We start from the raw sequence: 57,671 nt of genomic DNA on the forward strand, positions 1-57,671 counted from the left end.
CGGCTGAACTATCGGGCCAAGGACGGCAAGAACTACATCTTCAACCTGATGGACACGCCCGGCCATGTCGACTTCGCCTACGAGGTCTCGCGGTCGCTGGCGGCCTGCGAAGGTTCCCTGCTCGTGGTCGACGCCAGCCAGGGCGTCGAGGCGCAAACGCTGGCGAACGTCTATCACGCCCTCGACGCCGGCCACGAAATCGTGCCGGTGCTCAACAAGGTCGATCTGCCGGCCGCCGAGCCCGACAAGGTCAAGCAGCAGATCGAGGACGTGATCGGCATCGATGCGTCGGACGCGGTGATGATCTCGGCCAAGACCGGCCAGGGCGTTCCCGACGTGCTGGAAGCCATCGTCGCCCGCCTGCCGCCGCCCACGGGCGACCGCGACGCGACCTTGAAGGCGCTCCTGGTCGACAGCTGGTACGACGTCTATCTCGGCGTCGTCGTGCTGGTGCGCATCGTCGACGGCACGATGAAGAAGGGCCAGCGCATCCGCATGATGGGCACCAATGCGGCCTATGACGTCGAGCGCGTCGGTTTCTTCACGCCGAAGATGGAGCAGGTCGAGGAGCTAGGCCCCGGCGAGATCGGCTTCATCACCGCCGCGATCAAGGAAGTGGCCGATACCCGCGTCGGCGACACCATCACCGACGACCGCAACCCGGTGAAGGAAATGCTGCCCGGCTTCAAGCCGGCGATCCCGGTGGTATTCTGCGGCCTGTTCCCGGTCGACGCCGACGACTTCGAGACCCTGCGCGCTGCCATGGGCAAGCTGCGGCTGAACGACGCCAGCTTCTCCTTCGAGATGGAAACCTCGGCGGCGCTGGGCTTCGGCTTCCGCTGCGGCTTCCTCGGCCTTCTGCACCTCGAGATCATCCAGGAGCGGCTGCATCGCGAGTTCAACCTCAACCTGATCGCGACCGCGCCGAGCGTCATCTACAAGATCCATCTGACCGACGGCACATCGATCGAGATCCATAATCCCGTCGACATGCCCGACGTGGTCAAGATCGCCGAGATCGAGGAGCCGTGGATCGAGGCCACCATCCTCACCCCGGACGAATATCTCGGCAGCGTCCTGAAGCTTTGCCAGGACCGGCGCGGCGCCCAGAAGGAACTCACTTACGTCGGCAGCCGCGCGATGGTGAAGTACGACCTGCCGCTGAACGAGGTGGTGTTCGACTTCTACGATCGCCTGAAGTCGGTCTCCAAGGGGTACGCCTCGTTCGACTATCACCTGACCGACTACAAGCCCGCCGATCTCGTCAAGATGCAGATCCTGGTCAACGGCGAGCCGGTCGATGCGCTGTCGATGCTGGTGCATCGCACCCGCGCGGAAGGGCGCGGCCGCGCCATGGTCGAGAAGATGAAGGAGCTGATCCCGCCGCACATGTTCCAGATCCCTATCCAGGCGGCGATCGGCGGCAAGGTAATCGCGCGCGAGACCGTGCGCGCGCTGCGCAAGGACGTCACCGCCAAGTGCTACGGCGGCGACATCACGCGCAAGCGCAAGCTTCTGGAGAAGCAGAAGGAAGGCAAGAAGAAGATGCGGCAGTTCGGCAAGGTCGACATCCCGCAGGAAGCCTTCATCGCCGCGCTCAAGGTGGATAGCTGAGGCGGAACGCTCAAGCCACCTGAACCGTGACAAGATCAAGTCCGGTCCGAACCTTCGCGACCGGACAACAAGAATCTCGAAAACAACCTCATGCAAAGTAGCCGGCGGCATGGTGTACATACAAGGACAATCAGATTCTAGTTTCGAGTCCGGCAACTGGGAAAGCGAAGCCCGGCCGCGTGTATATCTGTGCCCAATCTGTGGCACGATAGCCTAGTGCAACCGAGCTTGATGACCCTCGTCTAGCCTTAACGCGTGGCGTGGGTTTTGCCCGGGGCTGGAGAGACGCAGACTGTGAACATAATAGCGAAATGTTATCGAGTAAGGTTTCGATGAAATTCTATACATCTGCCGCTGAGCGCCTGCCGGTAGTCGCGGTTACGCCCGCCCGTCCGTAAGATCACGCAAGGACAGGGCCGATGCGATGAAGATCGGCGACCAAATCCGTCAAGAAACCATCAGGTCAATGTACCGGGTTATCCCATATTCCTCGCGGAGGAGTTTTCGCCAACCCAAACTTTGCGGTAACTCTCTTTGTTCTACTGCTATAGTTGCAGAGCAAGGGCGCTTCAACTGGTCGCACCCCGCTAGTCCGCGGGAGCCTTGAAGCAGCTACCTAATGGCGTTACAATCTCAGAATGTTGTATTAGGCAATGCATCGATTGCGATTAGCCGAGATGCACTGTCCCTCAATATTCTGAGTAGTTTTGCCGAGTGCCAAGGGAGCGTGTCCCGTTTTGGTCGTGCGAACGCCGTAGCGACAAGTCGCCCACACAGCAAATCGGAGAATGCGAGCGTCGTCTCTCTCGGTCACGATTGCTTTGAGTCTTTCTATGGCAGAACTGCATCAAGAGCCTCTTTGAAACCGCATCCGTGTGCGGAGCTTCGTATGGGAGGGAAAAATGCTAGCTCGTACTCTGTCGTTAACTGGTCCGGTTTTGCTGATTGTCGGTATGAGTACCTCATTTTCTCAAGATACGAGGGAACAAACCGTTGTTGCCGAATGCACTTCCGGCACGACTAACATGAAGGGAGAAAGAAATGCTTGCGACAGTGCGTGGAGCGAGGCTGTCGCACCAACAGGGTACGTATTTTCAAAAGAATCCCTCCAGGGTGGCGAATGGAGTGGGAATGGTTCTGAGCATAACTGCCTCGTCCAATGGGATGGCAATGTAGAAGTGATACCTGGCAGCAAGATACTTCAGCCGACTATATTGCGCGCTCGGGCGCACGCCAGAAGTGAGAAAGGGCACGGTGCCGGAAGGGGTTGGGCAAAGTGCAAGTATACTGTGACTCTTACAAAGTATACGAGGTAACAGTGCCTTCGTAGGAGGTCGCAATGTTTCGGGCAATCGTTGCACTGCTGATTCTAGCGTTTCCCTTGCCGGTTCTCGCTCAGGAATCTGTTATTGTTCCGCATGAATTTATCGCGTGGGAAGCAGGTGGCTTTATTCCCAAAACGATAAAGGAAATGGGCTCAAACGAATTTGCTGCAATGCTGACCGTCGCCTGTGCGGCGTATGGAGCAGACTGTAGCCAAGCTGCCGCAGGAATTGCCGCCGGTGCGCGATACGCCACGCCATACGTGGCGACCGGAAATGTCCGTACTACCGCGTGGATAGACCGGCATTCAGGCGAAGAGTATTACGCAAAATTCGCTGCACCGACCGGATACACCACTTGCAAAGCCAAGATAGACGTTGGCAATGGCAGCATAACGGGCGCTTCCACATTCAACGGCAGCATACAACGCATGCCAGGCCCCAATGCTGATGGGATCGGCTTGTATGCGGTCGTTCCAAAGAACAGGCCAAGCGGCCAATGGGTTAATTTCCGCGTTTACGTTGAGCTCGTGCCCAAGGGCACAGAAGCCGGACGTTGTTGGCCTGACAGGACCGTCGTGTTTCAATGCACCGGCCAAAACTGTAACACATATCCGGGCGCGCGGATGTAATCAGCCGCGGTCAATCTGACCGGAATTGTTATTCGGAACTCAAGAATTTCTGCCATTGATTGAGGTTGCGTGGATGGGATGGTGCTTTGACGACTAGTTACGTACCATGCAATTCCGCCACATATTTCTGTTGCCGAGTATGACGTTTACTCAAAACCCTGGCAAGCGAGCAACCTTGAGGTGGGGTCTCAAATCCAAAGTGTCGTAACTGTCCGACCTGAATGAAAGCGCCCCGCCGCTCGCGTTTGCGCGATTGTTAAGTCTGACTGGGGTAGTTGCAATGAAGACACCTTATCACGATACGACTGGACGCCTGAGCATCCAGGGAGGGTCAGTTGTTAAACAATTCGACCAGTTTCAATCGTGCACAGTTCAACTGCGGGATATGGCTCGTCATTGCTTTGACGACGTTGTTCCTGGCCGCCAACCCCGCTGTCGCCCAGCGCTGCATTGTGATTGATACAGACGCCGCCCTCGATGATTATCGAGCAATCTCGCCTCTTTCTAAAAAGCATATAGCAGCCATCTTAGTTACTGAAGGGATTGCTAAAGGCCCAGAGGGTGCTTCGGCCATATCATGTGCTTCGGTTCACCGTCAGCCGTCGTGGTGTGTGGCTGAATGATGATGAGGTCCTCTCTCATATCCGCCTCCTCTCTTCGCGAACGGCGTCTGGCTCCCATGGCATACCCTAAGCTCCTGCTCGAACCGGATCACTTGTTGACGCGCAACTCAGTCGATAGTCCTGAATCGCTCGCTACAGTGACGGCGGCGGCGTTGAAACAGTACCAATGAGCATAATAGCTTTTGATGTTTCGGAAAGAGAAGGGGCAAGCTTGCTTTTCAAGACGTTCACGAGTGGAAGTTGTGGTGCGAACGAAAAATTTATGGCCTTTTGCTTGTAATCAAAATCCTTGAGCAATTCCGGAATAAGCGGAGCAAGATTGAAGGTCACTGCATTAATGAGTCCAGCGGCCGGAGGACATGCAAGTGTGAAGTTTGCATTGCGAAGGAGAATCGCCGTCGGGCTCGGGTTGAAATGTAATTTGACTGTCACGTCATTGACCTGGCCATCGTAAAATTCCTTACCATCAGTCTGCCTTGCAGTGAGAGTGACACTGACGGGGATTGTTTGATTCGGGATCGTTGCCTTTATGGTGCGATCGTCCGTCCATTCCGCCGGACACGCCAGATGCCCGACAATGTCCAAAGGAACAAACTTGACATGTGTAGCAATGTCCGCATCGCCCTCGACGCCAAGGGCCAGTGAAATGCCTCGCAAATCCGCGCTTGCCGTCACCTTGCCGAAACAGATTTTCAGGTTCGCGGGTCCACCCATACTTACATCTATATTCGCAACCTTGCCCGTTCGAGAAATGCGCTTTAGTCCTTCCTTTGCCGTCTCACAGGTAGCTTTCTTCGCTGTCTTACCCGTTTCACATGCCGCTTTGTTTGCAGCATAGATCCCGTTTTGCGTACCCTTTTCGAACTCGCATTGTCGATCGTCTATCCAAGCGCCCGCCTGACACCTGGCATAGTCGGCCTCATAAATCTTGTTCTGCGCTGCTTTCTCGCCTTCGCAAATAAGCTTGCCAAGGCCATGGCAATCTCTTTCATCATGATTGAGATGGCAGTCGGGTGGACGACGACAGTTACGCTCGTCCTTCTGTAAATCGCACTTGTCTGTCGGGTCACATTTAATCGTGGTTTCGTCGGGTAACGGCACCGTTGTCGAAAAGGACTGTTTAGGAACAGGTCCCTGAGCCGAGAGGCAGGGTTTGGCTTGGTCGAAAGCGGTATTCAAGCCATCTGCTATCAACGTCTTAGCCATCGCCACCCAAACGCCGTTCGGAAGTTCAGGTACGTTAAGGCCGTCCTTCAAATGCGCAAACATATCACGCTTCATTTCCGCAAATGTACTTGAGACAATTTTTGCAACTGGAAGCGCATCTGTGATCGGAACCAATTGCGCCAGCGCGGCTAAGCGATCGTCGTCCACAAGCACACCGACGCCCGCCACCCGGAACGGATTCTTGATCGGTTTGGCCGAGACGCTGACCTTCACGTCAGGAGCATTAGGTATGGAAATCTTGATGGCGCCAGACGGATCGTCTAGGCCGGGCAGAGTTGTGGGTATGGATACTTCGAGGATCGATATGTCATTAAGAGCTGCTGTGACAGTTTCTGCATAACGATTCAGAAGGAAGCTCACGGCGTCGCCTACTGCGTTGGCATCTGCCTTCTTAGCCAGCACGACCTTTTCGATATGGAGATTATTGAACGCGGGCAAAAGCTTCAGCTTCAGGGTAGCGGATTGTCCGTCAGATGCCGTGCCAGAAATTCCCAGCGACAGAGCAATCGTTCCCTGAATATCTGGCTTCGTTGCTGTGACCAAATCGCGATAGTTAGAGTCGGGCGGCAGATCGTTGGGACCAAATGCGCGCCTGAAATCCGCCTCAAGGCGCAGAAGCTGCTCGCTTCCTTTGAGACGAATAGCCTGGACGCCCTCCTGCCTAAGGAGCGGCCCGGCCACGTTGACGATTGATTTGACATCAATTCCCGCAGCGATATTCGCGCTGGGCAGCATCTTTAGAATGGCTGCCGAGCTATCGATTGCCTTCTGCTGCTGCTGTTCAACGCTTATCGGTTTCCATTTACTATTTAGTAGCTCTGCGAGGGGGTCTCCGCCTCCCAAAAAGAAATAAGCAGCAATGGCGCCGACCAGAACTATAGCCACCCCGGCAAGATATTTTTTCATAGCCGCTCTTCCGTCAAAAAGGTAAATCCATCAAAACTAGAAACTTATCTCTGGAAAGCGATGAGCTACCGCCTCTGAGGCGGTACCTCGTAATCGCGTTCGGGCCTCGGCTCCGCCAGCCCTAAGTTTCCCTCCAACTGCCCAGTCACTTAGCGTTGGTAAATCAATCGTTGCCCTGCCGCAGTGGCGGCCGAGTTGTTTTATCTGAGTGAACGGCCAAACAATCCACCAATAGTCGAGACATGCGGCATGACCGTTGATGTCGGCGGCAAGAAAGACCTTGCCCGAGAGATTGATGTCCCAATAGACGTCAACGCTCTGCCCTGGATCGACCCATATCGTTTTGTAGTCTTCCGCGCGCGCGGCGTGGGCGAGGGAATTCGCCATTAAAATTGCCAATACAAGCCAAGCGAGGCGCATTCTGGTTGTCCCGGACACGTACCAACGCACGACGTGCAAAGTCCGGGGTCGATATTGTATCTTTGCAATCGACGCGAGAATGGCGCTGAGATGGCCGGTCATTGGGGCCTCCCGAAATTTCTTTGATTGCAAAATATCAGAACAACAACCTGACACGCTACCGCACGGGCTGGCCTGGAGCAACTGGTCAGCACTTCTTACCTGTCAAAATTGCCCAACCGCTCTACGGCAGCCAAGCGGCCTTGGCGCGGCAAGCTCTGCAAGGATGATCTTGAGCTTCTCATCCTCGGATCAGCATCGGCGCCGACCCGTCTCCATCGCTCTAAGTCGCTCAACCTAGGCGCTGCGCTTATCGCTGTCCAACTCCGGCGATCCCACTCGTCACTGAAATACCTCACTCCCGCGACTTATGCCGCCCACCGCACTGTCCCGGAAGATCGGCTGCGCAACCTACCGGCTCCGCCGATAGTCCGTTCCCCCAGCCATGCCACTTGTGTTCGCGGGACCGACGATGGTGACCTGCCACTGCGTATTTCCTCCAGATGGAGTTAGAGTCCGCCCCGAAGAAGGACGGACAGATGAAGCGAGCGAGGTTCACGGAAGAGCAGAATATTGCGGTGTTGAAGGAGCATGAGGCCGGGGCGAAGACGGCCGACCTGGCTCGCAAGCACGGGATCTCCGAAGCGACGATCTACAACTGGAAGGCCAAATTCGGCGGCATGGAGGTGTCCGAGGCCAAGCGGCTGAGGGCGCTTGAGGAGGAGAATGCGAAGCTGAAGAAGCTTTTGGCCGAGCAGATGCTCGATGCGGCTGCCCTTCGCGAGCTTCTTTCAAAAGAATGGTAGGTCCCGCCGCCAAGCGCGCTGCGGTCGCGCATCTGGAGGCCAAGATGGGCCTGTCGGAGCGGCGGGCCTGTTCGATCGTGGGTGCGGATCGGAAGATGATCCGCTCGCTCCGGCCGGACGCGGCTCTCCGTGGTCGGCTGCGTGACCTCGCCAACGAGCGGCGACGTTTTGGCTACCGCCGGCTGTTCGTCCTGCTGCGCCGGGAGGGCGAGCCGTCGGAGATCAATCGGATCTACCGGCTTTATCGCGAGGAAGGGCTCACCGTCCGCAAACGGCGGGCTCGCCGCAACGCCGTGGGGACCGGTGCCCCGATCCTGGTCGAGGCGAGGCCCAACGCGCGCTGGTCCCTCGACTTCGTCTACGATCAGTTCGCCAATGGACGGCGCTTCCACATCCTCAACATCGTCGACGACGTCACCAAGGAATGTCTGGGCGCCATTCCGGACACGTCGATCTCGGGGCGGCGCGTGGCCCGCGAACTGACGGCGATTGCGCGCGATCACCTTGCCGCCGATCGCAAGCTCCTGGAGAAGCAGAAGGAAGGCAAGAAGAAGATGCGGCAGTTCGGCAGGTCGACATCCCGCAGGAAGCCTTCATCGCCGCGCTGAAGGTCGATAGCCGAGGTGCGACCTTAGCGCGTTATGAAGGCAGTTCGAAACGACGCGCCAGACTCCCGACCAATAAAGCCTCGTAGCGGATCAGGCGACCATCGTCCATACGGCTTTGTCCGCGTCGGTGCCTGCGCCCAACAGGCCGGCAACCTCGCTGCCGGGCCGCGCCTTGCTGAACAGGAAGCCTTGTCCTTCGTGGCAGCCCTCGGCGCGCAGGCAGTGCAACTCGGCCTCGGTCTCGACGCCCTCGGCGGTGATGGTGACGCCGAGCCCCTGCCCCAGGCTGATGATCGAACGGATGATCGCCTGCGCTTCGCGATTGGCGCCAAGGTCGCGCACGAACGACTGGTCGATCTTGATCTTGTCGAACGGAAAGCTGCGCAGATAGCTCAGGCTGGAATAGCCGGTGCCGAAATCGTCCATGGAGATACGCACGCCGAGCGCGCGCAGCGCGTGAAGCGTCGCCAGCACCTGGGGGCTCTTGTCGAGCAGCAGCGTCTCGGTGATCTCGAGCTCGAGGCGCCGTGGCGGGAGTCCGGATTGCCTCAGCGTATCGTTGACCACCGACAGGAGATTGCCGCTGCGAAACTGCAGCGAGGATAGGTTGACGGCCACGCTGACGTGGTCGGGCCAGGTCGCGGCATCCATGCAGGCGCGGCGCAGAACCTGTGCTCCGACCGCGCTGATCAGGCCGGTGTCCTCGGCCACCGGGATGAATTCGGCCGGCGATATCATGCCGCGCTCGGGATGCGGCCAGCGTACCAGAGCCTCGAATCCGGTGATCCGCCCATCGGCGAGATCGACCAGCGGCTGATAATACGGCCGAAGCACCTCGTTCTGGATGGCCTCACGCAGCTCGACCTCGATCTTGCGGCGGCTGTGGGCACGCGCATCCATCGCGGCCTCGAAGAAGCTGAACGTGCCGCGTGCATCGGTCTTGGCGCGCGACAGCGCCATGTCCGCGCTCTTGAGCAGCTTCTCGAAATCTTCCCCGTCGCCAGGCGCCATGGCAATGCCGATCGAGGCACCGATCACCACGGAATTGCCGTCGATCAGATAAGGATCGGAGATCGCCTCGAGCAGCCGATTGGCCAGACCCACGGCTTCATCCGGTCGCCTCAGCCCGCTCTGCACGATTGCGAACTCGTCGGAGTTGAGACGGGCGAGTTTGTCTTCCTCGCGCAAGGTCGAGCGCAGGCGCTTGGCGACGCTGCGCAGCAGCTTGTCTCCAACGGCATGGCCGAGCGTGTCATTGACCCCCTTGAAATTGTCGAGTCCGAGCACCAGCACGGCAAGGCCATCCTTGCTGCGCCGCGTGTGCGGCAGCATCTTCCCGATCTGCCGGCGCAGCAGCGCGCGGTTCGGCAGCCCGGTCAGACCGTCATGTTCGGCCATGAAAGCGACCCGCGCCTCGGCACGCTTGCGCTCGGTGACGTCCATCAATGCGAGCAGAACTGCCGGACGTTCGCCGTAGACGAGTTCGCGCGAATAGATCGCAAGGTCGATCAGATCGCCGTTCGCCTTGACGTGCCTCCAGGAGCGCGCGGCATGTTTGTCGCCGCCTGCCCAGGGCGTCTCGGCATCGAAGGCTTGCAGGCCCTGGATCGTCAGCCGTTCGAAATCGGAACGGCTGTAGCCATAATGTGCCACCGCGGCGTCGTTGACGCCAAGGATGCGCCCGTCGTCCCGGGCGCATACGATCATCGGCACCGGATTGCCGTCGAACAGCAACCGGAACGATTCCTCGCGCTGCTTCAGTTCGGTGATGTCGACGCGCAGGCCGACCACCCCGCCATCGTCCGTGCGCCGCTCTTCGATCAGGATCACGCGCCCGTCGGACAGCTTCTGCTCGTGACGCTCGCCGGGCTCGTAGAGTTTCTGCAGCCGCTCAGTGATCCACGCTTCCTCGCGGCCGTTGGCCTCGGGATAGTCGCCGCGCTCCACGCCGACGCGGAGCGTATCCTGCAACCGGACGCCGTGCTCGAACAGGTCAGCGCTCTTGTTGTAGATCTCGGCATATTTCTTGTTCCACAGGAGATAGCGTCCTTCGGAATCGAGGAAGACGATACCCTGCGGCAGAATGTCGATCGCTTCGCGCAACCGTTCGTGCGACTTCCGAGCCTGCGCGATCGCGGCTTCCGCTTCGGCGCGATTGCGTACCAGTTCGCCGATCTCGATGGCAGCGCGCAGGCCCGAACTTGAGAGCTTGGGCGCGGGCTTGCGGGGACGATTCTTCACACGGGCAAGCGCGGCATGCTTCCGCTTTTTGGTTCTTCCCGACCTTGCCTTCGGCTTCATTCGCCCACCTGCTTCTTGCGGCGGCAAGTTGTGGGCTAAGTCTCTGAAAAAACAGTATCCTCCTTCATCCAGCTTGCAGCGGGATGGTTCGCAACCTTTGCGATTGCAACTCGCTTGCCTGCTTTGCAGGCGCATGTAGCCGTCGAGGGCGGCAAGGATGGGCGTGATGATACCGAAACGGCGCACCTCTGTATGAACGGATTCCGAAGAGGAGCGCAAACTGCCCAGCAAATGCGCGGAAATCGCAGGTCCGCGCACAATTCGAGCAATGCGGAACAGGGTTATCGCGCGGTAAAGAACGTCTCGCCTTCGCGCGATGAGATGCGCTCTCAGTTGATCTCGATCCTGGTGTTGCTCAGGATATCGCGCCCGACGAGACCGTACAGGGTCGCAGCGTGCGATGGATGCAGCCTCACGCAGCCGTGTGACACCGGGCGACCCAATCGCGAAATATCCGTCGTGCCGTGAATGGCAACGGAAGAGAAGAAGATCGAGTACGGCATCTCCTCGCCGCCGAATTGCCGCGAGATGTGCATGCGCTCCATCAAATGCGGATGAAACACCCCGTTCGGCGTGACGAGGCCTTCGCGACCGGTCGACACAACCCAATTGTACCGCTTGACACCGTTGACGGTCACCAGCATCCGCTGCGTCGATTTGTTGACCTGCACCAGGATTTCGGCGCGTACCGGCGTGAAGGCGCCGACGGCGAGCGCGAGCGTTACAACGGCGGCCGACACGGCCATTCGGATCGGCGACTTCATTGGCAGCCTCACAGCTTGATTGCCAGAAAATGAGACCGAGAGACTGCTCGCTGCAAATAGTCCGGACAAGCCGGACCCGATCGTCGGTTGTACTTAACCCTAAGGCGGCGTTGAGGTATAAAGGGGCAGAATGAGTCCCCGCCGTCTTATTCCCCTCGCCATGTGTTTCGCTCTCCTCTCCGCCGGCGCCGTGCTGGCGCAGGACAGGGGCAGCGTCAATCCCAAGCCGTTGCCGCCGCTCGCCAATCCCAGCGACCCCAAGCTCGGCGCGAAGGAATTGTTCGCCCGCAAGCTGCTGCCTACGGCGATGCCGACGCGCGTGATCGGCTCCTATGCCAAGGGCTGCATCGCCGGTGCCGCGCCGATGCCGTTCAACGGCGATTCCTGGCAGGTGATGCGCCTGTCGCGCAATCGTTATTGGGGACACCCCGACCTGATCGCGATGCTCAAGCGCCTCGCGGCCAGGGCACACAAGGACGCCGGCTGGCCCGGAATACTGGTCGGCGACCTCGGCCAGGCGAGGGGCGGCCCGGCGCTGACCGGCCATGCCAGCCACCAGATCGGGCTTGATGCCGACATCTGGCTGACGCCGATGCCAAATCGCATGTTGTCGCGCGAAGAGCGCGAGGAAATGTCCGCGATCATGATGGTGCGCGAGGACCGGCTCGACGTCGACCCGAGGGTGTTCACGCCGGGTCATGTCCTCGTGCTTCGCGACGCAGCGCAGGAGGCGAACGTGCAACGCATCTTCGTCAACGCGGCGATCAAGAAGGCACTGTGCCGCGAGGCCAAGGGCGACCGCAGTTGGCTGTCGAAGATCCGGCCGTGGTGGGGCCACGACTTTCATTTCCACATCCGGATGAAATGCCCCCCCGGCGCCGCCGAATGCGAGGGCCAGCCGTCGCAGGCGGAGGACGAAGGCTGCAAGCCGGCCGATCTCTCCTACTGGTTCAAGGATTCCATCATCCACCCCATCCCGCCGAAGGAGCCACCCAAACCTCGGCCGCCGATGACGCTGGCCCAATTGCCCGCGGCCTGCAAACAGGTCCTCAACGCACCGGACGCCAAGCCGTAGCCGCCGCGGCGGCTCGCTATGAGACACCATCGCGATCCTGCCGAGCAAATAGGCAACCAGATCGCCAAAAGATCGCCTTTACCTGCCGTCCGCCAGCCTGTTATCTTCCGTGTCCAGCGATATCCCGATCGACCGTAAGTCGTTCTGGATTGCCGGAACGGTGCTTCCGCCCGTCGCTTACCCGTACCAACTAACGCCGTTGTGCGCGCGCCCCCGGTGCGCCATCGACGACGCACGGAGCGCTTTCCATGCACCGCCTTTCCGCAAGCTTTGCCGCATTCGTCTTCCTGCTCGGGGCCTTCTCGCCCGCACTGGCCCAGGACAAGACGCTCACCGTGTTCGCCGCGGCCTCGATGAAGAACGCACTCGACGAGATCGACGCGGCCCATACCGCCAGAACCGGCGTCAAGATCACGGTGAGCTACGCCGCGAGCTCGCTTCTCGCCAAGCAGATCGAGCAGGGCGCCCCCGCCGACGTATTCGTTTCCGCCGACCTCGACTGGATGGACTATGCGATCGGCAAGAAGACCATCAACGAGACGACCCGGGTCAACCTGCTCGGCAACAGCATGGTGCTGATCGCACCGAAAGACTCCAAGATCGAGAGCGTCAACATCGGTCCTGGCTTTGATCTCGCCAAGCTCGCGGGCGATGGCAGGATCGCGACCGGCGACGTGAAGTCGGTGCCGGTCGGCAAGTACGCCACGGCAGCGCTGGAGAAGCTCGGCGCCTGGGGCGCCGCCGAGTCGAAATTCGCCATGGTGGAAAGCGTGCGCGCCGCGCTGACGCTGGTTGCCCGCGGCGAAGCCGCGCTCGGCATCGTCTATTCGACCGACGCCGGCATCGAGCCCAACGTGAAGGTGCTCGGCACTTTCCCGCCCGACTCGCACCCGGCGATCATCTATCCCGTCGCGGCCACCAGCGCGGCGAAGAGCGGGACCGCCGCCTATCTCGCGCACCTGCGCTCGTCGGCGGCAAAGGCCGTGTTCGAGAAATACGGCTTCAAGTTCCTGCTCAGTCCAACGACCTGACCAAGCGTGTTCGAGATCTCGCCGACAGAGTGGACGGCGATCCTCTTGTCCCTGAGGGTCGCCGTCGTCGCAACGCTGGTGGCAACGCCGTTGGGTATCGGACTGGCGTGGCTGCTGGCGCGGCATGACTTCTGGGGCAAGTCGCTCGTCGATGCGCTGGTCCATCTGCCGCTGGTGCTGCCGCCCGTGGTCACCGGCTATCTGCTCCTGCTCACGCTCGGCCGGCGCGGCCTCGTCGGCAGCTGGCTCGCCGATCATCTCGGCATCGTGTTCGCCTTCCGCTGGACGGGCGCGGCCGTTGCCTGCGGCATCATGTCGTTTCCGCTCCTGGTGCGCCCGATCCGGTTGTCGATCGAAGCCATCGACCGCAAGCTGGAGCAGGCGGCCGAAACCCTCGGGGCCCCGCCCTGGCAGGTCTTCCTCACGGTGACGCTGCCGCTGGCCCTGCCCGGCGTGCTCGCCGGCATGGTGCTCGGCTTCGCCAAGGCGATCGGCGAATTCGGCGCCACGATCACTTTCGTGTCCAACATTCCCGGCGAGACCCAGACGATTTCGTCGGCGATCTACGCCCTGATCCAGACGCCGGACGGAGATGCGGCCGCGGGGCGGCTGGTGATCATCTCGATTGCTATCGCGCTCGGCGCACTTGTCGCGGCCGAATGGTTCGCGCGGCGCGCCACCGCCCGCGTGCACGGAAACTGAGCCATGCTTCGCGTCGATATCGTCAAGCAGCTCGGCGAATTCACCCTGCAGGCGGCCTTCACCAGTGAAGGCCGCGTGACCGGCCTGTTCGGCGCATCGGGCGCCGGCAAGACCTCGCTGATCAACATCATCGCCGGACTGCTGCGCCCGGACGGCGGCATCGTCGAGATCGACGGTGAGACCGTCGACGACACCGCGCGAGGCATCCACGTCCCGGCCTGGCGTCGACGGATCGGTTACGTGTTCCAGGACGCGCGGCTGTTTCCCCATCTGAGCGTCACGCAAAACCTCGACTACGGGCGGCGGATGAATCGTCTTCCCGATGATCGCGCGCAGCGCGAGCGCGTGATCGAGCTGCTCGACATCGGCAGCCTCCTGGACCGCCGTCCGGGGAAACTGTCCGGGGGCGAGCGCCAGCGCGTCGCGCTCGGCCGCGCGCTGCTGGCAAAGCCGCGCCTTCTGCTGCTGGATGAGCCCCTGGGCGGGCTGGATGAGGGCCGCAAGCTCGAGATCCTGCCGTATCTGGTGCGGCTGCGCGACGAGGCCAACGTGCCGATGGTCTATGTCAGCCACGACGCCGCCGAGCTGCGCCAGCTTGCCACGCAGATCGTGATGCTGCGCGAAGGACGGGTGACATCGTTCGGCGGCGTGAAGGTGCTGTCTCCGACGGGGCGGTGATGTGGCACGCGTTGCTTCAGCGTCGTCATTGCGAAGAGCGAAGCGATGAAGCAATCCAGGCTGCTTCCCCGCCACAGGATGGATTGTCGCTCGTTTTTTTATCAACGTCATTGCGAGCCAACGGGTCGCGCGAACGCGCGCCCGATGACAGGCTCCGCGAAGCGATCCAGACTGCGTCTGCGGATGCATTCTGGATTGCTTCGTCGCGATCGCTCCTCGCAATGACGCATGAGGCGCGCTTGCGCCTTCTCGCGGCGCGATGCGCCCGAGGTTTGCTGTCCTCTTCACCCTCTTGAGAAACAGAGGGCGCAGGGAAGACCGGGTGCCCGCTGCACCCGCGGTCTCGTGTGCGAATTGCTCGAAGAAAATGCACACGAGCATACAGGTACAGCCGACGACACCCGGCCATCCCTGCGCAGTGGCTTTACGGCTTATGCCGTGCTCTCCCCGGCGACGAATTCGTTCTTGTCACCGTCGCCCCGCAGATTGACGACGCCTCACGCCCGGTTGGGCTTGAGCCGCCTCCGCGGAGCTTGACTGCAGCAACGGCAGCCAGGACCACGCGGTTTGCCGTACGCGTCCGCCTTTGCCCGTCGAGCGTCACGCGCGCCGGCAAACATGGGCATGAAACACGAGATAGCGTCCCGGCGCGATCACGCGTGGTGCGTTCTCGCGCCACCATGCCGCGGCCTCGGGACTCGATCGACCGAGTATGTCGACCGCCGGCGCAGCGTCGACCGCATAGCCTTCGACCACCTCGGCGCGTCCGAGCAGCAGCGCAAGCAATTGCTTCCACAACGATCGTGGTTGCGACAGCACACCGAAGGTCAGAAACCGGCGATGCTCCTCAGAATCCGCCAGCGGTAGCTCAAGACCGACCCATCTTTCGCGCACCCAGTAGGGGGCGTCGCCGGGTGGAACGGCGACAATCTGAATAGTCCGGCTTTGGAAATTCATGGGATTCGCTCAAGCCAACGCACTTAGCTTTGTGAGCCAGGAACCCCATCGCGTTCACGGCCAGCCCGGTCGGCGCGTTAACCACGGCACAGATTCCAGTGCGTGCACGGGCTGACAACACACGCAAAAGGAGTATTAATGGACCGTTAATTGCGGAGGACTTCATGACCGACCGGCGCCGGCTACCACGAGATCGCGTCTATTACGGCGGACTGCTCGCCTACAACGCGCGGGCCTCCACGCTCGGCTGCCTGGTGCGCAACTTCAACGAACTTGGCGCCAGGATCGAACTCGGCGCCGCCGAGATTCTTCCCTCCGAAGTGGATTTCGTCGTCGAGCGCAGGCAGTTCGCCTGCAGGGCGCGGCTGGTGTGGCGCAGCCAAACCGCAGCGGGCCTCAGGTTCTGCGATCCACTGGAAGCACGAAGCCCCATTCCGCTGGACTGGGCTCGCAAACTGCGGGCCAGCGAACGCGTCAACCAACAGCTGCGGTTGCGCATCGAGCAGCTGTCGTCGGAGCGATGAACAGGCCGATGACGACCGACGTTGAAGCCGGGCAATCGGCAGATTGCGCGTGCGATGTGCTAATCGACGTCGCGACAGCGCCGACTACCGTTTCATCAAGGGTGGTGCGACCCGGACCGCTTCGGCGGCTGCTGCGATTGGCGCTCACCATCTTGACCGCGCAATACACGCTGATCGCCGTCGGCACCGGCCTGTCCGTTGCCGCGACGGTGAAATACGTCGTCAGTCCTCAGGTCATGGCCAGGTTCGAGGCAATATCGACAGCGCTGAAGCGCTAGGGCTGAATGACACGGGCGTTCCTCGCACTTGGGGGCAAGACGAGCGAAGCTTGATCCCGGAGCTTCCCTGTCAGGCACAATCCGGCCCCAAGCGACGAAAACCGGCTTCCTCATGAGATACCACCTCGCGCCTTTGTGAAACGGTTTCGTGCCGAGGTTCCCTGTGAAACATGACGATCGCTCGGCGAAACCATTTTCGCCGGAGCTTGAAAACCGCCCGAAAGGCCGTGGGTGCAATATCACCGGCAACTGATCAAACAATGGAGTGCGATCATGTTGGCACACCTCATCAACATCATCTATCGCCTCTCCCGCCGGGCCAGCCTCGCCGGGATCGGCAAGCACCGCCTTGCTGACTGAACCATCAACTCAGGTAAGACGGATTGACCTGATCATGGGGATCGCACCATGCGCACACTGATCCTGATCGCCGCCGTCGCCTTGGCTTCCGCGACCGCCACCGCGACCGCCGGTCCGTCGCGAGGCTTGAGCCTGGCTGCGGCCGACCCGGTTCAATCGGTCGCCGAACAATCCAAGCCACAGACCGCGGACACGCCGAAAGCCGCTCAGGAGCCCACGACGAAAACGGCTCCTGCCTGCACGACGGCCACCGCCACGGCGCCGCTCACGTCTGTGCAAGCGCCCCTTGCAACGCCGGCCGACGAGCCTGCGAAGGCAACGGTTGCGACCGCGCCTGCAACACCAATCAGCACACCGGTCGCGAGCAAGCCGCAGGAGTCAAGCAGGCCCAGGCACCGCCAGCCGTCCGTGGAATCGCGCGTGATCCGCGAGCTGAACCGCCACGGGATCTACTGGTAATCAGGCGAGCGGGCTTTGCTTCTCGTCATGACCGGGCGTCGTCTCGGCGATCCGAAAGAAGGCGTGCAGGCCCGAAATCGTTGCTCACCAACCTCGTCTTTGCGAGCGAAGCGAAGCAATCCAGAACGTTTCCGCAGGAGCAGTCTGGATTGCTTCCTCGCTTCGCTCCTCGCGATGACGGGGAACGACTGCAGCGAGCGCGCTCAAATGCCGAGATAGCGGTGCTGCAGGTCCGGCTCGGCCATCAGCTGTTCCGAGGTGCCGCTCCACACCGTGCGGCCGCGCTCGATGATGAAGTGGCGGTCGCAGATGCGGGTCAGGTGATCGACATTCTTGTCGATGACGAGAATCGACTGGCCCTGCCCTTTCAGCATCGAAAGGCACTCCCAGATCTCCTGCCGGATCAGCGGCGCGAGACCCTCGGTGGCCTCGTCGAGAATGAGCAGCTTCGGATTGGTCATCAACGCGCGACCGATCGCGAGCATCTGCTGCTCGCCGCCCGAGAGCTGGTCGCCCATGTTGGTGCCGCGTTCGTTCAGGCGCGGAAACAGCGCATGGATCCTTTCCAGCGTCCACGGCGAGGGGCGGCCGAAGCGGTCGGCGGCCGCGGCGATGAGGTTTTCGCGCACCGTGAGGTTGGGAAAGATCTGGCGGCCCTCGGGCACGAGACCGATGCCGAGCTGGGCGATCCGGTAGGACGGCAGGCTCCGCACCTCCTCGCCGGCAAAGCGGATAACCCCTGCCCGCGCCGGCGTCAGGCCCATGATGGAGCGGATGGTCGTGGTCTTGCCCATGCCGTTGCGGCCCATCAGCGACACCATCTCGCCGGTGCCGATCGACAGCGACAGGCCGAACAGCACCTGGCTGAGCCCGTAGCAGGTCTCGATTTCCTCGACTTGAAGAAGCGGGGTGCCGTCAGCCATGGCGCACCACCACGTGCTGCTCGCCGAGATAGGCGCGCTTGACCTCCTCGTTCCGGCGGATCTCCGAAGGCAGGCCCGAGGCGATCACGCGTCCATAGACCATGACCGAAATGCGGTCGGCGAGCGCGAACACCGCCTCCATGTCGTGCTCGACCAGCACGATCGAGACTTCACGCCGCAGCTCCTGCAGCAACCTGACCATTCGCCCGGATTCGGTGGCCCCTAACCCGGCCATCGGCTCGTCAAGCAGGAGCAGCTTCGGCCGCGTCGCAAGCGCGACCGCAAGCTCGAGTTCACGCTGCTCGCCATGGCTGAGCCTCGAGACCAGGACGTCGGCGCGATGGGTGAGCCCGACGCGTTCGAGCGCGGCGTGCGCGGCCTCGCGCAAGCCCCTTTCTTTCCGCGCGTCGGCGAAAAAGCGGAACGAATGTCCGTCATGCGCCTGCGCCGCCAGCGCGACATTGTCAGCCGCGGTGAAGTCTGTGAGGAGCGAAGTGATCTGGAACGAGCGCGCCAGCCCGAGCGCGCTACGTCGGTATGCGGGCAGGCCGGAAATATCGCGCCCCCCGAGCCAGATGCTGCCGGAATTGGGCGTCAGATGTCCGGTGAGCTGGGCGATCAGCGTGGTCTTGCCGGCGCCGTTCGGCCCGATGATGGCATGCAGTTCGCCCTGCGCGACATCGAGCGAGACATGGTCGGTCGCGATGATGCCGCCGAAGCGGCGCACCAGCTTTTCGACGCGGAGCAGCGGTTCAGCCACGGTCGAGCCTCCCCAGCGTTCCCATGATGCCGCCACGGCCGAACAGCACGATCAGGAGCAACAGCGGGCCCATGATCAGCGCCCAGTATTCGGTGACTTGCGACAGCACTTCCTCCAGCACGAGAAAGGCCACGGCGCCGGCCACGGGACCGAACAGCGTCCCCATGCCGCCGAGGATCACCATCACCATGAGATCGCCCGAGCGCGTCCAGTACATCATGGCGGGACTGACGAAATCGGTGTTGTTGGCGAGCAGCGCGCCGGCGAGCCCGCACAGCGTTCCCGAGATGACGAAGCAGACCAGGCGATAGCGTTTGGCGGGAAAGCCGATCGCCTGCATGCGCTGCTCGTTGGAGCGCAGCCCCTGCACCACGAGGCCGAAGCGGGAGTTGATGATGCGCCATATCAGGAACACCGCGCCCAGGAGGCAGGCGAGGCAGAGATAATAGAACTGAACGCGATTAGAGAGATCGACCAGGCCGGAGAAGTCGCTGCGCTTGTAGATCGTGAGGCCATCGTCGCCGCCGTAGCGTGCAAGCCCGGAGGCGACGTAATAGGCCATCTGCGCAAAGGCGAGCGTGATCATGATGAAGTAGACGCCGCGCGTGCGCAAGGAGAGCGCGCCGATCACCACGGCGTAGAGCGCGGATGCCGCGAGCGCCACCGGCCACTGGATGAAACCCGAGCCGACGCCCTCCTGCGCCAGGATGCCGACAGCATAGCCGCCGATGCCGAGATAGGCGGCGTGGCCGAAGCTCATCATGCCGCCGTAGCCCATGATGAGGTTGAGACTCGCGGCCGCCATAGCCAGGATGACGATGCGGGTAAACAGCGTCAGCACGAAGATGTTGCCGGTGAGGTGCGAATAGAGCGGCAGCAGGACGAGGCCTGCCACCGTCAGGGCCGCGACGGCCTGGCGCGCGTTCAAACCCTTGCTCATCGTCGGTTGGCCGGAAACAGCCCCTCCGGACGCACCACCAGCACGAGCGCCATTAACAGATAGATCAGCATCGAGGACAGCGCCGGCGCCGCGGTTGAAGCCGCGGCGGAGTTCAACACCTGCCGCAGCAGGTCGGGCAGGAAGGCGCGGCCGAGGGTGTCGATCATGCCGACGAAGATCGCCGCCATGAACGCGCCGCGGATCGAGCCGATGCCGCCGATCACGATGATGACGAAGGCGAGGATCAGGATGTTCTCGCCCATGCCGATCTGCACGGTGAGGATCGGCGCCTGCATCAGTCCGGCAAGGCCGGCGAGCACCGCCCCGAGGCCGAACACCAGCGTATAGAGCAGCTTGATGTTGATGCCGAGCGCGCCGATCATCTCCCGGTTGGAGGCCCCGGCGCGGATCAGCATGCCGATCCTGGTGCGCATCACGCCGAGATAGAGCAGCAGCGCCACCGCCAGCGCGACCACGATGATCGCGAGCCGGTAGGCCGGATAATAGACGCCGGGCAGAATCTCGACCGGCACGCTGAGCCAGGACGGCAGCGGCAGCGCCAGTCCCGCCGGTCCCCAGATCAGCCGCACCGCCTCGTTGAAGAACAGGATCAGGCCGAAGGTCGCCAGCACGTGATCGAGGTGGTCGCGGCCGTAGAGATGCCGCAGCGCCGTGACCTCGAGCACGATGCCGAGCACAAGCGTCGCGCCCAGCGCCAGCAGCGCCCCCAGCAGGAAGCTGCCGGTCCAGGCGGCGAAGGTCGCCGCGAAATAGGCGCCCATCATGTAGAGGGAGCCGTGCGCCAGGTTGACGAGGTCCATGATGCCGAACACCAGCGTCAGGCCCGCGGCAAGCAGGAACAGGAGCAGCCCGAACTGCAATCCGTTCAGAATTTGTTCGACGAGCAACAGCATCAGTGTTCGAAATGGTCCAGAGGGCGACGATCGGATCTACATTTCCGCAGATAGGTCGTTTCGCAAGAAGCGAAGCGGAATGCGAAACGGGGGTGGGGTGACAGTATCTCCGCATCGGAGACTGTCCGAGTTGAGAGATCACCCCACCCCGTCTCACATTTCGCTGCGCTCATGTGAGCCGACCCTCCCCCTCCAGGGGAGGGTAACTTTCGTGCTGCTGCCGGCTCGATCCAATCTCGTCTTTTAAACGGTCAGCCAAGCGCCGAGCCGCTGCCGCCATATCCTGCCCGATCACTTCATCGGACACTTGCCGTGGAAACGATCCTGGTCGTTCTCGACGATCGTGGCAACCGTCTTCAGCGACAACTGGCCGTCGGCGTCCTTCACCACGTCCTGCAGGTAGAAGTTCTGGATCGGGATGTGGTTGTTGCCGTATTTGAACGAGCCGCGCACCGACTTGAAGTTCACCTTCTCCATCTCGGCCTTCATCGCGTCCTTCTTGGTGAGGTCGCCGCCAACCGCCACGACGGCGCTGTTGATGAGATGCGCCGCGTCATAGGACTGCGCGCCGTAGAAGCTCGGGCGCAGATTCGGATACTTCTTGCGATAGTCGGCGACGAAACGCTTGTTCTGCTCGTTGGGCAGGTCGTTGACCCATTCCTGCGCGCCGGGCACTCCCAGCGCGTTCTCCTTCTGCAGCGGCAGGGACAGTTCGTCGATGGTGAAGGCGGTATAGAGCGGAATCTGGTTCTTCAGCCCCGCCTGCACATACTGATTGAGGAACTGCACGCCGGCGGCCCCCGGATAGAACACGAAGATCGCCTCGGCCTTGGAGTTGCGCGCCTTGGTGAGCTCGGCGGAGAAGTCGAGCTGGCTCGGCCAAACCGTATATTCCTCGCCGAGCACCTGGCCCTTGAACGTGCTCTTGACGCCCGCCAGCATGTCCTTGCCGGCGGCATAGTTCGGCCCGATCAGGAACACCGACTTGATGCCCTTCTGGTTCATATAGAGGCCCATGGCCTGGGGCGTCTGGTCGTTCTGCCAGGAGGTCGAGAACACGTAAGGCGAGCACAATTCGCCTGCGAGCTGCGAGGGTCCGGCGTTCGCCGAAATCAGGAAGGTCTTCGAGTCGACTGCGCTCTTCAGCGAGGCCAGCAGCACGTTGGACCAGATGTAGCCGACGATGAAGTCGACCTTGTCCGACTGCACGAGCTTCTCGGTCTTCTGCTTGCCGACATCAGGCTTCTGCTGGTCGTCCTCGTAGATGACCTCGACCGGCTTGCCGCCCATCTTGCGCCCGAGATGATCGAGCGCGAGCTCGAACGAGTTGCGCATGTCGTTGCCGATGACGGCCGTCGGGCCGCTAAACGTCGAGACGAAGCCGATCTTGATGCTGTCGGCGGCCGACGCCGAGCCCGCCAGCGCAAGCGCTGCAGCGCCCGCCAGCCAGGATGCGATCCTCATAACCATTCCCTTCCCTTGGTTTGATTGTTCTCGGAAGACGGGGCTGCCATCCTCCGGATGATCCATTTTGAGCGCAAAATCCCTCTGGTCGCTACTGGGTGAGCGACTTTTTCTGCACCATAATTCGCAAGCACCGCCCCTGGCAAGAATTATAGTTCTCCTCAACCTGAGAGCGGCCTGCGACGCTTTGCGTGCTTGCCCGCGATGCGCGCAAGCTATGCTTCGATCGGCGGTCGCTATTGCACCCATGCTGCGGCGCTACTTAGCTAGTTGATAGAGACGCACAAATCGGAGGCCTCCTGCCATGAGCACGACGCCCGCAAAGCCGCACCGCGTCGTGATCGTCGGCGCCGGTTTCGGTGGACTGGAAGCCACCTATCGCCTGGCCGGCGCGCCGGTCTCGATCACGGTGATCGATCGCCGCAACCATCATCTGTTCCAGCCGCTGCTGTACCAAGTCGCGACCGCTTCGCTGGCGACATCCGAGATCGCCTGGCCGATCCGCTATCTCCTGCGCGACCGCAGGGACGTGACCACATTGTTCGCCACCGTGACGGGCATCGCTGCAGACCGGCGTTGCGTGGTGCTGGAGGACGGCAGCGAGGTGGCCTACGACACGCTCGTGCTCGCGACCGGCGCGCGCCACGCCTATTTCGGCCACGACGAATGGGAGAAATGGGCGCCGGGCCTGAAGACGCTGGAGGACGCGACCACCTTGCGGCGACACATCCTGGTGGCGTTCGAGCGCGCCGAGCGCGAGACCGATCCGGAGCGACGGGCGGCACGGCTGACCTTCGTCATCATCGGCGCCGGTCCGACCGGCGTCGAGCTTGCCGGCACCATCGCCGAGCTGGCGCACCACACGCTGCCGCCCGACTTCCGCAACGTCGACACCCGCAAGGCGCGCGTGGTGCTGATCGAGGCGGGTCCGCGCGTGCTCGCCGGCTTTGCCGACGATCTCTCGGCCTACGCCCAGCGGTCGCTCGAAAGCATCGGCGTCGAAGTCGTGCTGGACCAGCCAGTCACCGAGATCGATCGCGACGGGGTCGTCTCTGGCGGCCAGAGGCTCAACGCGAAAACAATCATCTGGGCGGCGGGCGTACGCGCCTCGCGTGCGGCGGAATGGCTTTCCGCGCCCCACGACCGTGCCGGGCGACTGATCGTCGAGCCCGACCTCACCGCGCCCGGCCATCCCGAGATCTTTGCCATCGGCGACACGGTGACGATCAACGCCTGGAACGGCAAGCCGGTGCCCGGCATCGCGCCGGCGGCCAAGCAGGAGGGGCGTTATGTCGCAGCCATGATCAAGGCGCGCCTCAACGGCGAGAAGCTTGCTCCCTTCCGCTACAAGCACGCCGGAAGTCTGGCACAGATCGGCAAGCGCCTCGCGGTGATCGATTTCGGCCGCATCAAGCTGCGCGGCGCCCTCGCGTGGTGGATCTGGGGCATCGCCCACATCTACTTCCTCATCGGCCTGCGCCACCGCCTCGCGGTCGCGCTCACCTGGCTGTGGATCTACCTGCGCGACCAGCGCGCCGCGCGCCTGATCACCCAAGGCAGCAGCAAGGTGGTGGGGTGATCCTTCTCCCTCTCCCCGCTCGCGGGAGAAATGGTCGCGTGCGCGCATCCAGTACATCCCGCTGTCTCGCTCAAGCACCAGGCCCCGACGAACGCTCTCAACCTCATGGTGAGGAGGCGCGGTAGCGCCGTCTCGAACCATGAGGCCACGCTCGGGCCTCATCCTTCGAGACGCCTGCTTCGCAAGCTCCTCAGGATGCGGAGATACAGCGCACACCTCAGGCGCAGCGTATCCATTCGCTGCAACTGTCGTCGTTCAGCTTCGCCACTGCATCGGCGCGGCGGGTCAGCACGGCGCGCTGGTTGATGTAGCCCTTGTCGGTGATCTCGCCGCCGTCAACCGAAGGCGGCTCGGCCAGGAGCAGCGCCCGCGTGGCATGGCCCGACGAATTGCCGCTCTGCGCCTTGAGCGCCGCCAGCCCTTTGGCGATCGCGCTGCGGACCGCCTCGTGACCGATCACCTCGGCAACGGACGCGCTGTCGGGCAGGCCGGCATGCGCGCGGCAGGCGACAAGGTTCGGGAACACCAGGAAGCGCACCTCGTCGCCGTTATGGCCGCACACGACGATGTCCTGCGCCAGGGGCGCCAGCGCCGCGATGCCGGCGACGCGCAGCGTGCCGACGCTGACCCAGGTGCCGGAATTGAGCTTGAAGTCCTCGGCGACGCGGCCGTCGAAGAACAGGCCGAGCTCCGGGCGATCCGGATCAGCGAACTTCACGGCATCGCCGATCAGATAGAAGCCCTCTTCATCGAAGGCCTTCGCGGTCAGGTCCGGCGCCTTCCAGTAGCCCGGCGTGACATTGGGGCCGCGCACGCGCACCTCCAGCTTGTCGCCGGAGGCGACGAGCTTCAGCTCGGTGCCGGGGATCGGCACGCCGATATTGCCGGAGCGGCTGGCCTGGAAATGGCAATCGGTGGCGAGCGGCGAGGTCTCGGTCGCGCCCCAGGCCGAAACCATCGGCAGTGCGCGACCGACGGTGTTCACCGACAGATCCTCGATGGCATCCCACATGTTCTGCGGCAATGCCGCGCCGGCATAGAAGGCGAACTTCACCTCGCTGAAGAAGCGTCGGCGCAACTCGTCGTCGCCGCGCAGCGCCGAGATCAGCATGTCGAAGCCGCGCGGCACGTTGAAATAGACCGTCGGCATCACGCTTCTGAGGTTAGCGAGCGAGGTTGCGAACAGGCCGGGCACCGGCTTGCCGCCGTCGATATAGAGCGAGCCGCCGTTGCGCAGCACCAGGTTGAAATTGTGGTTGGCGCCGAAGGTGTGGCTCCAGGGCAGCCAGTCGAGGATCACGAGGTCCTCGCGTGCCGCCTCGAGGAAGCTCCAGGTCTGCGCCTTCGCCTCCTGGCTCGAGGTCAGCATGCGCTGGGTGTTGATCACCGCCTTGGGCGTTCCGGTCGAACCGGAAGTGAACAGGAACTTGGCGATCGTATCCGGCGTGATGGCGGCGAAGGCCGCGTCGACCTCCGGCGTCACTGCCGTTGCCGCGATCGCGCTGAAGGGGATCGCGTTGCTGTCGCCGGCATCGCTGCTCACGACCTTGGCCCGGTGCAGCGGATCGATCGCTTCGAGCGCGGCGGCAAAGGACTTGGTGCTCGCGACATAGATGGCGCCGGGCTCGAGCAGGCTGACCATGCTCTTGAGCTTGTCGAAATCCTTCGACATCAGCGAATAGGCCGGCGAGATCGCCGCCGACGGCACGCCGACATGCATGGCCGCGAGCGCGAACAGCGCGTGATCGACGCTGTTGTCGCTGAGGATGACGAGCGGATGCGCTTCGCTCAGGCCCTGCGCCAGGATCCAGGCGGCGACGGCACGCACCTGTCGCAGCGCCTCCCTGTAGGTGACTTTCCGCCACGGCGCATCGGCGCTGGCGCGCTCGGCGAGGAATACCCTGTCGGGCGTCTGCCGCGCCCACTGCTCCAGCCAGTCACCGATACAGCGGGCGGCTTCGCGCAAGGGAACGGTTGATGTCAGGATGATGCTGCCATCGCTCCTGCGGTCGGCGACGATCGAGGGCACGGCGAACAGGGATTCGGGATTGTCGCGACGCGCAACGGCAATCGGCATGGTTTCCTCCTCATCGCCCGTCTTTGCCGGGCCTTGCCGGGGTGCGCCTTGCACCGGCCGGCTGCAGCCTCGGTCGGGCTGCTTTCGCTTTATGTTGCTGCGCGCAATTGTTGTCGTCAACAACAATCTTTCCCTCACCGTGCTATCACGCTACAAGGGGCACGACAGCGGAGGAATGAGGAATCAGGTGTCCAACAGGATTGCTGCGTCGCGACGAATTTCCGCAGATGCGAACGGAACCGAGAGGGACCGGACGCGAGCAGATCAGGGCGATCGCGAGATCATCCTCGACGGACTCGCCGACCACGCCGGGTACGCCGTGCGACGCTTCCAGCTCTGGATCTTCCAGGATTTCGTCAAGACGCTGGCCGAGGTCGATATCACCCCGTCGCAATATTCCGTCCTGACGGTGATCGGTGCCAACGCGGGCCTCAGCCAGATGGCGGTCGCCAAGCGCCTCGGCATCGAGCGCGCGCGATTGGTGCATCTGCTCGACAGCCTCGAGCACCGCAAGCTGGTCAAGCGCGTCCAGTCCGTGAGCGACCGGCGTTCCCACGCGCTGCACCTGACCTCGCATGGTCAAACCTCCTTGCAGCGTTTCAAGAAGCTGGCGGCCGAGCATGAACGTCACGTCGCCGAGAAGATCGGCAAGAAGAACCGCGAACAGCTGATCGAAATCCTGTCCGTGTTCACCTGAGGCGCGCCGGTCGACCGGATTGGACTCCCATCAGCTCGGCCCTCGACTGCCTATAAGTTAGGCACTCGCGCCTTGCGAAGCGCCGGTGTCGTGCCTTGCGCGATCACATAAATCATTGATTCTTATGAATTGTTTTTCTGATCCGCCGCGGCTTGGCATTGTACACAATGGCACATCGCTTGCTTCGGTGATGCCAGCTTTCGAACCCGGAGTACGTGCAACCGTGATACCTCAGGCGGACATCGTTTCGGATCGGAGGGCCGGCGTGACTGAAACCGTCGCCTCGATCGTCGCCGCGCATCGCGCGGGCACGCGCACGCCGGCGGAAACGGTCGCGCGCAGCTTTGCGCGCATCCGCGACCATGCCGACCCGGCCGTCTTCATCAGCCTGCGCGAGGAGAAGGACGCGCTCGCCGAGGCGGAGCACCTTGCCTCGCGAACAGACGCCGCCGAACTTCCGCTTTTCGGCGTGCCCGTCGCGGTGAAGGACAATATCGACGCGCTCGGTTTCCCGACCACCGCCGCCTGCCCCGCTTACGCCTACACGCCGACCCGGGATGCCACCGCGGTGGCGCGGTTGCGCGCAGCCGGCGCCATCATCATCGGCAAGACCAATCTCGACCAGTTCGCGACCGGGCTCGTCGGCGTGCGCTCGCCCTACGGCATTCCGAAAAACCCGGTGTGCGGCGACCTCGTCCCGGGCGGGTCGAGCTCGGGCTCGGCGGTTGCCGTGTCCGCCGGTCTGGTGCCGCTCTCGCTCGGCACCGACACCGCCGGTTCAGGCCGCGTGCCGGCGATGCTCAACAACATCGTCGGCCTCAAGCCGAGCCTCGGCATGATATCGACCGCAGGCGTCGTACCCGCCTGCCGGACGCTCGACTGCGTCTCGGTCTTCGCACTCACCGTCGACGATGCCGCAGCAGCACTTGCCGCGATGGCCGCGCCCGACAGCGCGGATCCTTTCTCGCGCGACCGGCCGCTCGGCGCGCTCACGCGCTTTCCGGACAAGGTGCGGCTGGGCGTGCCGCGCAGCGGCCAGTTGATGTTCTTCGGCGACAAGGCCGCGGAGGCGGCCTATGGCGATGCGCTCAAGCGCTGGACCGCCCTTGGCACGATCCTCGTCGAGTTCGACCTCGAGCCGTTCTATGAAACGGCGCGACTGCTTTACGAAGGCCCATGGGTCGCCGAGCGGTTTCTCGTCCTGCGCGACCTGCTTGCATCCTCGCCGGATGCAATTCACCCGGTCACGCGCGAGATCACCGCCGCCGGCGCGCGCCTGACTGCCGCGGAGACTTTCGCCGCGCTCTACCGCCTGCAGGCGTTGCGCAAGATCGCCGAACGCACCTTCCTCGATCTCGACGCGATGGTGCTGCCGACGGCGCCGACGGCCTATGCGATCGCGCAGGTGCTGGCAAATCCGGTCGAGCTCAACAGCCGACTCGGGACCTATACCAATTTCGTCAACCTGCTCGATCTCTGCGGCCTCGCCTTGCCCGCGGCGATGCGCCGTGACGGAATCCCGTTCGGCATCACGCTGCTCGCTCCCGCGGGCAACGATGCAATGCTTGCTTCAATCGGCCGCGTCTTCCATGCGGACACCAATCTCACGCTTGGCGCCACGGGCGTTCCCCACTCGCCGCTGGCCGCGCTGCCGGCAACTACCTGTGCCGACGAGATTGCGATCGCGGTCGTCGGCGCGCATCTGTCCGGCATGGCGCTCAACAGCGAGCTGACAGCGCTCGGCGGGCGCCTTTTGGAGGCGGCCTCGACCGCGCCGGACTACAAGCTCTATGCGCTCGACACGACGCCGCCGAAACCGGGCATGCTGCGCGTCGAAAGCGGCAAGGGATCGGCGATCGAGCTGGAGGTGTGGGCGTTGTCGGCAGCGTCCTTCGGCAAGTTCGTCGCTGCCGTGCCGCCGCCGCTTTCGATCGGCACCATCAACCTTGCCGACGGCCGCACCGTAAAGGGCTTCATCGTCGAGCCCGCCGCGGTTTCCAGGGCGCGCGACATCTCCGCCTTCGGCGGCTGGCGCGCGTACGTGGCCGCGAAATAGGACGGGGTAGCAGCAATCACACCGTCATTGCGAGGAGCGAAAGCGACGAAGCAATCCAGTATGTGGCAAGAACTGGATTGCTTCGCTTTCTCGCAACGACGGTGTTTTGCTGGATTACGTCGGGCGCGAACTGGTCGATTTCGGTGCCTTGATGAGGCCGGACAGCACCTCGGCAGAGGTCTCGAACATGGCGGCAAGCTGCGGTTCGTCGACCTTGCGGATGTCCTCACGCAGATGCGTCACCGTCTCCTGCAGACGCTGCTTCGTCTTCTGGGTGTGGTGCCTGGGATCTTTGTTGGAGGAGGCCATGAGTTTCTCCTGATCCGGATGGATCGACAGGAGAAAACGACGCGCCTCGATGCAGGTTTGCCAGCAAGCCGGTGTTTCACCTCATGGTGAAGAGGCGCGAATGCGGCGTCTCCGGACGATGCTTCGCATCGCCGGTACCATGAGGCCCGCGGTGGCCTCATCCTTCGAGACGCTTGCTGCGCAAGCTCCTCAGGATGAGGAAACCAACTACACCGAAACCGCGTAAATCTCGTATTCGCTGCGCACGAGCTCGATGTGGGCGCGCATGGCGGCGGCGGCCCCTTGCCGGTCGCCGCGCATGATCGCCACCACGACGCGGTCATGCTCGGCCTGCGACTTCGCGAGACGTCCCAGGTTGCGGAACTGGGCGCGGCGGAACGGCTGCACCCGCGCCCGCGTCGCCATCGTGATCTCGGCGATGTAGCCGTTGTGGGAACCGGTGTAGATCGCGTTGTGAAAGCGCTCGTTCACCTCGTGGAAGCGCTCGGGATTGCCGGCATGACTGAGGACGCGCAGGTCCTCGTGAATGGCCTCGAGGGCGTGCCGCTCGGCGGGCGACATGCGCTCGGCAGCGAGCCCCGCGCACAGCCCTTCCAGCTCGGCCATCGCCTCGAACATGCCGGTCAGCCGCTCGAGCGAAGGCTGCGCCACCACCGCGCCGCGATGCGCGCGCGCCTCGATCAGTCCGCTTGCCGCAAGCTGCCGCAGCGCCTCGCGCACCGGCGTGCGCGAGACGTTGAAGCGCCGCGCGATTTCGGTTTCGTCCAGTGGCGCGCCGGGCGGCAGGGTTCCGCGCACGATCTCGTCGGCCAGCTGCAGCCGCAGCTCCTCGGCGCGGGTGACCCTCGCTGCCGGCTGCTGCGAACGGCCGACGCGCGGCACGAGCGGCCTGGCCGGGAGGTCATCAAGACTCATGGCTTATCCTTCGGCTCGTCGATGACGCTGACATGAGCGCCGACGATCCGCCAGCCTTGCGGAAACCGGACCCAGGTCTGCATCTGCCGCCCGATCCGGCCGGGCAGGCTGTCGCGATAGAACAGCGTCGAAGCGACCGCGGTATCGCGGCCATAGGTGGTGATGACGGTCTTGTCGGTCCTGCGCATCAGGCCGGCGGGCGAGCGCGCGGCGCGGAAGCCGGCGATGGCATCATGGCCGTAGAGGATTTCACCGATGCCGTAGCGAATCGTCCGGGGATCCTTGTGGAACAGCTCGTTCAGCACGGCGATATCGTTGGTGACCAGCGCCTTCTCATAGCGCTCGAACTGCGCGGTGACTTCCGCAAGCACGTCAGGCAGGTCGATCTCCATACTATAGTCCCCTCGGCGAAGGCGCGGCCACGACGCCCATGCGTTCCAGCGCGTAAGCAACCCGCAGCGCGATGTCCTCGCGCCACGGCGCGGCGATGATCTGCACCCCGATCGGCAGCGGTTCGAGCGGCACAGGCACGACCACCACGGGCAGGCCGATGAACGAGATCGGCTGGGTGTGGATGCCGATATTGGCGCGCACCGGGAGCTCGACCCCGTCGAGCACGAAGGTCGCCTGCCCGAGCTTCGGCGCGATGCAGGGCGTGGCCGGCGCGATCAGCACATCGACCGACTCGAACAGCTCGGCCACTCGCGCGCGGTACCAGCGGCGGAATTTCTGGGCGCGATCGACAAGGGCCGCCGGCACCATGGCGCCGGCGAACAGCCGATCGCGTACCGCGGGATCGAAATCATGCGGACGCTTGCGCAGGCGATCGAGGTGAAGGGACGCGCCTTCGGTGGTGGTGATGACATAGGCCGCGGCGCGGGCGCGCGAGGCCTCGGGGACTTCCACCACCTGCGTAGAGTCGAGCGCCTTGGCGACGCGGCCGACCGCCTCCACCGCTTCCGGGAACAGATTGTTCTGGAAATGGCCGCCGGCAATTGCGATGCGCAGGTCGCCGAGGCCTTCGCAGATGAGCGGCGTCACCGGCTCGACCGGCCTCATCGTGCAGGCGGCATCGTCGGGATCGGGCCCCTGCATCGCGTCATAGGCGAGCGCGAGGTCCGAGACCGATCGCGCGAACGGACCGAGGTGGTCGAGGCTCGCGACGAACGGAAACGAGCGGGCGCGCGACAGGCGCCCATAGGTCGGCTTGAGGCCGAAGATGCCGCAGAACGAGGACGGCACGCGGATCGAGCCGTTGGTGTCCGAGCCGAGCGCGATCGGCACCAGGCCGCCGCCGACCGCGGCGCCGGAGCCTCCCGAGGAGCCGCCGGTCATCCGCGTGGGGTCATGCGGATTGCGCGAGGGGCCGTCATGAACGTTCTCGCCGGTGAAGTCATAGGCGTATTCGCCCATGTTGAGCGCGCCGACGAGCACCGCGCCTGCCGCCTCCATGCGCTCGATCAGCGTGGCATCGCGCCTGGCCGGCGGCAGGTCGCGGTTGATCTTGGAGCCGGCGCGCGTCGGCAGTCCTTCGACGTCGAACAGGTTCTTCACCGCAAAAGGCACGCCGGCGAGCGGGCCGACCTTCTTGCCCGAGGCAATTGCCGTATCCACCGCGCGCGCCCTGGCGCGGGCACGCTCGGCGGTCACGTCGGTGAACGCATTGAGGATGCCGTCGTGCTGCTTGATGCGCGCCAGTGCCGCGTCCGTGGCATCGAGCGCCGACATCCTGCGACCCGCCACTGCGCTGGCAATTTCCGCGGCCGTCATTTTGAGCGGGGTGGTCATGGCACCCTCACGCGACAAAGACAGGCGCCGGCTCGGCATCGTCCGGCAACGGGAACTCGTCGACCAGCCGCGCCATCCTCAGCGACACTTCCAGATTGACCCTCACCATCGGCAGCCACGCTTCCTCGATGGGGAGCGCCAGCGCCTGCGACGCGGCGTGGATGTAATCGTCAAGCGGATCGGCGGCCATCGTTCTTCAAACCCTCAATGCACCCGCAGCGGCGGATGCGGGATCGCCGTCAGCAGCTCCTTGGTGTAGGCGTCCTGCGGATCGCCCAACACCCGCTCGGCGGAGCCCTCTTCGACTACTCTCCCGCTGCGCATGACAATGACACGATCGCACAACAGGCGCACCACATTCAAATCATGCGAGACGAACAGATAGCTCATTCCTAAGGATTGCTTCAGGTCCTGCAGCAGATTGAGCACCACCGCCTGCACCGAAACGTCGAGTGCGGCGGTCGGCTCGTCAAGGACAACGAGCTTCGGACTGAGCGCGATGGCGCGGGCGATGCCGACACGGGCCTTCTGGCCGCCCGACAATTGATGCGGGAAGCGATCGAGCAGATTGAGCGGCAACCCGACCATCGTCGCCAGTTCCTCGCAGCGGGCGCGCAGGGCATCGCGGCCCGAAACGCCCCCGAGCTGCATCACCGGATCGGCAATCGCGCGTGCCGCAGTGAAGCGCGGGTTGAGGCTGTCGGTCGGATCCTGGAACACCATCTGGATGCGGCTGCGCAGCGGCAGCCGGGCAAAGGCGTTCGGCAGGACATTGCCGATCTCCTCGCCGTCGAAATTGATCCGGCCCGAGGTCTGGTCGAGGAGCCGCATCACCATCATCGAGGTGGTCGACTTGCCGCAGCCGGATTCCCCGACGAGGCCGACACTCTCGCCGTGACCGACAAAGAAGGAGATGCCGTCGACGGCGCGAAAGACGTCCGGCTCGACCGGCGGCTTGGGGCCGAACAACTTGGCCAGCAGCGCGGTCGTGCCCTGGCGCGGATATTCCTTCACCAGGTTTTCGACCAGGAGGAGCGGCTTGGCACTCGCGGCGGCGTCCTTCTGCTCGTCGCCCCCGGGCTTGACCCGGGGGTCCATCGAAGCAGAAGCGTCGTTCGAAGCCGGATGGATGGCCGGATCAAACCCGGCCATGACGGGCGAAGCTTGGGGCGTGCTCGCCTCGTCCTCCGGCAGGAGATCGCGCAACGCTGCACCGATCCGCGGCGTCGCACGCATCAGCCTGCGGGTGTAGGGATGCTGGGGTTTGGCGAAGATGTCGGCCGACTTCGCGGTCTCGACCACGCGGCCTTTCTCCATGACGACCACGCGGTCGCAATAGGCTGCCGCAAGGCCCAGATCATGCGTGATCAGGATGGTGGACATCGACCGCCGCTTCGTCAGCTCGACAATGAGGTCCATCACCGCCTTCTGCGTCGTGACGTCGAGGCCGGTGGTCGGTTCGTCGGCAATCAGGAGCTGCGGATTGCAGGCGAGCGCGAGCGCGATGACGACACGCTGGCACATGCCGCCCGACAGCTCGAACGGGTAGGCATGGTAACGCTCGCGCGCACGGGCGATCCTGACCTGCTCCAGCGCCTCGATCGCCTTCTCGCCGCGGTCGCTGGTCGTCGATTGCAGGTGCTGGCGCAGCACGTCCTCGATCTGGTCGCCGACCTTGCGGATAGGGTTGAGCGCGGCGCGCGGATTCTGGAAGATCATCGAGATCTCGCGGCCGCGCAGGTCGCGCATCTCGTCTTCGCTCGCGCCCCTCACGTCGATGCCGGAGAACATCACCGAGCCCTCGGCGATCCGGCCGGCGCGGTCGAGGATCCGCATCACCGCATAGGAGGTCACCGACTTGCCCGAGCCGGACTCGCCGACGATGCCGAGCGTCTCGCCCTTGCCGACGGAGATATCGACGTGCTGCACCGCCTTGACGATGCCGCGCCGGGTGGTGAATTCGACGGTGAGATCCCTGACGTCGAGCAGCGGCCGCGCGGTCATTTCACGTCCTCCGCTGCGGATCGACGATGTCGCGCAGGCCATCGCCCAGCAGGTTGAAGCAGAATACCGCGAGCATCAGCGCAAGGCCGGGGAACAGCGCGATCCACCACTCGCCCGAGACCATGAAGCTGGCGCCTTCGGCGACCATGATGCCCCATTCGGCGGTCGGGGGACACACGCCCAGCCCGATGAAGGACAGGCCCGCCGCGTTGAGGATGGCATAGCCCATGGTCAGCGACATCTGCACGATCATGATCGGCATGATGTTGGGCAGGATGTGAACCAGCAGGATCCGGAATTCGCCGTTGCCGGAGAGCCGCGCCGCCTGGACGAAGCCGGCATTGCGGCGGACATTGCCCTCGGCGCGCGCGACGCGGGCATAGAGCGGAAAATTGACGATCGCGGTCGCGATGATGATGTTCTGGACGGTGTTGCCCAGCGCCGCGACGATGCCCATCGCCAGCACGAACAGCGGGAAGGCCATGATGGTATCGGCGATGCGGCCGACGATGCGGTCGGTCCAGCCCCCGAAATAGCCGGCGGCAATCCCGGCCAGCCCACCGAGCAGGAAGACCAGGGCGACCGAGCTCACCGCAATGAAGCAGTCGAGGCGGGTCGCCACGATGACGCGGCTGAAGATGTCGCGCCCCAGCTGGTCGGTGCCGAACCAGTGCGCGGCCGACGGCGCCTTCAAGGCCGCTGCGGTGTCGGAGGCGAGCGGATCGTGCGGCACGACAAAGGGACCGAGCAGGGCCGCAAAGACGATCAAAAGCAGCAGTGCGAAGGCAAAGGCGGTGACGCGGTTCTCGCCGAGAACGTATCTGGCGTGCTCGAACATCGCAGCAAGGCCGCTCGCCCGCGCGGGCGCGGCAGGTTCGGCAACGGGAGCGACGCTGCTCATGCTCCTACCCTTCCAGCCGCACGCGCGGATCAATCACGCCGTACAGGATGTCGATCAGAAGATTCAGAAGCACGTACATGACCGCCATGGTCAGCACGAAGCCCTGCACGGGCGCGAAGTCGGAAGCAATCAGGGCCTCCACCGCATAGGAGCCGATGCCGGGCCAGGCGAACACTTTCTCAACCAGCACATTGGCCCCGAGCAGGAACGAGAACACCATGCTGAGGGTGGTGATGACAGGCAGCATCGCGTTGCGGAAGGCGTAGGTGACGATCACGGTCGACGGCGCAAGGCCGCTCGCGCGCGCCGTGCGCACGAAATCGGAGGCGAGCACCGCCAGCATCGAGGCGCGCGTCATGCGCGCGATCGGCGCCAGCGAGAAGATCGCCAGCGAACCTGCCGGGAGTACGAGCTGGGAGAGCGCGGAACGGAACGCCTCGAAGTCGCGCGCGATCAGGGTGTCGATCAGATGGAAGCCGGTCACCGTCGGCGGCGCGCTGTAGAACACGTCGAGCCGGCCGAGCGGCGCCGGCGACCAGCCGAGCCGGAAATAGAAGACGTAGACCAGCAGCAGCCCGGTGAAGAACACCGGCAGGGATACGCCTGCGGTCGTCGTGACGCGACAGAGATGGTCGATCCACGAGCCGGGGCGCGTCGCCGCGAGCACCCCGAGCGGCAGCGCGATCGAGATCGAGATGGCAAGGCCCAACAACGTAAGCTCGGCCGAAGCCGGCAGGCGGTTGCGGATCTCGGTCGCGACCGGCTGACCGGTGGTCAGCGAAGTGCCGAGATCGCCATGGGCGAGATCACCGATGTAGCGGACGAACTGCTCGACCAGCGGCTTGTCGAAGCCGAGCTTCTTGCGGATCTGGTCGATCGCCTCCTTGGTCGCGGAGGGACCTGCGAAATAGGTCGCCGGATCGCCGGGCAGCGCACGCGTGAGCAGGAACGTGACGACGACCACGCCGATCAGGCTCGGGATCGCGGACATCAGGCGCTTGCCGATCATGGTGAGCATGGAGGCGCCCCTGCGGACGATTTCACTGTTTCGCGCGCGCTCTCGGCATCACGCCTTCACCAGCGCGCGGTAGTCGAGGCGGCGGTGGAACCAGTACTGATAGCCCGACACGTTCTTCTGCATCGCGACGTTGACGAAGGGCTGGTACAGCGGAATGCGCGGCACCTCGGCGAAGGCGAGATCGACGAAGCCCTTGACGTCGGCATCGTAGGCCGCCTTGTCGCCGGTTGCCGCGGCGGTGCGCGCGCCGTCGATGAACTTGTCCATCGCCGCCGACTTGTAGCTCATCGTGTTGAAGATCGAATTGTTGCCGTGATAGCACCAGTAGAAGAAGTACTCGGGGTAATCGAGCCAGCCCGAGAACACGTTGGTGAACAGCGGCAGCTCCTTCTTGGTCAGCTCGGTGCGCCAGTTCGCGCCCGGCACCTTGTTGATCGTGGCCTTGATGCCGAGCTGGGCGAGGCTCTCCTGCACCAGGATGCAGAGCGGCTCGTTGACCTGGGCGAAGTTGAGATCGAAGGACAGCGTGGTCTCGAAGCCGTTGGCGTAACCGGCCTCCGCCAATAGCGCCTTCGCCTTCGCCATGTCGGTGTTGAATTTGTGCGGCTGCGGCCAGGCGACCTCTGTCGCCTTGGCGGCGGACGCGCCGAACATCGGGTTGCCAAGGCCGAACAGCACCGCATCCATGATCTTCTGGTACGGCATCGCATAGGCCATGGCCTGCCGCACCTTCGGATTGTCGAATGGCGGCTTGTTGACGTTCATGCCGATATACTGGATGCCGTTGGTGTATGGCAGCGACACCACGTCGAGCTTGCCGTTTGCCTTCATCTCCTGGAAATCGCGGAGCGGCAGTTCGTAGGAGATGTCGGCATCGCCGCGCTCGAGCATCGCCCGACGGTTGCCGGCCTGCGGCACCATGCGCCAGATCACGCGCTTGATCTTCGGCAGCGGACCGCCGACCCACTCGTCGTTGCGCTCCATGATCACTTCGGTGCCGGGCGTCCATTTCGTCATCTTGTAGGCGCCGGAGCCCGCGGTCTGCTGCTTGGTGTATTCGAGGCCCCAGGGATCCTTTTCGCTCGCGTTCTTCTTCACGAGCCCGGAATTCACAACGCACGGCACGATAACGGCGAGGTCGGGGATGGTGAGCCTGTCCTTCTTCAGGAAGTCGACGCGCACCGTGTGGTCGTCGACGACAACGAACTGCTCGGGCTTGGTCAGCGAGCCCGCGCTCATCTGGAAGGTCGGAAAGCCGCCGACGCTCACCGCGCGATCCAGCGACCATTTGACGTCCTTGGCGGTGACCGGCGTGCCGTCGTGGAATTTGGCTTTCTTCTTCAGCTTGAACGTCACCGACATGTCGCCAACGTTCATGTCCTCGGCGAGCTCGCCCTTGAACTTGTCGCGGTCGTAATAGGGAACGCCGCCCGGGCCGCTTTTCATCTCGTGGCTGATCAGACGGTCGTAGCAATTCCAGGAGACTTCGTAGCCGGGCACGTTGGTGCCGACGCCGTGGATGTCGAGATTGTTGGGACCGCCTTCGGAAACGACCAAGAGGGATTCGGACCTGGCATCCGCCTTGGCCGACGAAATGATTCCGGGGGCCGGCAGCATCGTGCCGGCAGCCAATCCGGAAACGGACTTCAGGAAATCACGACGCTTCATGCAAATGCTCCAACACAAAGGATGAGGTTGGAGAGACCGTCGCAAGGTTCGTGCCAAGGCGGCGATAGGAGCTAACCACCTGATATGGCAACGAAGTTTTGAAATTTCGTGGTTCTGAAGCAGTTTGGCAATTGCATACAAAGATGCGGTTTTGCTCAATGATTGAGCAATGTTTGCCAAATGCCTTCGCCGGAAGCTAGCGATCCGGGCTTGCGTGCTCGAACTGGCGCAGCAGCTTGTTGCCGCGCTCCACCGCCGAATCCAGCGCAGCCTGCGCAGGCTTCGCGCCGCGGAAAGCCTGCTCCAGTTCATCCTCGATCACGCCGCGAACCAGCACGAAGGAGCCGAGCCGGACGCCGCGCGAATTCTCCGTCGGCGGCTTCAAGGCGACCTGGCGGAAGGAGATTATGCTGCCGGGATGACGCTCGTAGAAGCCCTGCGCCCGCGTCAGATCGAAGGCGGCGCGGGTGATCGGCAGATAACCCGTATTCTGATGCCAGGCGGCCTGGACTTCGGGCTTCGAGAGGAAGGCGAGGAATTTCGCCACCCCCTTGTATTCCTCGCGCGGCCTGTCGCGCAGCACCCACAGCGTGGCGCCGCCCACGATCGAATTTTGCGGCGCGCCCTTAACGTCCGGCCAGTACGGCAGCATGCCGTAACCAACCTCGAATTTCGAATTGGCGATGATGTCGGCGCGCGTTGCCGAAGATCCGATGAAGATGCCGCATTCGCCGTTCTGGAAGCGTGGCTCCGCACTTGCCCCGCGCCCGCTATAATCGAACACCTTGTCCTTCTGCCATTCGGCGAGCTGCGCAACATGGCGCGCCAGCACCGGATTGTTGACGGTCAGGGCGGCATCGAGCCCGTCGAAACCGTTCGATCGGGTCGAGACCGGCAAATTGTGAAAGGCCGAAAAGTTCTCGACATTGATCCACGACGGCCAGGACGTGGTGAAGCCGCATACCGCACCCTTCTCGCGCAACCGCTTTGCCGCGGCGCCGACCTCCGGCCAGGTCTTCGGCGGGGTTTCCGCGTCCAGCCCCGCCTCGCGAAACATCTTCTTGTTGTAATAGAGGATCGGCGTCGAGGCGTTGAACGGAAGCGACAGCAGATGGCCGGCACTGTCGGCGTAATAGCCGGCGACCGCCGGAAGGTAGGCCTCGGGCGAAAACGGCTCATGCTCCTCGCGCATCAGCTCGAACACCGGATAGATGGCGCCCCTCGCCGCAATCATCGTCGCGGTTGCGACGTCATTGACCTGAACGATTGCCGGCTGCCGGCGCGAACGGAACGCAAAGATCGCCGCGTTCACCGTTTCAGTGTAGCTGCCCTTGTAGGCCGGCACGATCCGGTAGTCGGATTGCTGGGCATTGAAATCGGCGGAAAGTTTTTCCAGTTGCCGCCCAAGCTCGCCCGACATCGCGTGCCAGAACATGATGTCGGTCGCGGCCAGCGCGGGCGATGCCAGCGCGAGCGCGCAGGTCACACCGAGGAACTGCGACACTCGTCCCAGTAATTTCACGGCAAGTTCCAGGTTGCGACCGGGGGTGGCGGTATGGTGGAACCCCTACTTAGGGCTAGCCGGTTGCATTTGCAATCGGCTAGACGCAGTAGCCGGTTCCGTTGCGGCCTGCCCGGCGTTGAACCTTTCCTTGTCGCCATAGACTTCATCACCAAGGGGTTGAGTTTGTCAGTGTGTCGATGGCCGAAGTCCATGCCAGGGCGCAGGGCGATCCTGCTTCCGCCGCCTTGATCCAGTGCATTCGCAAGGTGGAGTGAACCGTCTTGGCAGCGTCCGGGCACAGCGATGTTGCGGAACGGCCGCCGGGTCCGGTCGGAGGGCTGCGCGCGCGCATCGTCCGCCTGCTACGTGCGGTGCCGATCCGCTGGCGCATCCTGTCGATCGCCGGCATCAATTCCGCCGTCGTGCTGGTGCTGGCCGCCTTGATCTGGAACGGCGCCCAGGTGCTGGCCTCGGCCTGGGACGACGTGCGCCAGGTCCGTGAATCCGACAAGATCCTGGCGCTGCTCGGGAGCGAAACCAGCCGCCTGCAGAACCTTATCCATCGCTACATCAACCAACCGAGCCCCGACCTGTTCGCGGAGATCCTGCTGCTGCGCGAGACCGTGCTCGGCACGCTCACCAACCGTGCCTCCAAGGATCCGGTACTCTCGGGCTCGGTAGCGGAACTGGAACGCGCGACCGAGCGCTTCCTCAACGGCTTTGGCGAATTGCGCGCCCTCCAGGCCACCATCGCCAGGACCTACGAGGACCAGGTGCTCGGCCCCGCCAGGGACATGGCAGGGCTCTATTCCGTCATCGAGGGCGCCACTGGCCGCCGCGACGCTTCGATCTGGCCTCCGCTGGGAAGATCCCGCGAGGCCTTCACCGCCGTGCTGGTGGCGGTCAACTCCTATTACCTGTCGCTGGCCAGCGCATCGGCCGAGGACGCCCGACGCAACACCGAGACCATCGAAAAGACGATTCCGGTGATGCTCCAATTTGGCGATAACGAGCTGCAGCGCGAGGCGCTCAAGAAGCTCGCCGCCCGGACCGCGGCGCTGCGCGAAGGCTTCACCAGGCTCACCGAACAGCTTGCGAACCGCACCGAGCTGCTCCGCACCAAGATCGACGCGAGCCAGGCCGACGCGATCGGCGCCATCGACGAACTGTCGACCAAGATGCGCCAGCGCGAGCAGAAGGCTCAGGAAACGTTCGACCGCACGCTGTCCGACATCTCGCGCCGGGTGCTTTCGATCGCCATCTTCTTCCTCGGCATCATCCTGACCGTGGGTGTGCTGATCGCGCTGTCGATCCGGCTGCCGCTCCAACAGATCATGACGGCGATGCGCGCGATCATGCAGGGCGATCTCGGCCGTGAGGTGCAAGGCACCCAGGCACGCGACGAAGTGGGGGCGATGGCGCGGGCGGTCGAGGTGTTCCGCGAGAACGCCATCGCCCGGCGCAAGGCCGAGGACGAATTGCGAGCGTCGAAGGAGAAGGCAGAAAGCGCCCTGCTCGAGCTCTCTACTGCGCAGCAGAACCTGATCGACGCCGAGCGGCTGGCCGCGCTCGGCGGCCTCGTCGCGGGCGTCGCCCACGAGGTCAACAACCCGATCGGCATCAGCCTGACGGTCGCATCCAGCTTCGCCCGGCGCAGCGAGATGTTCGGGGCCCAGCTGAGATCCGACGGCTCGCTGCGCCGCTCGCAGCTGGAAGACTTTGTCCAGGCCTCCCACGACGCCTCGCAGCAGCTTGTCGCCAACCTGCAGCGCGCCGGCGAACTGATCCAGTCCTTCAAGCAGGTCGCCGTCGATCGCTCGCACGCCGAGCGGCGGCAGTTCTCGCTCGCCGAAGCGACCGACCAGATCATCGCGAGCCTTCGTCCGGTCCTCAAGCGCTCGCCCATCAAGCTGTCGGTCGACGTGCCCGAGGGGCTGATCCTTGACGGTTATCCCGGCTCCTACGGCCAGATCCTGACCAATCTCTTTCTCAACACCGTCAAGCACGCCTTCGGCGACGGACGCTCCGGAACCATTACGCTCTCGGCACGGCCGCGCGGGCCGGACGACGTCGAGATCATCTTTGCCGACGACGGCGCCGGCATGACGCCCGAGGTCCAGCGCCAGGCCTTTGACCCTTTCTTTACCACGCGGCGCAATGAAGGCGGCACCGGCCTTGGCCTTCATATCGTCTATAACCTCGTGACCCAGCAGCTCGGCGGGCGGATGATGCTCGAGTCAAAGCCGGGACAAGGCACCACATTTCGCATTATTATGCCGCGGGTCGCCAAGGGTGGCCCAGCAAGCACCGAGACGGACGGAACTTCTCAATGGCCGAACAGGACGATGTCCTCCAACTGATCGAAGATACCGGCCTCGCCCGGGAGGATTCGTCCGCACGCAAATGGAAGATCGCCGTCATCGATGACGACGCGGCGGTGCATGACGGCACGCGCTTTGCGCTGTCCGACTACAGCCTGAACGGCCAGGGCCTGGAAATCCTCTCCGCTTATTCCGCGGCGGAAGGCCGCAAGCTGATGCGCGAGCACCCCGACATTGCCGCCGTGCTGCTCGACGTGATCATGGAGACCGACATCGCCGGGCTCGAGCTCGTGGAATACATCCGCAGCGAGCTCAAGAACGAGACCGTGCGAATCATCCTGCGCACCGGCCAGCCGGGCCAGGCGCCGGAACGGCGCGTGATCGTCCAGTATGATATCAACGACTACAAGGCCAAGACCGAGCTGACGGCGGACAAGCTGTTCACCTCGCTGACGGCGGCGCTGCGCTCCTACCAGCAGCTCGAGCGCATGATGCAGACGAGGCGGGGCCTCGAGATCATCATCGACGCCGCCTCCACCTTATACGATTTCAAGTCGATGCAGCGCCTCGCGGAAGGCGTGCTGACGCAGCTCGCCTCGCTCCTCAACGTCGACTGCGCCGGCATCCTGGTGCTGCGCGACGATGGCAGCTCGTCGGGGGCGGATTTCTCCGTGCTCGCCGGGAGCGGCTGCTACAGCCGGTTCATCGGCACCACTTCCTCCAAGGCGCTCGATCCCGACCTGCGGGAGCTGGTCGAGGCGGCATTCCAGCGCCGCAAGAACGAATTCGCTGATCATCGCAGCGTGCTATACTTGCGAACCGGCAGCGGCCGCGAGGTCGTCGTCCTGCTGCAGGCGGAGCGTCCGCTGTCGGAAACCGATCGCTCGCTGGTGGAAATCTTCTCGAGCCGCCTCTCGATCGCCTTCGACAACGTCATACTTTACCAGCAGCTGCAGGAGGCCAACACACAGCTGGAGGACCGCGTCGCCCAGCGCACCCGCGCCCTGATGCAGGCCAACCGGCGGCTGTCGGCACAGTGGCTGAGGCTGCAGCGTGCCAACGGCTTCAAGAACGAGATCCTCGGCACGGTCGCCCACGACCTGAAGAATCCGCTGGGCGTGATTCTCGGCCGCACCGAGATGCTGAAGGAGCTGATCGCGACCGCTGCGTCCGAGGCCGGCATCACCGCCCAGATCGACCACATCCGCGACGCGACCAAGCGGCTGACCACCATGGTCGACCACCTGATCTCGGACGCCATGGCCGATGCCTTCGACATCACCATCCGCCGCGAGCCGGTCGATGTCGCGGCGCTGGTCAATGAGGTGGCGGAGGCCAACCAGCCGCTCGCGATGAACAAGCAGCAGAAGGTCACTGTCACCGCGCCGACGAATCTCGTCACCATGTGCGATGCGGACCGGATCAGGGAGGCGATCGACAACCTCATCAGCAATGCCGTCAAGTACAGTCCGATCGGCGGCAAGATCACCGTCACCGCCGCCCGGGAGGGCGACAACACGATCGTCCACGTCAGCGACGAAGGCGCCGGCCTGTCGCCGGAGGACCTCGGCCGGCTGTTCGGCCGGTTCCAGCGGCTGTCCGCCAAGCCGACGGCGGGCGAAAGCTCGACCGGCCTTGGGCTTTCCATCCTCAAGCGTATTATCGACATGCATGGCGGCCAGGTGACCGCCCGTAGCGATGGCCCCGGAAAGGGATCGACGTTCACCATCACCTTACCCGCGACCGAGATGTCATGACCAAAAGCCAGCACATCATGATTGTCGATGACGAGGCTCCGGCCCGCGAGATGGTCGGAGATTACCTCAAGATGCACGGCTTTACCGTCACGCTCTGCGACGGCGGCAAGAGCCTGCGTGCCGAAATCGAGAAGGGCGTGCCCGACCTCGTCGTGCTCGACCTCAACATGCCGGAAGAGGACGGGCTTTCGATCATCCGTGACTTGAAGAGCCGCACCAACGTGCCGGTCATCATGCTCACCGCAACCGCAAGCCCGATCGACCGGGTGGTCGGGCTCGAGCTCGGCGCCGACGACTATGTGGCAAAGCCCTGCGAATTGCGCGAACTGATGGCGCGCATCCGCTCGGTGCTGCGGCGGAGCGGGCCGGCCAAGGCCGCGGTGGCGGAATCGGCGGCAAAGTCGGCCAAGGAGCAACTGGTGCGCTTCGGGACCAAATGGCTCGACTTGGAGGCCCAGGCGCTGCGCGACGACGAGGGCAACGAACATCCGCTGACCGCTTCCGAATTCGGCCTGCTCAAGGTGTTCGCGGCGAACCCGAAACGGGTGCTGTCGCGTGAGCGGCTGCTCGAGCTTGCGAATGCCAGGGATGCCGAGGCATTCGACCGCGCGGTCGACCTGCGCATCATGCGCATCCGGCGCAAGATCGAGCCCGACCCGACCAAGCCCGCCGTCATCCGCACCATCCGCGGCGGCGGTTACCTGTTTTCGCCGGCCGGCGAGAAGGCGTGACGATCGCGCCTTGGGCGAATTGAGTTAGAGGAAGCGCTCCGGTGCGAACGGCGTGAGCGGGATCTCCGGTTCACGACCGCTCAAGAGCTGCGCGACCAGACGGCCGGTGCGGGCCGAACTGCCGAGACCGATATGACCGTGCCCGAATGCATAGACAATGTCGCGCGAAGCCCGCGCATGGCCGATGCAGGGGCGCCCGTCCGGCATGCTTGGACGATGACCGAGCCAGGTCTTGACGGATGAGGCCGGAAAAGACCTCGGCAGCTTGGGAAACATGCTGATCAGGCTCTCGCGCAGAATATCGGCGCGCTTCCAGTTGGGTGCGGCATCGAGGCCTCCGATCTCGACCTGCCCGGCGGCGCGCAGCCCCGTATCGGTCGGATTGACGATGATCTTGAGATCGGCGGCCATCATCGAGGTGCGCGGACCGATCTCCGCATTTTCGACGATGACGTGATAGCCGCGCTCGGTTTCAAGCGGCAGCCGATCGCCGACGGACGCGGCGAGGTGCTTCGAACGCGCCCCGGCGGCGATCACTGCCGCATCACACGCGATCTCGCCGGTTTCAGTGAGAACCGCGACCAGCTTGTCGCCCGCGAGTCTTAAGCCGGTCGCCCTGGCTGAAACGTGCGTGGCCCCGTTGGCGACAGCGTGAGCGGCGAGCGCGGCGACGTAGCCGCCGGGGTTGCGGCAGCGCCCGGCCTCTTCCACCAGCACACTAAAGGTGTAGCGCGGATTGAGATCAGGCTCGCGCTGGCGCAGTTCCTCGGCGGAAAGCTCGAGCCATTCGATGCCAACGCGCTTGCGAATACGCCAGCCGAGGTCGGCATCGAACGGCGCGCGCGAAGTGAAGACGTGCAGCAGCCCGTTGCGCTCAATCATGTCGCCGACGCCGGCCTCTTCCGCCAGCTTCTTGTGCAGGGCCGGCGCGTCCTTCAGGAGAGTACGCAGGGCACGTGCCGTCTTCTCGACCCTGGCTTCTGTCCAGCCCGAGAGCAGGTACTGGATCAGCCAAGGCAACGCTCTCGGCAGATACAACCAACGAATGGCCAGCGGGCCGAGCGGATCGATCAAGTAGCCCGGGACCTTTTTCCAGATGCCCGGCTCCGATGGCGGAATCACCGAATGGGACGATAGCCAACCGGCGTTGCCATAGCTCGCCGCCTGCGTGCCGCCGGGCTCGCCCGGATCAACCAGCGTAACGCGGTGTCCGTCGCGCAACGCCTCGATTCCGCTGATGACGCCGACAGCGCCGGCTCCGATGATGACGACGTGCCTGCCTGTCGGTGTGGTCATGAGCGTGCCCCTTGAGGAAACAATCCCTGCCTACCCCTTGTCTTGGCCTCACTCAAATTCTGTTCAGGACCGCGCAGGACGTGCCCGGCCAATTCAGCCTTCTGGGCTCGCTGCAATACCGCTCGCTCAGGCGGCGATTCGTTCCGACAAGCCGCATGCCGACTCCCCAGTCTTTCGCTAATTGAAATCACTCGCATTTATGTCCCGATTGTTTCGTCGTCCGGGGTGCGACGAAACAATTCGGCCGGCGACGAAACCATTTTCCGCTTCTCGTGGAGACGTCCCGAAACGTTCGCTCATTAACACTCCGCCCAACAAACGCCGCCGGTCGCGGCGCCAAGGGGAGCGTGTCATGCAGAACGTCGTCGCCATCAATGCAAAAGCCAGCCAAGGCATCATCGCTGCTCAGGTGACATCGGACGACATGCTGTTGGAGAGTATTGCCGGGGGCAGCCGCACGGCCATGCACACCCTCTATTGCCGTCACAACCTGCGCGTCTACCGCTTCATCCTGCGCATCGTGCGCGATGCCACCACGGCTGAAGATCTTGTCAGCCAGGTCTTCCTCGACGTGTGGCGTACCGCCAGGCATTTCCAGGGGCGCTCGCAGGTCTCGACCTGGCTGTTGTCGATTGCGCGTTACAAGGCGCTGACCGCACTGCGCCAGCGGCGCTTCGAGGACCTCGACCAGGAGGACGTGAGGGAAATTCCCGACCAGGCGGACACGCCGGAAACTTCGCTGGATCGCACCGACACCAGAGCCATTCTGCGCGCCTGCGTGGCCAAGCTGTCGCCGGCGCACCGCGAGATCATCAACCTCGTCTACTACCATGAGAAGTCGGTGGAGGAGGTCGGCCAGATCATCGGTATCCCACAGAGCACGGTGAAGACGCGCATGTTCTACGCCCGCAAGCAGCTGGCCGACTTGCTTAAGGGTGCCGGCGTCGATCGGTTTGCCGCCTGAATACCAGCACTTGCAATGCCTTAGAGGGTAATCGAGGCAACAATCCGCCTCGAGACCAGGGGTCCAGAAATTACCGGCCACGAAACAATTGAAACAAACGGCAACATCACCTGGAAAAACTCGCCCCCTATACAGATCCTCACACGGTTTTGGTTAAACCTCCCAAGGACCTCCAGCGACCCGGACGGGATGCCCCCTTCCGGGTCGTTTTGTATTATTTCACCGCGCAGATCGTCCACGCGCCCGGCTCTCTCTCCCAATCGGATCGATGGCGAGAAAGAATTGCGACGAGGGCTCGCGAGGCATTCGCGTGCCATATAAGCTCCGCCCGCCATCAACTTGCCATCAAGCTGGCCCTGAGATTTGATGGTTTTTATGATTTGCCTTGGCAGCGGGGAGAAGCGCTTCATGACGAAATTTCGTCACCTGAGCTGGATGATGATGGCCGCGGTCGGCCTGACGATCTCGATCGCGCCAAGTCGCGCCCAGCAGCCTGACGTCGGCGACCAGCCCGGCCTGATCGCGGACGACAGCTACCAGCAGGATCCCGAATGGCGCAAGCAGGTCGTGTATTATCGTACCACCGAAGCGCCAGGCACGATCATCGTCTCGACTGCCGAGCGCCATCTTTATCTGGTCCAGCCCGGCGGGCGCGCCATCCGTTACGGCATCGGAGTGGGACGCCAGGGCTTCCAATGGCAGGGCCTTATGAACATCACGAAAAAGGCGGAGTGGCCCGACTGGACGCCGCCGCCGGAGATGATCCAGCGCCAGCCATATCTGCCGCGCTTCATGGCGGGCGGCCCGGGCAATCCGCTCGGCGCCCGCGCCATGTATCTCGGCACCACGGTCTACCGGATTCACGGCACCAACCGGCCTGACACCATCGGCACCGCCGTCTCCTCCGGCTGCTTCCGGCTGGTCAATGCCGACGTGATGGACCTCTATGACCGCGTCCCGGTCGGCACCAAGGTCATCGTACGGCAGAAGCCCGAGCTCTAGGCTCAGGCTCCAGCCCGTTCTTATCCTTCCATTGAGAGACAAATCATGCGCACATTTCGAGGCGGCCTGCTGATCGGGCTTGCGGTCGCCATTCTGGTTGCCGCTGTGGCCGTTACCTATGAAAGATACGACACGCGCACCTTGAAGCGGACGGTCCGCCGCGGCGATGTGCTGTGCGGCGTCAACAAGGGCCTGCCGGGCTTCTCCTATCGCGACGACACCGCCAGCATGCCCGACAATGAGAGCGGGTGGACCGGCTTTGACGTCGATTTCTGCCGCGCGGTGGCGGCGGCGATCTTCAATGATCCGAACAAGGCCAGGTTCATTGCGCTCGATGCCAACGAGCGCTTCAAGGAGCTGCAGAGCCGGAAAGTGGACATCCTCTCGCGCAACTCGACCTGGAGCATGGCGCGCGAGCTCGAATACGACCTCTATTTCCCGGCGGTCGCCTACTATGACGGCGCGGGATTCATGCTGCCGCGTTCGCGCAACATCGATTCGGCGTTGGACCTTTCCGGCAGCAAGGTCTGCGTGCAGTCGGCAACGACCACGGCGCTCCATCTCACCGACTATTTCCGTGCCAACAACATAAAGTATGAAGAGGTGAAGTTCGACAAGCTGGACGACGTGGTCAAAGCCTACGATTCCGGCAAATGCGACACCTTGACCGCGGACGTCTCGCAGCTTTACGCGCTGCGGCTCAACCTGACCAAGCCCGGCGACCACAGCATCCTTCCCGACATGATCTCCAAGGAGCCGCTGGCTCCGGTGGTGCGCCAGCGCGACGACGACTGGATGATGATCGTCAAGTGGACGCTGTATGCGATGATCAATGCCGAGGAGCTCGGCGTCACCTCGAAGAATATCGACGAGGCGATGAAGTCGAAGAAGCCCGAGGTGATGCGCCTGGTCGGCACCGACGGCAACTACGGCGAGCAGCTCGGGCTTACCAAAGATTGGGCGGCGCGCATCATCCGCCACGTCGGCAATTACGGCGAGATGTATGACCGCAACATCGGAAGCGGCTCCAAGCTGAAGATCCCGCGAGGGATGAACCAGCTCTGGAACGCGGGCGGAGTTCAATACGCGCCGCCGATCAGGTGACCTCATTCCGGGGGCGCGCATCAGCGCGAACCCGGAAGCTCGATAGCAGTCCTGCCAATCATCGTCATGCCCGGCCTTGTGCCGGGCATTGACTTTTGCAGCCGCAGATATCGGCGTCTCACCTCATCCCTGAGGAGCGCGAAAGCGCGTCTCGAAGAATGGAGGCCCGTATCGGGCCTCATGGTTCGAGACGCCGCGCGAGAGCGCGGCTCCTCACCATGAGGGGATACAGTCTCAATACCCCCTTGCCCGCGCCAGCTGCTCGGCGTGGAAATTGGCATCGCCGAACAGCTCCTCGCAGACGCGAGCCCGCTTCATGAAGAAGCCGATGTCGAACTGGTCGGTCATGCCCATGCCGCCATGCATCTGCACGCCCTCCTGCACGGCGCGTGTTGCGGTCACCCCGGCTCGCGCCTTGGCAACCGCGACCGCCGCGGCGGCGTTGGCGAAATCGCCGTCAAGCGTCTGCAGAGCCTTCAAGACTGCCGCGCGGGTGATCTCGATGTCGATATAGAGCTGGGCGGCGCGGTGCTGCAGGGCCTGGAACTCGCCGATGGGCTTGCCGAACTGCTTGCGCTGCTTCAGGTACTCGACGGTGCGACCGAACACCTCTTCGCTCAGGCCGACCATTTCGGAAGCGACCGCGCCGCTGCCGATGTTGAGCACGACGTCGAGCGGCGCAAAGCCCTGGTCGACTTCGCCGAGCACGCCGTCGACGTCGACCTCCACATTGTTGAACTCGATCCGTGCCGCGTTATGAGCGTCGACCATGACGGTGCGCTCGATGGCGATGCCCTTGGCCCTGGGATTGATCAGGAACAGCGTCAGCCCGTCACGCTCGCCGGCCGAGCCGGCAGTGCGCGCCGCAACGATCAGAAGATCAGCGACATGGCCGTCGACCACCAGCGCCTTGGCGCCGTTGAGCTTGAACCCGTTGCCGGAGCGAGATGCCTGCAGGCTGGTCTGCAACGGGCGATGCTTGGCGCCTTCGTCGACGGCCAGGCTCGCCAGTAGCGCGCCGGAGGCGATCTTCGGCAGATATTCGGACTTCTGCGCAGCATTGCCGGCGCGGGCGAGCGCGGAGGCGGCGACGACGCCGGTCGAAAGAAACGGCGAGGGCATCAAGGTGCGGCCGATCTCCTCCATGACGACGCCGGCCTCGACGCAGCCCAGCCCACTGCCGCCGAACTCTTCCGGCACCAGCAGGCCGGCAAAGCCCATCTCGGCAAAAGCTTGCCATAGATCGCGGGAGAAGCCGGTGGCATCGCGCGAGTCGCGCAGGTGCCGCAGATGCGACACCGGCGCCTTGTCGCTGATCAGGCCGCGCGCGCTGTCGCGGAGCATCGATTGTTCTTCGGTAAGGACGAGGGCCATAAGCGGGCTCCGAGAAAATGACTGTTCGACTGAATTCTGGTGTTGATCCTCATGGTGAGGAGGCGCGATCGCGCCGTCTCGAACCATGAGGCCGACGCATCCTTCGAGACGCGGCCTTCGACCGCTCCTCAGGATGAGGAGTTACTCTAAGCCCCGGGCAGGTCGAGGATGCGCTTGGCAACGATGCCGAGCATCACCTCGCTGGTTCCGCCTTCGATCGAGTTGGCCTTGGTGCGCAGCCAGGCGCGCGGACGGGCGCCGTCCTTGGAGCGTTCACCCTCCCATTCCAGCGCGTCGATGCCGCCGGCCGACATCAGGATCTCGTGGCGGCGCTTGTTGAGCTCGGTGCCGTAATATTTCATCGCCGAAGAGAAGGCCGGATGGGCCTGGCCCGCCTTGGCGAGATCGGTCGTCCGTTCGGCCGCAGCGGCAAGCGCCGCCTCGTCGACCTCGAACGTCGCGATCTGGCTGCGCAGGATCGCATCGCCCAGGCGCCCCTGCCCGTCGCTGCCGACGGAATCGGCGGCGATCTGGCCGAGCGGACGTCCCGCGCCGCGCTCGCCCATGCCGGAGATCATCGCGCGCTCGTGCTGCAGCAGATACTTCGCCACATCCCAGCCGCGGTTGATCTGCCCGACCACATGGGACTTCGGCACCCGCACGTTGTCGAAGAAGGTTTCGCAGAACGGCGAATAGCCGGAGATCAGGAGGATCGGCTTGGTCGAGACGCCCTTCGAGGCCATGTCGAACAGGATGAAGCTGATGCCGTCGTGCTTCTTGACGTTCGGATCCGTGCGCACGAGGCAGAAGATCCAGTCGGCGTAGTTGGCGTACGAGGTCCAGATCTTCTGGCCGTTGATGATGAAATGATCGCCGTCGCTCGTCGCGCGGGTCTGCAGCGACGCGAGGTCGGAACCCGCGTTCGGCTCGGAATAGCCCTGGCACCAGCGGATCAGGCCCGCGGCGATCTTCGGCAGATGTTCCTTCTTCTGCTCCTCGGTGCCATACTTCAGGAGCGCCGGGCCGAGCATCCAGATCCCGAAGCTCGACAGCGGCAGCCGGGCGCCGATCGCCGCCATTTCCTCACGCAACACCTTGGTCTCGGCCGCATCCAGTCCGCCGCCGCCATATTCACGCGGCCAGTCCGGCACGGTCCAACCCTTGTCGCGCATGCGCTCGAACCAGACGCGCTGCGGCTCGGAGGAAAACCTGGCGTTGCGGCCGCCCCAGAACACGTCGTCGTCGGAGACAGCGGGGCGCCGCATCTCGGCCGGGCAATTGGCCTCGAGCCAGGCGCGGGTTTCGCGGCGGAATTGTTCAAGATCAGCCATGGTACGTTTCCGAAATTTGAGTTCGCTCGTTGCGGGCGACCTTAGCCATCGGGCTGCGGAATTCAACATCTTCCGCGCTCAACATCTTCCCGCCCCTCTTGCGTTCAGGCGCTACGCCGGGAGTCGGCATTCGGATATAGTCGCGCGGACCCAAGGATTGAAAACAAAGAGGAAACCAAGATGCGCCTGAAGCTGCTTTCGCCTGGCGAAATGAGCGAGGACCAGAAACAAACGTACGACGAATCGATCGCCGGCAGGCGCGGCGCCCCGCCTCCGCCGATGATGGCCTGGCTCAACAGCCCGGAGATGGCGCGGCACGCCACGCGGCTCGGTGCCGTCCTGCGCTTCGACACCGTATTTCCGGCCGAGCTATCCGAGATCGCGATTCTGGTCACTGCGCGACACTGGACCTCGCATTACGAGTGGTATGCTCATAAACGACTGGCGCTGAAGGGCGGCCTCGATCCGGAGATCATCGACGATATCCGCGACCGCCGCACGCCGCAGTTCGACGATCCCACGGCCAGGATGATCTACGACGTCGCCAAATCGCTGCATGAGGGCCACGGCCTGTCGCAAGGATTGTACGACGAGGCGATCAAGCTGCTCGGCGAGCGCGGGCTGGTCGAGGTCATCGGCCTGTGCGGCTACTACACGCTGGTATCGATGACGCTGAACGCGTTCGAGTTCGATTTGCCGGAGGGCGAAATATCCGAGCTTGCGTAGACGCAGGAGAGATCAATCTGGTCGTTGCGAGGAGAGACAGCGACGAAGCAAATCCAGTCTTACCGCTTCTCTGGACTGCTTCGCTTTGCTCGCAATGACGCGATTGCGGTCCGGCCGCGCACCATGATCAGCGCCGCCGCCGCCAGCTCGAGCGCGATGCAGGCGTAGAACGGCAATGAATAGCCGCCGGAGAGATCGCGCAACAGCCCGACCACGCCGGGACCGAAGGCGTAGGTGACCTGGTTGATCGCGGTGACGAGGCTGATCAACACGCCGAAGGAGCGCGGATCGAACTCCTGTTGCACGATCAGCGACGGCAGCGTGATCAGGTTGCCGACGGAAAAGCCGAACAGCGCGCAGGCCGCGATCAGCACGATGTCGTTGTGCAGGTTGATGATGACCACGAGCGCCCCGGCCTGGCTGACGAAGGAGAGCGCGGAGGCAAGCCGCTGGTTGAGCCGATCGATCACGGTCGAGAACGAGACGCGGCCGACCACTGCCATCGCGGTCAACAGCGCGACCGCCACGGCCGCGCGCTCGCGACCGACGAGCGGGTCGAGGAACGAGATCAGGTGCACGATGAAGCCGACCTGGGCGAACAGCACCAGCGAGAAAGCGATCACGACCGAAAGAAAGCCGACGTCGCCCAGTGCCTGGCGGCGGACCTGCGCCGGGGACCGCATGTTCGCAGCGGTCGATCGGGCGAGCCAGCCATGTCGGTCGGGCGGTTGCCCGACGAAAAGAAGGATGAGCGGCACCAGCACCACGATCATCAATCCGGCTGTGCCGAACATCGCGCCGGAGAACCCGACATGCGCGATCGCGTACACGAGGAGCGGCACACCGACGATGCCGCCGAAGCTCGCGCCGTTCAGCGCAAGACTGATCGCCATGCCGCGCTTCTGGTCGAACCAGAGGCTGACCGTGTTGGTGATCATGGCAAGGCTGGTCCCGGCCCAGCCGAAGGCAAGCACCGCATCGGCCACATAAAGCTGCCAGGGCTCGCGCACCGCGCCCATCGAGACCGCGGCCGCGGCCATCGCCAGCGTTCCCGCCAGGAGGCAGGCGCGCGGGCCGAACGTCCTGATCGCCTCTCCGACGAAAACGACGATGAGCGCGCCGAACAGATAGAAAAACGTTGTTCCCATGGAGATCAGCGAAGCCGGCCAGCCGTGCTGGCGATACAACTCGGCGACGTAGACGCTCTGGCCGTAGAACCCGAGCCCCCAGCCGAAGGTCGCGATCACGAAGCAGACCGCAACGATCCGCCAGCCTTCGTAACGAAGGGAGGATTCCTCGAATGGCGCGTTCTGCGGACTATCCAGCATCTCATGCGCCTCTTGTCGTTTGCACCGTCATGCCCCGGGCAGGAGGACATACCTAGCAGGGCAAACACCAACAGCGCTTCGATCTTCGTCGAAACATCACGTGCCTGGCCACCCGAAATCAGAGCGGATCAGGGAACTCCGACATGTCCTGCAATCGCGCCCTGCGCCACCGCGACCAGGAGGCGAAGAGCAGAACGGCGAGCCCGAGCAGCACCGGCGGGAACACCACCATGTTTACCGTCGACCAGCCGTAGTTGGCGAGCAGCTGGCCCGACAAGAACGAGGCGATCGCCATCATGCCGAACACCACGAAATCATTGAACGCCTGCACCTTGTTGCGTTCCTGCAGCAGGTGCGTCTCCAGCACCAGCGCGGACGCGCCGATGAAGCTGAAATTCCACCCCACACCCAGCACGAACAACGAGACCCAGAAATGCATCGCGGTGATGCCCGACAGCCCGATTGCGGCGGCCGCCGCCTCCATCAGCAAGCCTGCGGTGACGATGAGGGGCGCGCCGAAACGGCCGATCAGCGCGCCGGTGAAGAAGCTGGGCCCGTACATCGCGACAATGTGCCATTGGATACCGAAATTGGAATCGCTGACGGAAAGACCGCACAGCTGCATCGCCAGCGGCGCCGACGTCATCACCAGGTTCATCACGGGATAGGAGATGGCGCCGCACAGCGCGGCGGCGATGAAACGCGGCTGCCGCACCACCTGCCACAGCGGACGCCCGCCATGCAGATCCGACGCAGCCGGCTTCGGCAGGTCGACCCCTGCCACAATGCCCATCGCCACCAGCGCCACCGCCGCCTGGACCAGGAAGCTGAAGGCGAAGAGATAAGGCTGCCAGATATCCATGGTCCACTGCACGAGCTGCGGACCCAGGACGCCGGCAAACACCCCTCCCGCCAGCACCCACGAGATGGCCTTGGGCCGATAGGCGGCGCTTGCATCGTCAGCGGCGGCAAAGCGATACGATTGGGCGACCGCGCCATAAAGACCGCCCAGGAACGTTGCGAGGCAGAACAGCACGAACGAGCCGCGCATGATCGCAAACGAGCCAAGCAGGCCGGTGAGCGTGCCGCAGCCGGTCCCGATGATAAAGGCGACGCGGCGGCCATAGGCGCGGGAAATCGCCCCGGTCGGCAGCGTGCCCACCGCGAGCCCCAGCACGTACATCGAGAGCGGCACCGTCGCGAGCGACATATCGGGAGCAATCGTCGCGCCGATGATCGATCCGGTGGCGAAGATCACCGCCGAATTGGCACCGGTGAGCGCCTGCGCCGCCGCCAGCCGCACCACATTGGCCCGCACGCGGGCATCGTCGGCAATCTCGGTACGTGCAGTCACGTCAAGCATCGGCAGTCCCGCCCGAACAGACCCGTCGGGTCTTCTGTTTCTTGGCGGCACTATTAGAGCATCGCGCAACGTAATCAACCTGCGCAAACGGACGTGCCCTATGCACTTCAGTCAGAGACCGTTACGGGCGAAGGTCAGCACGAGATTGTTGGCCGGCATTTCGGTCGTTTCGATCAAGGCGAGGCCGACGCTCTGCGCCAGCCTTTCAACCTCGGCGTTGTCGCGGACGCCCCATTCGGGATTGGCCTCGCGCAGGGACGTGTCGAAAACCGCGTTGCTGACGGCGGTGTGCTTGCCGTCGCGCTTGAAGGGGCCATAGAGAAAGAGCCTGCCATCGGCGCGCAGGCAGCGAGCGGCGCCTGCGAACAGCCCCTCGGCGACGCGCCAGGGCGCGATGTGGATGACGTTGGCGCAGAACACCGCCACCAGGTCCCGCGGGCCGCGCCCGTCGGTCATCTCGGGACACCAGGCGGGATCGGTCAGATCGATCCGCAGCGGGGGACGGATGTTCGAGAGCCCCGAATGCACGCGCCACGCTTCGATGCTTTTCAGGTGGTTGTCGTTGAAGTCGCTCGGCCACCACGTGATGTCGGGGGAATGAGCGGCGAAGTAGACGACATGCTGTCCGGTGCCGCTGCCGGCTTCCAGCACGTCGCCAGCGCGGCCGATCAGGAACTTCTCCAGCACCGCCCAGATCGGCTGGTGGTTGCGATGAAACGCGGATGCATCGAGGCGGCCGTCCGGCTCGGGCCGTCCGCCGTCCTTGCCGAATTCCACGACATAGTCGGCCATGTGAAGCTCCGTCAGTTGGCCCCCTCGCGCCCTGAGCTCGTAATGCCTCGTCGCGACGCCGACAGCGCTATCTCCCTGTCCGCTTCAGCTCCGCCACCAACAGGTCCAGCGCATCGGCCAGCATCGCGCCGCCGCACACCGAAAGTCGCTCCGGAATCACAAGGCGGCTCGCAGGCGGATAGAACCGCTCCAGCGCCGGATGCAGCAGAAGCGCGCGGCCTTCGTCCTCGGCGCGATCGCCTTCCTCCGACACCAGCAGAATATCAGGCTTGAGCGCAATGATCGCCTCCAGCGATACAAAAGCGCCGGAACCGGCCCCGAGTTCATCGGCCGCGTTAGGCAGGCCCGTTTCCTTCAACAACGCGCCGATCAGGCTTTCGCTTCCCGAAACCCACCCGCGCCGCGATAAGGGCAGCACGCGATACTTCCGGCCGGCGATGGCCGCGCGGGCGCGCGCCAGCGCGGCGTCAAGACGAAAAATCTCCGCACTGGCGCGATCGGAATGGCCGGTGATCTCTCCCATCCGGCGGATCTGCGCTTTGACCTCGTCCAGGGTGTTCGGCACCGAGAACTCGGCGAGCTGAATCCGGTTTCGCCTGAGCAGCTCGCGCGTCGCGCGCTTGTCGAACAGGCTCGCCACCACGATATCGGGCCCGATCATGAGGATGTCCTCGGCGCCGCCCGACAGCACCGGAAACCTGCGCGCTTCACCCGCGGCGAAGGACTGCCAATCGTCCCGCGCGTAACGGCTGAGGCCCATGATCTGCGACGGATCCGCCAGCGAGAGCAGGAGTTGATCCGTGCAGACGTTCATCGAGGCGATGCGCGGCGCAGCAGAAGCGAGCGATGCATTGCATGCGAGCAGCACGACGGCGAACAAAGGCCCGGTGCCCGGCCGCATGTCAGACGTCCGCCCACGGCACGATCACCACCTCGTGCTGATGCTCGGCGCGATAGGCGCTGACGCGGAACACCTCGCGCATGACCTGGTCGGAAAGCGCTTCGGAAGGCGTGCCCTTTGATACGAGGCGTCCCTCGCTCAGCACCAGCACATGATCGGCGAAGCGCGCGGCAAGGCCGAGGTCGTGCGTGACCACGATCACCAGCGCGCCCTTGTCGGCGGCGCCGCGCAGCGTCCGCATCACGTCGAGCTGATGCCGCGGATCGAGCGAAGAGGTCGGCTCGTCCGCGAGGATTACCGGCGCCTCGACCGCGAGCACGCGCGCGAGCGCTACCCGGCTGCGCTCGCCGCCGGAGAGCTCGGTGGCGCGGCGCGCGGCGAATTCGACCACATCGGCCGCCTCCATGGCGCGAGCGACCGCGTCGGCGTCGCGCGGTGACAGCCGCGCCGGGTCGGTGGCGCCATGGGGGTAACGCCCGAGCGCGACGATATCGCGGGCCGGCAGCGGCCAATGTACGATGTGGCCCTGCGGCAGATAGGCGAAACGCCTGGCGCGCCCACGCAGCGACAGGGAAGACAGCGCTTCGCCGCCGACCTCGATCGTGCCGCTTGCCGGCACGAGGCCGGCCAGGGCCCTGAGCAGCGTGGTCTTGCCGGCACCGTTCGGGCCGACGAGGGCGACCAGATGGCCGGACGACAGCGACAGCGAAATCTCGTGCAGCACGGCGCGATGCGTGAGGCTCACGTTCAATGCCCGCGCGGTGAGGAAGGGCGCGCTCATGCGACGCCTCCACCCAGCGCGCGTCGCTCGCGCACGATCAGGTAAAGGAAGAATGGCACGCCGATGATCGAGGTCAAGACGCCGACCTTGATGTCGCTGGTTGCGGGAATGATGCGCACGGTGATGTCGGCGGCAAGCAGCAGGGCGCTGCCGGCAAGGGCGCTCGGCACCAACAGCCGCGTCGGATCGTGGCCGACCAGGGGCCGCATCAGATGCGGCGCGACCAGGCCGATAAAGCCGATCGTGCCTGAGACTGCGACCGCGCCGCCGACGCCCAGCGCAACGCCGACAATGACCAGGAGCCGCAAACGGCCGACATCGACGCCGAGGCTTTGCGCCGCCTCTTCTCCCAGACTCAGTGCCCGAAACGCGTTGCGCTGGCTGAAGAGAATGACCGCGCCCAGTGCGATAAATGGCAGCGCCAGCATGACGTGGCGGAAACTCCGGTCCTCCAGCGAGCCGAGCAGCCAGAACGCGATCTCCAGCACGATGAACGGATTTTGCGACAGGTTCATCACGAGCGCAGTGGCCGCGCCGGCAAGGCTCGAGATGGCAAGGCCCGCCAGGATGAGAATCAGAAGCCCGGCATTGCGGCCGGCGATCGAGAGCAGCACGAAGACGGAGGCGAAGGCGGCAATGATCGCAGCAACAGGAAGCACATAGGAGCGCACATCCGCCAGCCCCAGCGCGATCACCAATACCGCGCCGAAAGCCGCCGATTGCGGCGCGCCGAACAGCGACGGCGAGGCCAGCGGATTGCGCAACAGTCCCTGCAACGCGGCGCCGGACAGTCCGAGAATGGCGCCGATTGCAAAGCCGAGGATGGTACGCGGCAGGCGAATCTCGCGCACGATCACCTGCGCCACATCGCTGCCGCCGCCGAACAATGCGTCGATGACCACAAGCGGCGACAGGCGGACCGCGCCGATTCCGAGCGAGACCAGCATGAGCAGAAGGACGAGGACGACGAGCCCCGCCGTCACGCTCGCGCGCCGGCGCGAGGCGGCATCCGCTCCCGTCATGACGTTCTCGACGCTCATCCGATCATCCATTGCGG

Annotated in this window: 51 protein-coding genes and 1 pseudogene; 21 read left to right on the forward strand and 31 right to left on the reverse strand. The window is 63.7% G+C overall.

Features of this window, described 5'->3' with window-relative positions; genetic code table 11:
• The 3 genes from lepA to HY852_RS14055 all read left to right on the forward strand — a co-directional run.
• On the forward strand, positions 1-1,614 hold a 1,614-nt coding region (gene lepA, locus HY852_RS14045; RefSeq protein WP_291605339.1), incomplete at its 5' end, for a translation elongation factor 4.
• A 1,339-nt stretch (positions 1,615-2,953) separates the two neighbouring features.
• Positions 2,954-3,568 (forward strand): hypothetical protein, encoded by a 615-nt coding sequence (locus HY852_RS14050; RefSeq protein ID WP_291605340.1) that lies wholly within the window; start codon positions 2,954-2,956, stop codon positions 3,566-3,568.
• Positions 3,569-3,903: 335 nt separating this feature from the next.
• Entirely contained in the window at positions 3,904-4,191 is a 288-nt protein-coding gene (locus HY852_RS14055) for a hypothetical protein (protein WP_291605341.1), read from the forward strand.
• Between the two features lie 132 nt (positions 4,192-4,323).
• Here HY852_RS14055 and HY852_RS14060 read toward each other — a convergent pair whose 3' ends face one another.
• The gene (locus HY852_RS14060) at positions 4,324-6,324 is read right to left on the reverse strand and encodes a hypothetical protein (RefSeq protein WP_291605342.1); all 2,001 of its coding nucleotides are present in this window, start codon (positions 6,322-6,324) and stop codon (positions 4,324-4,326) included.
• A gap of 36 nt (positions 6,325-6,360) precedes the next feature.
• Positions 6,361-6,846, reverse strand: a complete 486-nt coding sequence (locus tag HY852_RS14065) for a hypothetical protein (RefSeq protein ID WP_291605343.1) — start codon at positions 6,844-6,846, stop codon at positions 6,361-6,363.
• 476 nt (positions 6,847-7,322) lie between these two features.
• Between HY852_RS14065 and HY852_RS14070 the strand changes: the two are divergent.
• Positions 7,323-8,077: pseudogene (locus HY852_RS14070) on the forward strand (IS3 family transposase); the annotation flags it as partial.
• A gap of 210 nt (positions 8,078-8,287) precedes the next feature.
• On the opposite strand, the gene HY852_RS14075 reads toward HY852_RS14070, so the two are convergent.
• Both HY852_RS14075 and HY852_RS14080 read right to left on the reverse strand, forming a co-directional pair.
• Positions 8,288-10,498: an EAL domain-containing protein gene (locus HY852_RS14075; protein WP_291605344.1), complete on the reverse strand. Its 2,211-nt coding sequence runs from the start codon at positions 10,496-10,498 to the stop codon at positions 8,288-8,290.
• A gap of 329 nt (positions 10,499-10,827) precedes the next feature.
• Positions 10,828-11,262 carry a L,D-transpeptidase gene (locus HY852_RS14080; protein WP_291605345.1) on the reverse strand — a complete coding sequence of 145 codons (435 nt, stop codon included), beginning with the start codon at positions 11,260-11,262 and terminating at the stop codon, positions 10,828-10,830.
• A 130-nt stretch (positions 11,263-11,392) separates the two neighbouring features.
• On the opposite strand from HY852_RS14080, the gene mepA reads away from it, so the two are divergent.
• The 4 genes from mepA to modC all read left to right on the forward strand — a co-directional run bounded on the left by mepA (position 11,393) and on the right by modC (position 14,748).
• Complete coding sequence (gene mepA / locus HY852_RS14085; protein WP_291605346.1) at positions 11,393-12,337, forward strand: penicillin-insensitive murein endopeptidase; 945 nt, start codon at positions 11,393-11,395, stop codon at positions 12,335-12,337.
• A gap of 248 nt (positions 12,338-12,585) precedes the next feature.
• Entirely contained in the window at positions 12,586-13,368 is a 783-nt protein-coding gene (gene modA / locus HY852_RS14090) for a molybdate ABC transporter substrate-binding protein (protein ID WP_291605347.1), read from the forward strand.
• A gap of 6 nt (positions 13,369-13,374) precedes the next feature.
• Positions 13,375-14,070, forward strand: coding sequence for a molybdate ABC transporter permease subunit (gene modB / locus HY852_RS14095; RefSeq protein ID WP_291605348.1), 696 nt, complete (start codon positions 13,375-13,377; stop codon positions 14,068-14,070).
• 3 nt (positions 14,071-14,073) lie between these two features.
• Positions 14,074-14,748, forward strand: a complete 675-nt coding sequence (gene modC / locus HY852_RS14100; protein ID WP_291605349.1) for a molybdenum ABC transporter ATP-binding protein — start codon at positions 14,074-14,076, stop codon at positions 14,746-14,748.
• Positions 14,749-15,348: 600 nt separating this feature from the next.
• Here the strand turns inward: modC and HY852_RS14105 are convergent.
• A complete protein-coding gene (locus HY852_RS14105) occupies positions 15,349-15,705 on the reverse strand; it encodes a hypothetical protein (protein WP_291605350.1) in 357 nt (118 codons plus the stop codon).
• 164 nt (positions 15,706-15,869) lie between these two features.
• On the opposite strand from HY852_RS14105, the gene HY852_RS14110 reads away from it, so the two are divergent.
• The 3 genes from HY852_RS14110 to HY852_RS14120 all read left to right on the forward strand — a co-directional run bounded on the left by HY852_RS14110 (position 15,870) and on the right by HY852_RS14120 (position 17,326).
• Positions 15,870-16,229 (forward strand): pilus assembly protein PilZ, encoded by a 360-nt coding sequence (locus HY852_RS14110; protein ID WP_291605352.1) that lies wholly within the window; start codon positions 15,870-15,872, stop codon positions 16,227-16,229.
• Positions 16,230-16,237: 8 nt separating this feature from the next.
• Entirely contained in the window at positions 16,238-16,507 is a 270-nt protein-coding gene (locus HY852_RS14115) for a hypothetical protein (protein ID WP_291605353.1), read from the forward strand.
• Between the two features lie 408 nt (positions 16,508-16,915).
• A complete protein-coding gene (locus HY852_RS14120; RefSeq protein WP_291605355.1) occupies positions 16,916-17,326 on the forward strand; it encodes a hypothetical protein in 411 nt (136 codons plus the stop codon).
• Positions 17,327-17,529: 203 nt separating this feature from the next.
• Here the strand turns inward: HY852_RS14120 and HY852_RS14125 are convergent, their stop codons facing one another.
• The 5 genes from HY852_RS14125 to HY852_RS14145 form a co-directional block, all read right to left on the reverse strand.
• Positions 17,530-18,249 carry an ABC transporter ATP-binding protein gene (locus HY852_RS14125; RefSeq protein WP_291605357.1) on the reverse strand — a complete coding sequence of 240 codons (720 nt, stop codon included), beginning with the start codon at positions 18,247-18,249 and terminating at the stop codon, positions 17,530-17,532.
• On the reverse strand, positions 18,242-19,009 hold the full coding sequence (locus HY852_RS14130) for an ABC transporter ATP-binding protein (RefSeq protein WP_291605359.1): 768 nt from the start codon (positions 19,007-19,009) through the stop codon (positions 18,242-18,244). The genes HY852_RS14125 and HY852_RS14130 overlap by 8 nt, the downstream gene beginning before the upstream one ends.
• On the reverse strand, positions 19,002-19,949 hold the full coding sequence (locus HY852_RS14135; RefSeq protein WP_291605360.1) for a branched-chain amino acid ABC transporter permease: 948 nt from the start codon (positions 19,947-19,949) through the stop codon (positions 19,002-19,004). Before HY852_RS14135 ends, HY852_RS14130 begins: the two co-directional genes overlap by 8 nt.
• A complete protein-coding gene (locus tag HY852_RS14140; protein ID WP_291605361.1) occupies positions 19,946-20,863 on the reverse strand; it encodes a branched-chain amino acid ABC transporter permease in 918 nt (305 codons plus the stop codon). Before HY852_RS14140 ends, HY852_RS14135 begins: the two co-directional genes overlap by 4 nt.
• Positions 20,864-21,154: 291 nt before the next feature.
• Positions 21,155-22,327 carry an ABC transporter substrate-binding protein gene (locus tag HY852_RS14145; RefSeq protein WP_291605362.1) on the reverse strand — a complete coding sequence of 391 codons (1,173 nt, stop codon included), beginning with the start codon at positions 22,325-22,327 and terminating at the stop codon, positions 21,155-21,157.
• 304 nt (positions 22,328-22,631) lie between these two features.
• Between HY852_RS14145 and HY852_RS14150 the strand changes: the two genes are divergently transcribed.
• Positions 22,632-23,906 (forward strand): NAD(P)/FAD-dependent oxidoreductase, encoded by a 1,275-nt coding sequence (locus tag HY852_RS14150; RefSeq protein ID WP_291605364.1) that lies wholly within the window; start codon positions 22,632-22,634, stop codon positions 23,904-23,906.
• Between the two features lie 217 nt (positions 23,907-24,123).
• On the opposite strand, the gene HY852_RS14155 is transcribed toward HY852_RS14150, so the two are convergent.
• Positions 24,124-25,983 carry a feruloyl-CoA synthase gene (locus HY852_RS14155; protein ID WP_291605366.1) on the reverse strand — a complete coding sequence of 620 codons (1,860 nt, stop codon included), beginning with the start codon at positions 25,981-25,983 and terminating at the stop codon, positions 24,124-24,126.
• Between the two features lie 187 nt (positions 25,984-26,170).
• On the opposite strand from HY852_RS14155, the gene HY852_RS14160 reads away from it, so the two are divergent.
• The gene (locus HY852_RS14160; protein WP_291605368.1) at positions 26,171-26,680 is read left to right on the forward strand and encodes a MarR family transcriptional regulator; all 510 of its coding nucleotides are present in this window, start codon (positions 26,171-26,173) and stop codon (positions 26,678-26,680) included.
• A 265-nt stretch (positions 26,681-26,945) separates the two neighbouring features.
• Complete coding sequence (atzF, locus tag HY852_RS14165; RefSeq protein ID WP_291605369.1) at positions 26,946-28,736, forward strand: allophanate hydrolase; 1,791 nt, start codon at positions 26,946-26,948, stop codon at positions 28,734-28,736.
• A 114-nt stretch (positions 28,737-28,850) separates the two neighbouring features.
• Here the strand turns inward: atzF and HY852_RS14170 are convergent, their stop codons facing one another.
• From HY852_RS14170 to ugpB, 10 genes are all read right to left on the reverse strand, one after another.
• Positions 28,851-29,045 (reverse strand): hypothetical protein, encoded by a 195-nt coding sequence (locus HY852_RS14170; protein ID WP_291605371.1) that lies wholly within the window; start codon positions 29,043-29,045, stop codon positions 28,851-28,853.
• 207 nt (positions 29,046-29,252) lie between these two features.
• Positions 29,253-29,960, reverse strand: coding sequence for a GntR family transcriptional regulator (locus tag HY852_RS14175; protein WP_291605373.1), 708 nt, complete (start codon positions 29,958-29,960; stop codon positions 29,253-29,255).
• Positions 29,957-30,352, reverse strand: a complete 396-nt coding sequence (gene hpxZ / locus HY852_RS14180) for an oxalurate catabolism protein HpxZ (RefSeq protein WP_291605374.1) — start codon at positions 30,350-30,352, stop codon at positions 29,957-29,959. The genes HY852_RS14175 and hpxZ overlap by 4 nt, the downstream gene beginning before the upstream one ends.
• Position 30,353: 1 nt before the next feature.
• The gene (locus HY852_RS14185; protein ID WP_291605375.1) at positions 30,354-31,748 is read right to left on the reverse strand and encodes an AtzE family amidohydrolase; all 1,395 of its coding nucleotides are present in this window, start codon (positions 31,746-31,748) and stop codon (positions 30,354-30,356) included.
• 7 nt (positions 31,749-31,755) lie between these two features.
• On the reverse strand, positions 31,756-31,938 hold the full coding sequence (locus tag HY852_RS14190; RefSeq protein ID WP_291605376.1) for a DUF4089 domain-containing protein: 183 nt from the start codon (positions 31,936-31,938) through the stop codon (positions 31,756-31,758).
• 14 nt (positions 31,939-31,952) lie between these two features.
• Positions 31,953-33,752, reverse strand: coding sequence for an ABC transporter ATP-binding protein (locus HY852_RS14195; RefSeq protein ID WP_291605379.1), 1,800 nt, complete (start codon positions 33,750-33,752; stop codon positions 31,953-31,955).
• Position 33,753: 1 nt separating this feature from the next.
• Positions 33,754-34,653, reverse strand: a complete 900-nt coding sequence (locus HY852_RS14200) for an ABC transporter permease (protein ID WP_291605380.1) — start codon at positions 34,651-34,653, stop codon at positions 33,754-33,756.
• 4 nt (positions 34,654-34,657) lie between these two features.
• Positions 34,658-35,671: an ABC transporter permease gene (locus tag HY852_RS14205; RefSeq protein ID WP_291605381.1), complete on the reverse strand. Its 1,014-nt coding sequence runs from the start codon at positions 35,669-35,671 to the stop codon at positions 34,658-34,660.
• 48 nt (positions 35,672-35,719) lie between these two features.
• A complete protein-coding gene (locus tag HY852_RS14210; protein WP_291605382.1) occupies positions 35,720-37,339 on the reverse strand; it encodes an ABC transporter substrate-binding protein in 1,620 nt (539 codons plus the stop codon).
• A gap of 196 nt (positions 37,340-37,535) precedes the next feature.
• Positions 37,536-38,861 carry a sn-glycerol-3-phosphate ABC transporter substrate-binding protein UgpB gene (gene ugpB, locus HY852_RS14215; protein ID WP_291605383.1) on the reverse strand — a complete coding sequence of 442 codons (1,326 nt, stop codon included), beginning with the start codon at positions 38,859-38,861 and terminating at the stop codon, positions 37,536-37,538.
• Between the two features lie 263 nt (positions 38,862-39,124).
• On the opposite strand from ugpB, the gene HY852_RS14220 reads away from it, so the two are divergent.
• The 3 genes from HY852_RS14220 to HY852_RS14230 are packed head-to-tail and all read left to right on the forward strand — an operon-like array spanning position 39,125 to position 43,652.
• Positions 39,125-41,203 carry a HAMP domain-containing sensor histidine kinase gene (locus tag HY852_RS14220; protein WP_291605384.1) on the forward strand — a complete coding sequence of 693 codons (2,079 nt, stop codon included), beginning with the start codon at positions 39,125-39,127 and terminating at the stop codon, positions 41,201-41,203.
• Positions 41,173-42,921 carry a DUF3369 domain-containing protein gene (locus HY852_RS14225; RefSeq protein WP_291605385.1) on the forward strand — a complete coding sequence of 583 codons (1,749 nt, stop codon included), beginning with the start codon at positions 41,173-41,175 and terminating at the stop codon, positions 42,919-42,921. Before HY852_RS14220 ends, HY852_RS14225 begins: the two co-directional genes overlap by 31 nt.
• A complete protein-coding gene (locus HY852_RS14230; protein WP_291605386.1) occupies positions 42,918-43,652 on the forward strand; it encodes a response regulator in 735 nt (244 codons plus the stop codon). The genes HY852_RS14225 and HY852_RS14230 overlap by 4 nt, the downstream gene beginning before the upstream one ends.
• 24 nt (positions 43,653-43,676) lie before the next feature.
• Here the strand turns inward: HY852_RS14230 and HY852_RS14235 are convergent, their stop codons facing one another.
• Positions 43,677-44,948: an FAD-binding oxidoreductase gene (locus HY852_RS14235; RefSeq protein ID WP_291605387.1), complete on the reverse strand. Its 1,272-nt coding sequence runs from the start codon at positions 44,946-44,948 to the stop codon at positions 43,677-43,679.
• Positions 44,949-45,300: 352 nt separating this feature from the next.
• Here HY852_RS14235 and HY852_RS14240 point away from each other — a divergent pair, with 352 nt between their 5' ends.
• Positions 45,301-45,912 (forward strand): sigma-70 family RNA polymerase sigma factor, encoded by a 612-nt coding sequence (locus tag HY852_RS14240; protein ID WP_291605388.1) that lies wholly within the window; start codon positions 45,301-45,303, stop codon positions 45,910-45,912.
• A gap of 20 nt (positions 45,913-45,932) precedes the next feature.
• Here HY852_RS14240 and HY852_RS14245 read toward each other — a convergent pair whose 3' ends face one another.
• The gene (locus HY852_RS14245; protein ID WP_291605389.1) at positions 45,933-46,322 is read right to left on the reverse strand and encodes a hypothetical protein; all 390 of its coding nucleotides are present in this window, start codon (positions 46,320-46,322) and stop codon (positions 45,933-45,935) included.
• On the opposite strand from HY852_RS14245, the gene HY852_RS14250 reads away from it, so the two are divergent.
• Positions 46,321-46,914: a L,D-transpeptidase gene (locus HY852_RS14250; protein WP_291605391.1), complete on the forward strand. Its 594-nt coding sequence runs from the start codon at positions 46,321-46,323 to the stop codon at positions 46,912-46,914. The genes HY852_RS14245 and HY852_RS14250 overlap by 2 nt on opposite strands.
• Positions 46,915-46,959: 45 nt before the next feature.
• Positions 46,960-48,018 carry an amino acid ABC transporter substrate-binding protein gene (locus HY852_RS14255; RefSeq protein ID WP_291605392.1) on the forward strand — a complete coding sequence of 353 codons (1,059 nt, stop codon included), beginning with the start codon at positions 46,960-46,962 and terminating at the stop codon, positions 48,016-48,018.
• A 234-nt stretch (positions 48,019-48,252) separates the two neighbouring features.
• On the opposite strand, the gene HY852_RS14260 is transcribed toward HY852_RS14255, so the two are convergent.
• Together HY852_RS14260 and HY852_RS14265 are read right to left on the reverse strand one after the other, a co-directional pair.
• On the reverse strand, positions 48,253-49,392 hold the full coding sequence (locus HY852_RS14260) for an acyl-CoA dehydrogenase family protein (protein WP_291605393.1): 1,140 nt from the start codon (positions 49,390-49,392) through the stop codon (positions 48,253-48,255).
• Positions 49,393-49,538: 146 nt separating this feature from the next.
• Positions 49,539-50,723 (reverse strand): acyl-CoA dehydrogenase family protein, encoded by a 1,185-nt coding sequence (locus HY852_RS14265; protein WP_291605394.1) that lies wholly within the window; start codon positions 50,721-50,723, stop codon positions 49,539-49,541.
• A 180-nt stretch (positions 50,724-50,903) separates the two neighbouring features.
• Here HY852_RS14265 and HY852_RS14270 point away from each other — a divergent pair, with 180 nt between their 5' ends.
• Positions 50,904-51,449, forward strand: coding sequence for a carboxymuconolactone decarboxylase family protein (locus tag HY852_RS14270; protein WP_291605395.1), 546 nt, complete (start codon positions 50,904-50,906; stop codon positions 51,447-51,449).
• Between the two features lie 59 nt (positions 51,450-51,508).
• Here the strand turns inward: HY852_RS14270 and HY852_RS14275 are convergent, their stop codons facing one another.
• The 6 genes from HY852_RS14275 to HY852_RS14300 form a co-directional block, all read right to left on the reverse strand.
• On the reverse strand, positions 51,509-52,777 hold the full coding sequence (locus HY852_RS14275) for an MFS transporter (protein ID WP_291605396.1): 1,269 nt from the start codon (positions 52,775-52,777) through the stop codon (positions 51,509-51,511).
• A 118-nt stretch (positions 52,778-52,895) separates the two neighbouring features.
• Complete coding sequence (locus HY852_RS14280; RefSeq protein ID WP_291605397.1) at positions 52,896-54,140, reverse strand: MFS transporter; 1,245 nt, start codon at positions 54,138-54,140, stop codon at positions 52,896-52,898.
• 111 nt (positions 54,141-54,251) lie between these two features.
• Positions 54,252-54,932, reverse strand: a complete 681-nt coding sequence (locus HY852_RS14285) for a DUF938 domain-containing protein (protein WP_291605398.1) — start codon at positions 54,930-54,932, stop codon at positions 54,252-54,254.
• Positions 54,933-54,999: 67 nt separating this feature from the next.
• Positions 55,000-55,833 (reverse strand): ABC transporter substrate-binding protein, encoded by an 834-nt coding sequence (locus tag HY852_RS14290; RefSeq protein ID WP_291605399.1) that lies wholly within the window; start codon positions 55,831-55,833, stop codon positions 55,000-55,002.
• A gap of 1 nt (position 55,834) precedes the next feature.
• Positions 55,835-56,614 carry an ABC transporter ATP-binding protein gene (locus HY852_RS14295; RefSeq protein ID WP_291605400.1) on the reverse strand — a complete coding sequence of 260 codons (780 nt, stop codon included), beginning with the start codon at positions 56,612-56,614 and terminating at the stop codon, positions 55,835-55,837.
• Complete coding sequence (locus tag HY852_RS14300; RefSeq protein ID WP_291605401.1) at positions 56,611-57,654, reverse strand: iron ABC transporter permease; 1,044 nt, start codon at positions 57,652-57,654, stop codon at positions 56,611-56,613. The genes HY852_RS14295 and HY852_RS14300 overlap by 4 nt, the downstream gene beginning before the upstream one ends.
• Between the last annotated feature and the right edge of the window lie 17 nt (positions 57,655-57,671).

The sequence above is a fragment of the Bradyrhizobium sp. genome (genome assembly GCF_016213215.1).
Classification (GTDB): domain Bacteria; phylum Pseudomonadota; class Alphaproteobacteria; order Rhizobiales; family Xanthobacteraceae; genus Bradyrhizobium.

Bases quoted from the DNA above. Each gene is read 5' to 3' on its own strand.
- HY852_RS14295 (WP_291605400.1), bottom strand. From the start codon at position 56,614: ATGAGCGCGCCCTTCCTCACCGCGCGGGCATTGAACGTGAGCCTCACG.
- HY852_RS14205 (WP_291605381.1), bottom strand. From the start codon at position 35,671: ATGCTCACCATGATCGGCAAGCGCCTGATGTCCGCGATCCCGAGCCTG.
- HY852_RS14200 (WP_291605380.1), bottom strand. From the start codon at position 34,653: ATGAGCAGCGTCGCTCCCGTTGCCGAACCTGCCGCGCCCGCGCGGGCG.
- modA (WP_291605347.1), top strand. From the start codon at position 12,586: ATGCACCGCCTTTCCGCAAGCTTTGCCGCATTCGTCTTCCTGCTCGGG.
- HY852_RS14115 (WP_291605353.1), top strand. From the start codon at position 16,238: ATGACGACCGACGTTGAAGCCGGGCAATCGGCAGATTGCGCGTGCGAT.
- HY852_RS14125 (WP_291605357.1), bottom strand. From the start codon at position 18,249: ATGGCTGACGGCACCCCGCTTCTTCAAGTCGAGGAAATCGAGACCTGC.
- HY852_RS14110 (WP_291605352.1), top strand. From the start codon at position 15,870: ATGACCGACCGGCGCCGGCTACCACGAGATCGCGTCTATTACGGCGGA.
- HY852_RS14230 (WP_291605386.1), top strand. From the start codon at position 42,918: ATGACCAAAAGCCAGCACATCATGATTGTCGATGACGAGGCTCCGGCC.
- hpxZ (WP_291605374.1), bottom strand. From the start codon at position 30,352: ATGGAGATCGACCTGCCTGACGTGCTTGCGGAAGTCACCGCGCAGTTC.
- HY852_RS14075 (WP_291605344.1), bottom strand. From the start codon at position 10,498: ATGAAGCCGAAGGCAAGGTCGGGAAGAACCAAAAAGCGGAAGCATGCC.
- HY852_RS14080 (WP_291605345.1), bottom strand. From the start codon at position 11,262: ATGAAGTCGCCGATCCGAATGGCCGTGTCGGCCGCCGTTGTAACGCTC.
- HY852_RS14135 (WP_291605360.1), bottom strand. From the start codon at position 19,949: ATGAGCAAGGGTTTGAACGCGCGCCAGGCCGTCGCGGCCCTGACGGTG.
- HY852_RS14170 (WP_291605371.1), bottom strand. From the start codon at position 29,045: ATGGCCTCCTCCAACAAAGATCCCAGGCACCACACCCAGAAGACGAAG.
- HY852_RS14285 (WP_291605398.1), bottom strand. From the start codon at position 54,932: ATGGCCGACTATGTCGTGGAATTCGGCAAGGACGGCGGACGGCCCGAG.
- HY852_RS14290 (WP_291605399.1), bottom strand. From the start codon at position 55,833: ATGCGGCCGGGCACCGGGCCTTTGTTCGCCGTCGTGCTGCTCGCATGC.
- HY852_RS14150 (WP_291605364.1), top strand. From the start codon at position 22,632: ATGAGCACGACGCCCGCAAAGCCGCACCGCGTCGTGATCGTCGGCGCC.
- HY852_RS14155 (WP_291605366.1), bottom strand. From the start codon at position 25,983: ATGCCGATTGCCGTTGCGCGTCGCGACAATCCCGAATCCCTGTTCGCC.
- HY852_RS14050 (WP_291605340.1), top strand. From the start codon at position 2,954: ATGTTTCGGGCAATCGTTGCACTGCTGATTCTAGCGTTTCCCTTGCCG.
- HY852_RS14105 (WP_291605350.1), bottom strand. From the start codon at position 15,705: ATGAATTTCCAAAGCCGGACTATTCAGATTGTCGCCGTTCCACCCGGC.
- HY852_RS14145 (WP_291605362.1), bottom strand. From the start codon at position 22,327: ATGAGGATCGCATCCTGGCTGGCGGGCGCTGCAGCGCTTGCGCTGGCG.
- HY852_RS14270 (WP_291605395.1), top strand. From the start codon at position 50,904: ATGCGCCTGAAGCTGCTTTCGCCTGGCGAAATGAGCGAGGACCAGAAA.
- modC (WP_291605349.1), top strand. From the start codon at position 14,074: ATGCTTCGCGTCGATATCGTCAAGCAGCTCGGCGAATTCACCCTGCAG.
- HY852_RS14060 (WP_291605342.1), bottom strand. From the start codon at position 6,324: ATGAAAAAATATCTTGCCGGGGTGGCTATAGTTCTGGTCGGCGCCATT.
- HY852_RS14255 (WP_291605392.1), top strand. From the start codon at position 46,960: ATGCGCACATTTCGAGGCGGCCTGCTGATCGGGCTTGCGGTCGCCATT.
- HY852_RS14195 (WP_291605379.1), bottom strand. From the start codon at position 33,752: ATGACCGCGCGGCCGCTGCTCGACGTCAGGGATCTCACCGTCGAATTC.
- HY852_RS14300 (WP_291605401.1), bottom strand. From the start codon at position 57,654: ATGAGCGTCGAGAACGTCATGACGGGAGCGGATGCCGCCTCGCGCCGG.
- HY852_RS14245 (WP_291605389.1), bottom strand. From the start codon at position 46,322: ATGAAGCGCTTCTCCCCGCTGCCAAGGCAAATCATAAAAACCATCAAA.
- mepA (WP_291605346.1), top strand. From the start codon at position 11,393: ATGAGTCCCCGCCGTCTTATTCCCCTCGCCATGTGTTTCGCTCTCCTC.
- HY852_RS14225 (WP_291605385.1), top strand. From the start codon at position 41,173: ATGGCCGAACAGGACGATGTCCTCCAACTGATCGAAGATACCGGCCTC.
- HY852_RS14260 (WP_291605393.1), bottom strand. From the start codon at position 49,392: ATGGCCCTCGTCCTTACCGAAGAACAATCGATGCTCCGCGACAGCGCG.
- HY852_RS14120 (WP_291605355.1), top strand. From the start codon at position 16,916: ATGCGCACACTGATCCTGATCGCCGCCGTCGCCTTGGCTTCCGCGACC.
- HY852_RS14240 (WP_291605388.1), top strand. From the start codon at position 45,301: ATGCAGAACGTCGTCGCCATCAATGCAAAAGCCAGCCAAGGCATCATC.
- HY852_RS14210 (WP_291605382.1), bottom strand. From the start codon at position 37,339: ATGAAGCGTCGTGATTTCCTGAAGTCCGTTTCCGGATTGGCTGCCGGC.
- HY852_RS14175 (WP_291605373.1), bottom strand. From the start codon at position 29,960: ATGAGTCTTGATGACCTCCCGGCCAGGCCGCTCGTGCCGCGCGTCGGC.
- HY852_RS14140 (WP_291605361.1), bottom strand. From the start codon at position 20,863: ATGCTGTTGCTCGTCGAACAAATTCTGAACGGATTGCAGTTCGGGCTG.
- HY852_RS14275 (WP_291605396.1), bottom strand. From the start codon at position 52,777: ATGCTGGATAGTCCGCAGAACGCGCCATTCGAGGAATCCTCCCTTCGT.
- HY852_RS14065 (WP_291605343.1), bottom strand. From the start codon at position 6,846: ATGACCGGCCATCTCAGCGCCATTCTCGCGTCGATTGCAAAGATACAA.
- HY852_RS14280 (WP_291605397.1), bottom strand. From the start codon at position 54,140: ATGCTTGACGTGACTGCACGTACCGAGATTGCCGACGATGCCCGCGTG.
- HY852_RS14190 (WP_291605376.1), bottom strand. From the start codon at position 31,938: ATGGCCGCCGATCCGCTTGACGATTACATCCACGCCGCGTCGCAGGCG.
- HY852_RS14185 (WP_291605375.1), bottom strand. From the start codon at position 31,748: ATGACCACCCCGCTCAAAATGACGGCCGCGGAAATTGCCAGCGCAGTG.
- HY852_RS14235 (WP_291605387.1), bottom strand. From the start codon at position 44,948: ATGACCACACCGACAGGCAGGCACGTCGTCATCATCGGAGCCGGCGCT.
- HY852_RS14265 (WP_291605394.1), bottom strand. From the start codon at position 50,723: ATGGCTGATCTTGAACAATTCCGCCGCGAAACCCGCGCCTGGCTCGAG.
- HY852_RS14250 (WP_291605391.1), top strand. From the start codon at position 46,321: ATGACGAAATTTCGTCACCTGAGCTGGATGATGATGGCCGCGGTCGGC.